At 41.7% G+C, this 57671-nt stretch carries 54 protein-coding genes and 2 pseudogenes (1 of these 56 cut by a window edge); 29 read left to right on the forward strand and 27 right to left on the reverse strand.

Features of this window, described 5'->3' with window-relative positions:
* Nucleotides 1-19 precede the first annotated feature (19 nt).
* Both FD724_RS23955 and thiS read left to right on the forward strand, forming a co-directional pair.
* On the forward strand, nt 20-1135 hold the full coding sequence (locus tag FD724_RS23955) for a thiamine phosphate synthase (RefSeq protein WP_179074345.1): 1116 nt from the start codon (nt 20-22) through the stop codon (nt 1133-1135).
* 89 nt (nt 1136-1224) lie between these two features.
* On the forward strand, nt 1225-1437 hold the full coding sequence (gene thiS / locus FD724_RS23960) for a sulfur carrier protein ThiS (protein ID WP_114081922.1): 213 nt from the start codon (nt 1225-1227) through the stop codon (nt 1435-1437).
* Here thiS and blaOXA read toward each other — a convergent pair.
* Complete coding sequence (gene blaOXA, locus FD724_RS23965; protein WP_256874346.1) at nt 1434-2336, reverse strand: class D beta-lactamase; 903 nt, start codon at nt 2334-2336, stop codon at nt 1434-1436. The genes thiS and blaOXA overlap by 4 nt on opposite strands.
* Nucleotides 2337-2435: 99 nt before the next feature.
* Nucleotides 2436-3668 carry a glycosyltransferase family 4 protein gene (locus FD724_RS23970; protein WP_179074346.1) on the reverse strand — a complete coding sequence of 411 codons (1233 nt, stop codon included), beginning with the start codon at nt 3666-3668 and terminating at the stop codon, nt 2436-2438.
* Between the two features lie 883 nt (nt 3669-4551).
* Between FD724_RS23970 and FD724_RS23975 the strand changes: the two genes are divergently transcribed.
* Both FD724_RS23975 and FD724_RS23980 read left to right on the forward strand, forming a co-directional pair.
* Nucleotides 4552-5535, forward strand: coding sequence for a DUF1517 domain-containing protein (locus tag FD724_RS23975; protein WP_163938780.1), 984 nt, complete (start codon nt 4552-4554; stop codon nt 5533-5535).
* 337 nt (nt 5536-5872) lie between these two features.
* A complete protein-coding gene (locus FD724_RS23980) occupies nt 5873-6253 on the forward strand; it encodes a calcium-binding protein (protein WP_114081926.1) in 381 nt (126 codons plus the stop codon).
* Nucleotides 6254-6256: 3 nt separating this feature from the next.
* Here the strand turns inward: FD724_RS23980 and FD724_RS23985 are convergent, their stop codons facing one another.
* The 3 genes from FD724_RS23985 to folB all read right to left on the reverse strand — a co-directional run bounded on the left by FD724_RS23985 (nt 6257) and on the right by folB (nt 9456).
* Complete coding sequence (locus FD724_RS23985; RefSeq protein WP_114081927.1) at nt 6257-6817, reverse strand: sugar O-acetyltransferase; 561 nt, start codon at nt 6815-6817, stop codon at nt 6257-6259.
* A 71-nt stretch (nt 6818-6888) separates the two neighbouring features.
* Nucleotides 6889-8172: a diguanylate cyclase domain-containing protein gene (locus FD724_RS23990; protein WP_179074347.1), complete on the reverse strand. Its 1284-nt coding sequence runs from the start codon at nt 8170-8172 to the stop codon at nt 6889-6891.
* Nucleotides 8173-9087: 915 nt separating this feature from the next.
* Nucleotides 9088-9456 carry a dihydroneopterin aldolase gene (gene folB, locus FD724_RS23995; protein ID WP_114081929.1) on the reverse strand — a complete coding sequence of 123 codons (369 nt, stop codon included), beginning with the start codon at nt 9454-9456 and terminating at the stop codon, nt 9088-9090.
* A gap of 160 nt (nt 9457-9616) precedes the next feature.
* Here folB and menD point away from each other — a divergent pair, with 160 nt between their 5' ends.
* The 3 genes from menD to FD724_RS24010 all read left to right on the forward strand — a co-directional run bounded on the left by menD (nt 9617) and on the right by FD724_RS24010 (nt 13099).
* Nucleotides 9617-11371 (forward strand): 2-succinyl-5-enolpyruvyl-6-hydroxy-3-cyclohexene-1-carboxylic-acid synthase, encoded by a 1755-nt coding sequence (gene menD / locus FD724_RS24000; RefSeq protein ID WP_179074348.1) that lies wholly within the window; start codon nt 9617-9619, stop codon nt 11369-11371.
* Between the two features lie 173 nt (nt 11372-11544).
* Entirely contained in the window at nt 11545-11805 is a 261-nt protein-coding gene (locus FD724_RS24005) for a helix-turn-helix domain-containing protein (RefSeq protein ID WP_179074349.1), read from the forward strand.
* Nucleotides 11786-13099 (forward strand): site-specific DNA-methyltransferase, encoded by a 1314-nt coding sequence (locus tag FD724_RS24010; protein ID WP_179074350.1) that lies wholly within the window; start codon nt 11786-11788, stop codon nt 13097-13099. The genes FD724_RS24005 and FD724_RS24010 overlap by 20 nt, the downstream gene beginning before the upstream one ends.
* On the opposite strand, the gene FD724_RS24015 is transcribed toward FD724_RS24010, so the two are convergent.
* The 3 genes from FD724_RS24015 to FD724_RS24025 all read right to left on the reverse strand — a co-directional run bounded on the left by FD724_RS24015 (nt 13074) and on the right by FD724_RS24025 (nt 15044).
* Nucleotides 13074-13934, reverse strand: a complete 861-nt coding sequence (locus FD724_RS24015; RefSeq protein ID WP_179074351.1) for a hypothetical protein — start codon at nt 13932-13934, stop codon at nt 13074-13076. The two genes, FD724_RS24010 and FD724_RS24015, sit on opposite strands and share 26 nt — an antisense overlap.
* A 1-nt stretch (nt 13935) precedes the next feature.
* Nucleotides 13936-14106 carry a hypothetical protein gene (locus FD724_RS24020; protein ID WP_179074352.1) on the reverse strand — a complete coding sequence of 57 codons (171 nt, stop codon included), beginning with the start codon at nt 14104-14106 and terminating at the stop codon, nt 13936-13938.
* Between the two features lie 113 nt (nt 14107-14219).
* Nucleotides 14220-15044, reverse strand: coding sequence for a DUF2887 domain-containing protein (locus FD724_RS24025; RefSeq protein WP_179074353.1), 825 nt, complete (start codon nt 15042-15044; stop codon nt 14220-14222).
* Nucleotides 15045-15184: 140 nt separating this feature from the next.
* On the opposite strand from FD724_RS24025, the gene menB reads away from it, so the two are divergent.
* The gene (gene menB / locus FD724_RS24030; protein WP_179074354.1) at nt 15185-16018 is read left to right on the forward strand and encodes a 1,4-dihydroxy-2-naphthoyl-CoA synthase; all 834 of its coding nucleotides are present in this window, start codon (nt 15185-15187) and stop codon (nt 16016-16018) included.
* Between the two features lie 127 nt (nt 16019-16145).
* Here menB and FD724_RS24035 read toward each other — a convergent pair whose 3' ends face one another.
* Together FD724_RS24035 and FD724_RS24040 are read right to left on the reverse strand one after the other, a co-directional pair.
* A complete protein-coding gene (locus FD724_RS24035; RefSeq protein WP_179074355.1) occupies nt 16146-16463 on the reverse strand; it encodes a hypothetical protein in 318 nt (105 codons plus the stop codon).
* 472 nt (nt 16464-16935) lie between these two features.
* On the reverse strand, nt 16936-17475 hold the full coding sequence (locus FD724_RS24040; protein WP_179075610.1) for a DUF721 domain-containing protein: 540 nt from the start codon (nt 17473-17475) through the stop codon (nt 16936-16938).
* A gap of 185 nt (nt 17476-17660) precedes the next feature.
* Here FD724_RS24040 and FD724_RS24045 point away from each other — a divergent pair, with 185 nt between their 5' ends.
* From FD724_RS24045 to FD724_RS24080, 8 genes and pseudogenes are all read left to right on the forward strand, one after another.
* Complete coding sequence (locus FD724_RS24045; RefSeq protein ID WP_179074356.1) at nt 17661-19016, forward strand: hypothetical protein; 1356 nt, start codon at nt 17661-17663, stop codon at nt 19014-19016.
* A 229-nt stretch (nt 19017-19245) separates the two neighbouring features.
* A complete protein-coding gene (locus FD724_RS24050) occupies nt 19246-20001 on the forward strand; it encodes a PspA/IM30 family protein (RefSeq protein WP_179074357.1) in 756 nt (251 codons plus the stop codon).
* 162 nt (nt 20002-20163) lie between these two features.
* Nucleotides 20164-20940, forward strand: a complete 777-nt coding sequence (locus FD724_RS24055; RefSeq protein ID WP_114081937.1) for a PspA/IM30 family protein — start codon at nt 20164-20166, stop codon at nt 20938-20940.
* A 174-nt stretch (nt 20941-21114) separates the two neighbouring features.
* A complete protein-coding gene (locus tag FD724_RS24060) occupies nt 21115-21450 on the forward strand; it encodes a co-chaperone YbbN (RefSeq protein WP_012410311.1) in 336 nt (111 codons plus the stop codon).
* Nucleotides 21451-21502: 52 nt separating this feature from the next.
* On the forward strand, nt 21503-22714 hold the full coding sequence (locus FD724_RS24065; RefSeq protein WP_179074358.1) for an LL-diaminopimelate aminotransferase: 1212 nt from the start codon (nt 21503-21505) through the stop codon (nt 22712-22714).
* Between the two features lie 286 nt (nt 22715-23000).
* Nucleotides 23001-23753 (forward strand): annotated as a pseudogene (locus tag FD724_RS24070) (transposase); the annotation flags it as partial.
* Nucleotides 23754-24165: 412 nt separating this feature from the next.
* Nucleotides 24166-25050 carry an NF038130 family PEP-CTERM protein gene (locus FD724_RS24075; RefSeq protein ID WP_242060614.1) on the forward strand — a complete coding sequence of 295 codons (885 nt, stop codon included), beginning with the start codon at nt 24166-24168 and terminating at the stop codon, nt 25048-25050.
* A 565-nt stretch (nt 25051-25615) separates the two neighbouring features.
* Nucleotides 25616-26038 (forward strand): response regulator, encoded by a 423-nt coding sequence (locus FD724_RS24080; protein ID WP_179074360.1) that lies wholly within the window; start codon nt 25616-25618, stop codon nt 26036-26038.
* Nucleotides 26039-26059: 21 nt separating this feature from the next.
* Here FD724_RS24080 and FD724_RS24085 read toward each other — a convergent pair whose 3' ends face one another.
* Entirely contained in the window at nt 26060-26239 is a 180-nt protein-coding gene (locus FD724_RS24085; protein ID WP_012410307.1) for a hypothetical protein, read from the reverse strand.
* Between the two features lie 625 nt (nt 26240-26864).
* On the opposite strand from FD724_RS24085, the gene uvrC reads away from it, so the two are divergent.
* Both uvrC and FD724_RS24095 read left to right on the forward strand, forming a co-directional pair.
* On the forward strand, nt 26865-28742 hold the full coding sequence (gene uvrC / locus FD724_RS24090; RefSeq protein WP_114081940.1) for an excinuclease ABC subunit UvrC: 1878 nt from the start codon (nt 26865-26867) through the stop codon (nt 28740-28742).
* A 641-nt stretch (nt 28743-29383) separates the two neighbouring features.
* A complete protein-coding gene (locus FD724_RS24095; protein WP_012410305.1) occupies nt 29384-29563 on the forward strand; it encodes a hypothetical protein in 180 nt (59 codons plus the stop codon).
* Between the two features lie 77 nt (nt 29564-29640).
* On the opposite strand, the gene FD724_RS24100 is transcribed toward FD724_RS24095, so the two are convergent.
* From FD724_RS24100 to lgt, 7 genes are all read right to left on the reverse strand, one after another.
* Complete coding sequence (locus FD724_RS24100; RefSeq protein WP_179074361.1) at nt 29641-30114, reverse strand: hypothetical protein; 474 nt, start codon at nt 30112-30114, stop codon at nt 29641-29643.
* 569 nt (nt 30115-30683) lie between these two features.
* Nucleotides 30684-31778, reverse strand: a complete 1095-nt coding sequence (rlmN, locus tag FD724_RS24105) for a 23S rRNA (adenine(2503)-C(2))-methyltransferase RlmN (protein ID WP_179074362.1) — start codon at nt 31776-31778, stop codon at nt 30684-30686.
* A 79-nt stretch (nt 31779-31857) separates the two neighbouring features.
* Nucleotides 31858-32211 (reverse strand): phenylpyruvate tautomerase MIF-related protein, encoded by a 354-nt coding sequence (locus tag FD724_RS24110; RefSeq protein WP_174712461.1) that lies wholly within the window; start codon nt 32209-32211, stop codon nt 31858-31860.
* 96 nt (nt 32212-32307) lie between these two features.
* Nucleotides 32308-32658, reverse strand: coding sequence for a hypothetical protein (locus FD724_RS24115; RefSeq protein WP_179074363.1), 351 nt, complete (start codon nt 32656-32658; stop codon nt 32308-32310).
* A gap of 22 nt (nt 32659-32680) precedes the next feature.
* Nucleotides 32681-33466: a precorrin-4 C(11)-methyltransferase gene (gene cobM, locus FD724_RS24120; RefSeq protein WP_179075611.1), complete on the reverse strand. Its 786-nt coding sequence runs from the start codon at nt 33464-33466 to the stop codon at nt 32681-32683.
* A 164-nt stretch (nt 33467-33630) separates the two neighbouring features.
* Complete coding sequence (locus FD724_RS24125) at nt 33631-33771, reverse strand: hypothetical protein (RefSeq protein WP_179074364.1); 141 nt, start codon at nt 33769-33771, stop codon at nt 33631-33633.
* Nucleotides 33768-34643 (reverse strand): prolipoprotein diacylglyceryl transferase, encoded by an 876-nt coding sequence (gene lgt / locus FD724_RS24130; protein WP_012410300.1) that lies wholly within the window; start codon nt 34641-34643, stop codon nt 33768-33770. The genes FD724_RS24125 and lgt overlap by 4 nt, the downstream gene beginning before the upstream one ends.
* A 263-nt stretch (nt 34644-34906) precedes the next feature.
* On the opposite strand from lgt, the gene coaD reads away from it, so the two are divergent.
* Entirely contained in the window at nt 34907-35458 is a 552-nt protein-coding gene (gene coaD / locus FD724_RS24135) for a pantetheine-phosphate adenylyltransferase (RefSeq protein WP_012410299.1), read from the forward strand.
* Nucleotides 35368-36036: a DivIVA domain-containing protein gene (locus FD724_RS24140; protein WP_179074365.1), complete on the forward strand. Its 669-nt coding sequence runs from the start codon at nt 35368-35370 to the stop codon at nt 36034-36036. The genes coaD and FD724_RS24140 overlap by 91 nt, the downstream gene beginning before the upstream one ends.
* Before the next feature lie 139 nt (nt 36037-36175).
* On the opposite strand, the gene FD724_RS24145 is transcribed toward FD724_RS24140, so the two are convergent.
* The 3 genes from FD724_RS24145 to cysS form a co-directional block, all read right to left on the reverse strand.
* On the reverse strand, nt 36176-37522 hold the full coding sequence (locus tag FD724_RS24145) for a TldD/PmbA family protein (protein WP_179074366.1): 1347 nt from the start codon (nt 37520-37522) through the stop codon (nt 36176-36178).
* Between the two features lie 250 nt (nt 37523-37772).
* Complete coding sequence (locus tag FD724_RS24150) at nt 37773-39212, reverse strand: TldD/PmbA family protein (RefSeq protein WP_179074367.1); 1440 nt, start codon at nt 39210-39212, stop codon at nt 37773-37775.
* A gap of 95 nt (nt 39213-39307) precedes the next feature.
* The gene (gene cysS, locus FD724_RS24155) at nt 39308-40762 is read right to left on the reverse strand and encodes a cysteine--tRNA ligase (RefSeq protein WP_179074368.1); all 1455 of its coding nucleotides are present in this window, start codon (nt 40760-40762) and stop codon (nt 39308-39310) included.
* Between the two features lie 137 nt (nt 40763-40899).
* Here cysS and FD724_RS24160 point away from each other — a divergent pair, with 137 nt between their 5' ends.
* Entirely contained in the window at nt 40900-42006 is a 1107-nt protein-coding gene (locus FD724_RS24160) for a GTP-binding protein (protein WP_179074369.1), read from the forward strand.
* Nucleotides 42007-42132: 126 nt separating this feature from the next.
* Here FD724_RS24160 and FD724_RS41055 read toward each other — a convergent pair.
* Nucleotides 42133-42246, reverse strand: a pseudogene (locus tag FD724_RS41055) (reverse transcriptase); the annotation flags it as partial.
* 139 nt (nt 42247-42385) lie between these two features.
* The gene (locus tag FD724_RS24165) at nt 42386-44038 is read right to left on the reverse strand and encodes a mechanosensitive ion channel (RefSeq protein WP_179074370.1); all 1653 of its coding nucleotides are present in this window, start codon (nt 44036-44038) and stop codon (nt 42386-42388) included.
* Between the two features lie 330 nt (nt 44039-44368).
* Between FD724_RS24165 and FD724_RS24170 the strand changes: the two genes are divergently transcribed.
* The gene (locus tag FD724_RS24170; RefSeq protein ID WP_179074371.1) at nt 44369-44809 is read left to right on the forward strand and encodes an SRPBCC family protein; all 441 of its coding nucleotides are present in this window, start codon (nt 44369-44371) and stop codon (nt 44807-44809) included.
* 176 nt (nt 44810-44985) lie between these two features.
* Here FD724_RS24170 and FD724_RS24175 read toward each other — a convergent pair whose 3' ends face one another.
* Nucleotides 44986-45807: a SirB1 family protein gene (locus tag FD724_RS24175; RefSeq protein WP_114081953.1), complete on the reverse strand. Its 822-nt coding sequence runs from the start codon at nt 45805-45807 to the stop codon at nt 44986-44988.
* Nucleotides 45808-46412: 605 nt separating this feature from the next.
* Between FD724_RS24175 and atpD the strand changes: the two genes are divergently transcribed.
* The 4 genes from atpD (at nt 46413) to FD724_RS24195 (ending at nt 52782) form a co-directional block, all read left to right on the forward strand.
* A complete protein-coding gene (gene atpD, locus FD724_RS24180) occupies nt 46413-47861 on the forward strand; it encodes a F0F1 ATP synthase subunit beta (RefSeq protein ID WP_114081954.1) in 1449 nt (482 codons plus the stop codon).
* Between the two features lie 131 nt (nt 47862-47992).
* The gene (gene atpC, locus FD724_RS24185) at nt 47993-48406 is read left to right on the forward strand and encodes an ATP synthase F1 subunit epsilon (protein ID WP_114081955.1); all 414 of its coding nucleotides are present in this window, start codon (nt 47993-47995) and stop codon (nt 48404-48406) included.
* 276 nt (nt 48407-48682) lie between these two features.
* Nucleotides 48683-50788, forward strand: coding sequence for a flotillin family protein (locus FD724_RS24190; protein ID WP_179074372.1), 2106 nt, complete (start codon nt 48683-48685; stop codon nt 50786-50788).
* 110 nt (nt 50789-50898) lie between these two features.
* A complete protein-coding gene (locus tag FD724_RS24195; RefSeq protein ID WP_179074373.1) occupies nt 50899-52782 on the forward strand; it encodes a serine/threonine-protein kinase in 1884 nt (627 codons plus the stop codon).
* A 10-nt stretch (nt 52783-52792) separates the two neighbouring features.
* Here the strand turns inward: FD724_RS24195 and FD724_RS24200 are convergent, their stop codons facing one another.
* Entirely contained in the window at nt 52793-53092 is a 300-nt protein-coding gene (locus tag FD724_RS24200; protein ID WP_094333099.1) for a 30S ribosomal protein PSRP-3, read from the reverse strand.
* A 137-nt stretch (nt 53093-53229) separates the two neighbouring features.
* On the opposite strand from FD724_RS24200, the gene FD724_RS24205 reads away from it, so the two are divergent.
* From FD724_RS24205 to FD724_RS24215, 3 genes are all read left to right on the forward strand, one after another.
* Nucleotides 53230-53700 (forward strand): DUF29 domain-containing protein, encoded by a 471-nt coding sequence (locus FD724_RS24205; RefSeq protein WP_179074374.1) that lies wholly within the window; start codon nt 53230-53232, stop codon nt 53698-53700.
* Nucleotides 53701-53745: 45 nt separating this feature from the next.
* Entirely contained in the window at nt 53746-54549 is an 804-nt protein-coding gene (locus FD724_RS24210; protein WP_179074375.1) for a TIGR01548 family HAD-type hydrolase, read from the forward strand.
* Between the two features lie 87 nt (nt 54550-54636).
* Entirely contained in the window at nt 54637-56025 is a 1389-nt protein-coding gene (locus FD724_RS24215; protein WP_179074376.1) for a cytochrome P450, read from the forward strand.
* A 59-nt stretch (nt 56026-56084) separates the two neighbouring features.
* Here the strand turns inward: FD724_RS24215 and FD724_RS24220 are convergent, their stop codons facing one another.
* Together FD724_RS24220 and ruvB are read right to left on the reverse strand one after the other, a co-directional pair.
* Nucleotides 56085-56888, reverse strand: a complete 804-nt coding sequence (locus tag FD724_RS24220; RefSeq protein WP_179074377.1) for a tetratricopeptide repeat protein — start codon at nt 56886-56888, stop codon at nt 56085-56087.
* Between the two features lie 116 nt (nt 56889-57004).
* Nucleotides 57005-57671: the 3' portion of a Holliday junction branch migration DNA helicase RuvB gene (ruvB, locus tag FD724_RS24225; RefSeq protein WP_179074378.1), read on the reverse strand. 434 nt of this gene lie beyond the right edge of the window; the window shows 667 of its 1101 coding nt (coding positions 435-1101); its start codon lies beyond the right edge, outside the window; its stop codon occupies nt 57005-57007.

Here is a 57671-nt window from a genome sequence, read left to right on the forward strand (position 1 = left end):
AAAGCAAATTAATTGACTTATGGTTACTAAGAGATATGATAATTCACATTTTGATGAAAGCACTAACGGGGTTGTTGTAATGGTCGAGCCATACAGCCAAAAAGAGCAAGTACAGCAAGTTGTCTATCGCATTTTAGATGCCAATTTAGACCGCGCTCGTGAAGGCTTGCGAATTATTGAAGAATGGTGTCGTTTTGGCTTGAATAATGCCCAGTTAGCTCTTGAATGCAAGCGTCTGCGACAAGAATTAGCCAAGTGGCATACCCCAGAATTACGAGCGGCGCGAGACACACCAGGCGATCCTGGGACTGAGTTAACTCATCCTCAAGAAGAAGAACGAGCTAGTATAAAATCAGTATTGCAAGCTAACTTTTGCCGTGTCGAAGAAGCATTGCGGGTGTTGGAAGAATACAGCAAGCTTTATCAGCCAAATATAGCTAAAGCTTGTAAGCAGATGCGCTATCAGGTTTATACCCTAGAAAGTAATTTAATGGGTCATCAGCGCCATCAATTGTTGTGGCGATCGCATTTGTATCTTGTTACTTCCCCAAATGAAAATTTATTGAATAACGTCGAAGCTGCACTTAAAGGGGGATTAACGCTTCTACAATATCGTGACAAAACCACCGATGATTCTTTGCGTTTGGAACAAGCCAGAAAACTCCGACAGTTATGCCATATCTACGGTGCTTTATTCATTGTTAACGATCGCGTGGATCTAGCTTTAGCTGTGGATGCAGATGGGGTACATCTGGGACAACAAGATATGCCTATTGCTATTGCTCGGCAATTACTCGGTTCACAGCGTTTAATAGGTCTTTCCACCACCAATAAAGAAGAAATGCAAGGAGCAATTGCTGAAGGTGTAGATTACATTGGCGTGGGGCCAGTTTATGAAACTCCCACAAAAGTAGGTAAGGCAGCAACAGGTTTAGAATATGTCAGCTATGCCGCGAAAAATTGCTCAATTCCCTGGTTTGCCATTGGCGGAATCGATGCCAATAATATCAATGATGTGATCGATGCTGGAGCCAAACGTGTAGCAGTAGTGCGATCGCTCATGCAAGCTGAACAGCCTACCCTAGTAACACAATATTTGCTCTCCCAACTCAATCGCATTAAGCCAGAACTTTAAAGAGTCATTTGTCATTTGTCATTTGTCATTAGCCCAAAGTGAGTAACCAATTACCCATTCCCAATTCCCAATTCCCAATTCCCACATTTATGTCTAATGAGATTACGGTTCAGGTAAATGGGGAAACCCATAGCTGTTCGTTTCAAATTTCTTTACCCGACTTGATCCAACAGTTGGGTTTTAACCCGCGCTTGGTAGCTGTGGAGTATAACGGCGAAATTTTACATCGCCAGTTTTGGCCACAAACCAAATTGCAGCCAGGCGATCGTTTAGAAGTAGTAACTATTGTTGGTGGTGGTTAGTTGATGTGAGCCAGCAAGCCCAAATCCTTAAGGCTGCGTCGTGTAATCTCGATGCGGACGGGTGCATCCTCTGGTTTATACATATCAAGGGTTGTTGCGAAAAAGTAGACGTTTTTGTTTTGTTCTAAATAACCCACAAACCAACCAACTTGTGGTTTGGTACTCGTTAACCATCCCGTCTTTCCCCGCAGTGTGTAGTCTGGAGTTTGTTCGCGTACCATAATATCTTTGACAAGATTTATTGTCCTTTGGGAGAAAGGTAAATCGCCTTGATACAACCGTTGCAAAAACTTAATTTGCTCTTGGGGTGTAATTTGCAATAGCTGCTGTTCTAGCCAAAAACGATCAATGTCTGCGGCGGTGCCAATCTGACGATTTCCGTAACCTACTTTGTTAATAAATTGCTGCATCCGTTCATATCCAGCCTTCCGCGCTAGTACTTGATAGAACCAAACAGTTGAATCTTTAAAGGCTTGACGCAAATTCGTATCATGATTCCAAGCATCGATATCTCGATGAATTCCATCCCAAGTGAGAACCGCCACATCATCAGGAACTACACCTGTTTCTAAAGCTACCAGCGCGTTAAAAATTTTGAATGTCGAAGCTGGAGCGATCGCAGTTGCATTACGTTTAGGATTGTGTTCATAGGTGCGGTTATTTTTTGAGTCGTAAATCAAGATTGAGCCTTCACGCCCAAATTCTTGAAAGTGTCGCCCAAAATTTGGTGCTTTAATAGCAGGACGTTCAGATGAGGTTGAAGCTGGTTGAGCCAGAATAGGCATTGTTCGGAAGCTAATTACACTCAATACCGCAACACATCCAAGAATTGTAAATATAACAGCTTGCCTTCGGTAATGCCGAAGAGATAGCCACATACCAAACAAGATATTTTTCATTGCATATTTAATAAAATCACAAAGGAGATTTTACACTGCAATCTTGCTCATTTGCGGGGAGATGAACATCTGTGCATCCCTACTCCATCTGCATTTATCTCACAAAATCGCGTTTTTTCCCTCTGATTTGTAAAGCGATCGATGAAGAGTTCTACGCTTGGCTAATTCTTTACCTTTGCGGCCAAGTTGCTCACGTAGCTGTTGATCTTTGCACAACCGATTGAAAGCTTGAAAAACTTCATAACCAGAATTGGGATTAACCAGTATCCCATTTTCTTCATGCTGAACTGTGTCTAGAACACCACCTAAGCGAGGGGCAATGATCGGCTTACCGAAGTAACTTGCTTCTAAATAAACCATACCAAAACCTTCCATATTATTAGGTTTAGTATCTAATAAAGTCAGCATGGCAAATATGTCACAAGCTGCATAATAACCTGCTAGTTCACGCTCTGGTACATATCCCGCAAAGTGGACGCGCTTATCTACCCGCAAACGATGCACCAGAGATTTCAGTTCCGATTCACTTGGCCCTTCACCGCAGATTATATAGTGGACATCGACCCCAAAAGTTAGCAATAGTGGGATGTTATCAATCACTCGGTCGAAAGCTTTATGTTTTACTAGCCTTCCTATGGAGAGAATAACTATTGCTGAATCGGGAATGTTGTATGCCTGACGCACGCGAACACGCAAATCATCAAGGCTACTAGGACTCCCGACATTATTACCAAATTTTTCTGGTCTAATTACTGGGTTAATAACGTAAGTAGGAGTATCTAATCGTAAAGCAGTTCTAAGGTAATCTTGTGTATAAGAACTGTTACAAACAATACCTTCGGCTCTATGAAGTGTTAATTTAAATAGCGATCGCAGTACGGGATTGTGTAATGTACAAAGAAAATCATTACCGTGCAGATAGATAAAAAAGCGAATAGGTAACAAATAGCTCAATAGCAACAGTGAAGGAAAATCATAGCCGTGGCCCCACTCTATATACCGATAGTGATAGCGAAAATAGAGTTTGATTGCTAGCACAAATGAGCAGACAATATTGACAAAAGGCTTTAGGATATTTCCCACAAAACCACTACGCCAGTATCTAGGATAAAACCAGCGATACACTGGAAATTGTTGCCCTTCATCAAATACTTTATCTCCTGAGCAACTAGCCGCCAGCACAATAACTCGTTCTGGATCTTGGAGACAACGATTGTACATATATTCTCCAATTACAGCTTCTTTCGGCAAGAATATCCGGGATATGACTAGGATATCTGGGTATGCAGCTTTGTCTCTGATTTCGGCTGTTAGTTGAGAAATATGTTCCATAATCAAGTTGATAAATTTACTTCAAATAATTTTGAATTTATTTACAATTAGGATTACTTTCCAAACCATAATTATTATTTTATTTCTTTTAAAACGAATCTGGTAGATAAAATTGAAGGCTATTTTAGAAGATTAGCCAGCAAGATTGTTTTTTTATTGTGTTGATTTTATTTTGGCAGCAAAACTCTCAACATTTGAGAATTTTTGTGCATGATGGACAACAAAATAAAATTTAGCACTTGTAGTCTAATGTAGTCAAATTTCTCAATGAAGAACTGTTGCAAAAATTACGAAATTTACCTACGTTCACCAGACTATCTTGAATAGTCTAGACTGGTGTGCCAAAATGCCAAAAGTTTAGATAAGTATTTCATAACTATCTGTGTCTGCTTAGTGCTGCTGATAAGCATCACGTCCATTTTTAACACTACTATGCATACGTAAGCATCAGGTCTATATCTGTCCTTTATATTACTTAAAATAGAGAGATATCCTTTTGGATTCTGACAGAACAAGTAGGGTGAAGTATTAAAAAATTAGTCAAAATAATCATGAGAAATGAGAAACATCTGTATAATCCAAGACTGTAGCCTGGAAGTGCCCAGTCTAAGACGTAGCCAAAATTGCCCGTAGGCGTAGCCCGTCGTAGACATCGCAAATTTCTGTGATGATGAACATATCTTAAGGTACGGTTCCCCAGTCGAGAAATCCCCCCTGCGATCGCTGCCTATGCCAGATAAGACGCGGTAGATTGAATATGTAGCCTTTAAAAGTGAATGCTACAAAGCTTGCTTGTTACGGACTGGCGTTAGTGACATAACCGCAAAACTCCTACCAGCATGGAGATAAATCATAAAAATTCTGTTTTCCAAGCGATTGTATTATGCGTAAAAAACTACAACAAATCAGCAAACCACTGTTAAAAACCTTCTTAGCGCTAGGACTGGTGTTAACTTTGGTTCTTAGCCACGCCGATGGAGCATTAGCGGCCCGCAGTGGGGGTCGAATCGGTGGTGGCTCTTTTAGAGCGCCTTCCAGCCGCACCTATACACCACGCACTTATGCACCTCCTGGCGGGGGCGGATACTATCCTGGTGGTGGGTTTGGTGGTGGTTTTGGCTTTCCCTTCCTACTTCCTTTCTGGGGTATTGGGGGAGGATTTGGTGGTCTATTTAGCATCTTAATTTTCTTTGCGATCGCTAATTTCTTATTGCAAACTTTCCGCCGTGTCTCTGGCGGTGAAACACCAGAAGCAGATTACAGCAGTAACTCTCCTGTTTCTGTAACTCGTTTGCAAGTAGGTTTGTTAGCTCAAGCCCGTGAATTGCAAAATGAACTCAACCACATTGCTGAAACTGCTGATACTAACACCCCAGAGGGAAGAGCAGAAATTCTGCAAGAAGCCAGCCTAGCTTTACTCCGCCATCCCGAATACTTTGTATATGCAGGTGGTGGCACTCAACAAGCCAGTTTAAATTCAGCTGAAAGTCAGTTTAATCGGCTGTCACTGGCAGAACGCAGCAAGTTTAGCGAAGAAACTCTTTCTAACGTCAACAATCAGCTAAAAGCAGCCCTTGCCAAAGAAGCTTTACCGCAGGCTGGTGAACTAGACAACCCCACCCGCCTATTTACTGAAGGACCTGGAGAATACATTATCGTCACCTTGCTGGCGGCAACACTAGGCAAGTTTGATATCCCCACAGCGATTAACAGTGCTGATGATTTGCGTCAAGCTTTGCGCCAAATTGGTAGTATCCCTAGCGAAAAACTTCTGGCAATTGAAGTACTTTGGACTCCACAAGCTGAAAATGATACGCTGACATCTGATGATGTACTGGCAAATTATCCTGATTTGAGACTTGTTTAACGTCTAAAAATTTCGCGCTTTACTGCCAATAAAGAACTTGGCATCTTGGCGAAACAAATAAGTTACTCTTTGAGTGCAATAACTAGAAAACCGTTTGTCAATAACAAGCGGTTTTTTGTATAACCTAGATATACCAAGAATTACGCACTGAGAACTAAAATATCGATCTACCCTAACTCCTTTGAAAAAAGGCTAAACTCTCAAAGCCTTCTTAAAACGGGGGTTGGGGGTTCTATTATGCGTAAGCCCTATATACTTAACTATCTTTTAGAAAAATTATTCTTAGCCAAGACTTTGCTAATATTATCAAAATGTTATACACGTAAAGCGGTATCTTATGCCTAATGTTGAAGCCGACGAAAACCGAGAGCATCGCATTAAAACAGAGATCATTGTAGATGCTGAAGACAAAGAAGACCGAGCTATGGGTTGGTACTACTACCTCGAAGAGGCTCTAAATTTTCCCTTTATGGCTAAATGGACTAAGAAGGGACGCAAATCAGGCTCTACCGAGGAGAAAGAAGTGGAGGTGCTGGGAATGGCCCCAGATGATGAGTGTTTAAAAGATATGCTTGTCGAAGTGGCTTACATTAATGGTAAGGATGATGATGTATATTCTGCAAAGTTATCTGAAATAGCAGCCATTGATGCTGACAGCGAAACTCAAGAAGCGATCGCAGACTGGCTCTATTGGATTGCCAGAGGATACAAGTTTTAAACTCTAGGATAAATATCGAATGACGCGGCAGGGATTACCAGCAGCGACAACATTCTCAGGTATATCTTTGACAACTACACTGCCAGCACCAATGGTTGTGTTATCGCCAATAGTGACACCTGGACAAATAATTGCACTGCCACCAATCCAGACATTGTTACCAATGTTAATTGGGGCAGCTAATTCTCTACCAGAAAGGCGAATTTCTGGCTCTACAGGATGATAAGCAGTATAAATTTGTACATAAGGAGCGCATAATACATTATCACCAATGTGAACTGTATTACAGTCTAAAATTACACAACCATAGTTCATAAACAATTTGTTGCCAGCAAAAATATTACTACCATAGTCACAGTGAAAGGGCGGCACAATTGATACTTTGTCACCTATCTTTCCAAATAACTCTTGCAAAATTTGCTGCCGTTGATCTTGCTGTTCTTCAGTTGTAGAATTGTACCTTCGCAACAGACGACTAGCTCGTTTATTTTCGGCAGCCAATTCTGGATCTTCCGCCAGATATAACTCGCCTGCGAGCATTTTCTGTTTTTCGGTTTTTTCCATAACAGGCTTATGGGACTTCTCGTTTGTATACGATAACCTTAGCAGCAACTAAATTAGCACATATTCTATCCTTAACTAAATATGGCATAAGTCGCTTTTCCCTGCCGTTTAGCTCGGTACATTGCAATATCAGCATCCCGTAGCAGAGTTGCAGGTTCCTCATAACTACTAAAATTCCAAGCAATACCAATACTAGCTGTAGTAGATAATTCACATCCATTCAGCTTAAGTGGCGATCGCAAGGATTCTTGAATCCGTTTGGCAACATTGGTAGCATCAGTAATGTCTTTAATATCCTCTAAAAGAACTGTAAACTCATCACCACCAAATCGGGCTACAGTATCACCACCACGTAAGCAGGACTCTAAACGTCTAGCGATCGCTACTAAAAACTCATCCCCTATTCCATGCCCAAAGCGATCATTAATATCTTTGAAACCATCTAAATCCAAAAATAAAACTGCAAAATAATAATCGCTTCTGCGTTTGCTGCGCTCAATTGTTTGTCTGAGCCTGTCTAGAAATAAAACACGATTTGGTAATGCTGTCAACCCATCATAAAACGCATTACGGATCAATTGTGCCTCTGTCTGCTTGCGTTTGGTGATATCTTGAAACACTAAAACTGCACCAGTGATACTACCATTGCGATCGCGGATGGGTGCAACTTTATCCCCAATCGCTATCTCTTTGCCATCTTTGGTAATCAGTATACAGTTTTCTGGGAAATCCAAAATTTCACCTGTTTTGATTACATCTGCGGCTAAATTTTCAATTTTTTCCCCTACATCTTTGTCAACTAAGTTAACTACTTCTACTAAATCTTTACCGAACGCTTCACTTTCCTTCCAGCCCGTGATTATTTCTGCTGTGGGATTCATCATTTGAATACAACCATTAGCATAAGTCACAATCACTGCACTGCTCATACTATTAATAATTGCTGCCAGCCTTTGTTTTTCTTCGTATAATATTTTTTTGCTTTGATGTTTGTATAGAGCCATTTCAATCGCAAAATGTAAATCACTTTCAATAAATGGTTTGACTATGTAACTAAAAGGCTCACTTAGCTGGTTTTCATATAATGTTTTATATTCCGAACACTCTGTTAAATATACTACAGGTACATGGAAGTGATTCTGGATGATGTCTGCTACGTTCACACCGTCAATTTCCCCAGCTAGGCAGATATCAATTAATACTAAATGTGGATGAGTTTCTGCTACCTTTTTTATTGCTTCTTCACCAGACTTAGTGATTTCTGATACAGAATAACCTAATTTTTGTAAACTTTTTCTAATATTTGAGGCTATGATTTTTTCATCCTCAACAACTAGGATTTTGCGGGCGAACATGGTGAAACAACCTGTTTGCTAGGGTTCAGATTTTTGTTGTCAGTAACAACTCGATACAAAAGTTCTTATTTCATCATAAACAATCTTTAACTACTCTGTAGTATTGCTTGATATAAATACTTAACTAATGAGCAAATAGCATCATGTTATTAACCTCCAATAATTTCTGTGTTTGTCAAAGCTAATTGTGATTAATGTATGCAGTTAATATCATGTCATTAACATAAAATGTAAATTACCATATAATTACCAGCAATCAAAAATTTATTTTCAACAATATGCAATCAATTATTTTCTTAAATAAAATAAACATCAAGTATAGTATCTATGTCAAAATTAATCAAGAATAAAAGTTAATAAAATCACAGTCTACCACTTTCAAATAATTTGGAAAAATTAATATAGTATCTTGTGTTGTAATATGATAATATCGATTGATTATAATACTACTAAAAATTAATCGTTATCTGGAATTAAAGAGTTTAATAAAACGTTGTCTACAAATAGCGTTTGTCTCAGCCAGGATGCAAATTATCGTCTGAAACTGTCTGATTACCAATTCTCTAAAGTTGTTCCAAAACAAGGAGATTTTGTGCCTAGTTTTACCAAGTAATCTTGCTTTTGTGCAGTTTCACAAAGAGTTGGTATTGGAATTTTGAATTGTGAATGAAAGAGTATAAATTAAAATTATTTATTGGTTTTAGTTAATAATAAATCATAAATTGTTTTAACTGAAAATATGCATGTTAAATGCTCATCAGCAAATAACATGATTTTTTTAGTGTTTTTTGATAACGAGCAAGTGCTGGGGGCAATGGCAGGAAAGATTCTCTTTGTGAGATATTTCCGCGCTCCATAAAAACCCCCTGTTTTTGCTAGTTTATAGATATTGACAAAAAAAACACGTTTTGTGCTTTAGAGATTGGACTTACTTTTAGTAAGTTCAATGCTAATTTTGCCACCAAAATCTGGAATAGGTGCAGCAGGTTTGCTCAGAATTACTTGGACTTGTGTTACACGATCGCACTCTTGGAGAATAGAATCTGCGATCGTTGCTACCAATTTCTCCACCAAAGCAAACTTAGACGTTTTGACGAGATGTTGTATCAAGCTAATGACGCTGCGATAATCTAAAGTGTCTTCGATCGCGTCAGTCTTGGCCGCTGTGGAGATATCCAACCATAACCTCACATCCACCTCAAACCATTGTCCTAGCACTTGTTCTTCTCGTAAATACCCAGTGTAGCCATAGCAGCGAATTCCCGTTAAATGAATGCAGTCCATAAAAGTTTGAGAGCAAATTGGGCATTTTGTAGAAAGTGGAGCAAGAAAGTATCGAGGATCGGCTTCCCTCCCTTGGACTTCTTTTCACCAAACTTTCCCAGATGGATTTTAAATTAAATTTCCCTAAACAAAATCTAAAATTTCAGATTGTTTTATAGCTATGTTTGATTTAATGCCGATCGCCTTTAGGAATGTTAATCAACTTTGGGCTTACATTTTAACAGAGACCCTAAAGCGGTTGGGATTGACTTGTGCCATCATTTGTCCTGGATCACGCTCTACACCCTTAGCGATCGCCTTTGCTCAACAAGCACCTGAGATTGAAGCGATTTCCATTCTCGATGAACGTTCCGCAGCCTTTTTCGCTTTGGGACAAGCTCAAGCAACCGGTCGCCCTGTAGTACTAGTTTGTACCTCTGGTACAGCAGGAGCAAATTTTTATTCAGCAGTCATTGAAGCCTCATATAGTCGCGTCCCACTGTTGATATTAACCACCGATAGGCCCCCAGAATTGCGAGATTGTCACTCTGGGCAAACTGTAGATCAGTTGAGATTATATGGAACCTACCCAAATTGGCAAACGGAGTTAGCCTTACCCTCCGCCGATCTGGGAATGCTAGCTTATCTGCGACAAACAGTAATTCATAGCTGGGAAAGAGCGCAAACTCCTACAAAGGGGCCAGTACATTTGAATATTCCCTTTCGCGATCCTTTAGCGCCTGTTCCTGATGGAACCAACTTGAGTTATTTGCGATCGCAGTTTCACCCAGAAGACTTTTTCGCAGGAATAGCAAACCCATTTCCCATTCCCCATTCCCCATTCCCCATTCCCCAACAATGGAAAGAATGCGATCGCGGCATTATCATTGCAGGTGTTGCCCAACCATCGCAACCAGAAGAGTATTGTAGAGCGATCGCACAACTTTCCCAAACTCTCAAATGGCCTGTGTTAGCTGAGGGACTCTCCCCAGTGAGAAATTATGCCGAACTCAACCCTTATTTAATTTCCACTTATGACTTGATTTTGCGAAATCAGCAACTAGCAAAGCAGCTAGTGCCCGAAATGGTGATTCAGGTGGGTGAAATGCCTACGAGTAAAGAACTGCGTACTTGGATAGATGCAACCCAGCCGCGACGCTGGGTAATTGATCCTAGTGACCAAAACCTCGACCCTTTGCACGGAAGGACAACGCATTTACGGATATCTGTAGAAGAAATCAAGGTAGAAGAGAGAAATTTATCTTTCTCCTCAGACTATTTGCAGCAATGGTGTGATGCGGAAGCTAAAGTCAGGTTAGCTGTTGACCAGACGATGGGGAAAATAGATGAAATAATTGAGAGTAAAGCAGCTTGGTTAATTTCTCAGATTTTACCGCCTGGAACGCCTCTGTTCATTGGCAACAGTATGCCTGTGCGGGATGTAGAATATTTCTGGAAACCGAATAATTTAGGAGTGCGATCGCACTTTAACCGGGGTGCAAATGGCATTGATGGCACATTATCCACAGCTTTAGGAATCGCCCATCGCCAGCAAAGTAGTGTGATGTTAACGGGAGATTTGGCACTGTTGCATGACACCAATGGTTTTTTAATCCGCAATAAGTTTGTGGGACATCTCACAATTGTATTAATTAACAACAATGGCGGTGGTATTTTTGAAATGTTACCCATTGCCAAGTTTGATCCACCATTTGAAGAATTTTTTGGCACTCCCCAGGATATTGATTTTGCTCAGTTGTGCGCTACTTATAATGTGCAGCATGAATTGATTACTTCTTGGCAGCAGTTACAGCAAAAATTAAACCCGCTCCCAACTACAGGAATTCGGGTTTTGGAGTTACAGACAAATCGCAAAGCAGATGCCAAGTGGCGACAGGAAAATTTGAGGAGATTTGCCGCAGATATTGTAATTTAACTCTGCCGTTAGATATTACTAAATACCGAGATGCAAAGAATTTTGCAAAATGTTTATGGTGTCAAAATTAAAAGTTATTTGTGTAAAGCATTTCAAGTACTGGTGGTGCTGCTGAAACTTGCAAAATATTATAATTAGTAGTAAAATAACGACTCTAGCGAATTTAGCGACAAATGCGACAAGATGTAAAACATAACAATAATGAGAGTGAAGGAGATATTTCGTTTTTAACAACTGTTGAAGTAGCTCAACTTCTTCGTGTTCACCAAAGAACTGTACAAAGATGGATATCATCAAATAATCTTAAAGCTACAAAAGTGGGGCCAAGAATTTGGCGTATAAGACAAAAAGACTTAGATGAGTTCTTACAAATAAATAACAGTAGAAAACAAGCAGAAGAAGATATTAACTCAAATGGCAACAGGAATACCTAGTCGAAATAGTCGTAAAAGTCAAAAACAAAATGTAATTCCTTTTCGTCTGGAATATGAAGGAAAAATTCCTATAGAAGATATATTAAAAATTCCTGTCGCCAAGTTACATCGCATAATCAGTATAGATGAACATCCAAGAAACAGACTCATCTATGGAGAGAATTTAAGAGTTCTTAGTTCATTCTTGAACGATGATACTATCGCGGGTAAAGTTAGTTTAATTTATATTGACCCCCCCTATGCAACAGGGAGTAGTTTTGAGTCTCGTCAAAGAGACCATGCTTATCACGACCTAATAGAAGGTGCAGAATATTTAGAGTTTTTACGTCAACGACTGGTTTTACTAAGAGAACTTTTATCAGATGAAGGTTCTATTTATATACATTTAGATGACAAGATGGCTTGTGCTGTCAAAATTCTAATGGATGAAATTTTTGGTTCTAAAAACTTTCGCAATTTGATTACAAGAAAAAAATGTAACCCAAAAAACTATACACGTAAACAGTATGGAAACACAGCTGATTACATTCTATTTTACACAAAAACAGATAATTATATATGGAATCAGCCTTTTAACCCTTGGAATGAAACTACTGCAAAGAAAGAATATCAATATGTTGAAAAGGAGACTGGAAGAGTTTATAAGAAAGTTCCTGTTCATGCACCAGGTGTAAGAAAAGGTGCAACAGGTCAACCCTGGAGAGGAATGCTACCTCCTCCTGGTAAACACTGGCAATATACTCCAGAAACTTTAGACGAAATGGATGCACGTGGAGAAATTTACTGGTCACCAACAGGAAACCCAAGAAGAAAAGTTTATTTAGATAATAGTCAGGGTATTTCAGTCCAAGATATTTGGCTTGATTTTAAGGATGCCCACAATCAAAATATAAAAATTACTGGCTATCCAACAGAAAAAAATCCAGATATGATAAAACGAATAATTCTAGCCTCATCTAATGAAGGAGATATTGTGTTAGATGCATTCGCTGGAAGTGGTACTACTGCTGCTATAGCTGAAGAGTTAGGTAGAAAATGGATAGCTATTGATAATTCCCAACTTGCTATAGCTACAATAGTTCAGCGTTTAGTTAAAGGGACAGAAGCAATGGGTGACTTCATTAACGGAAATAGTTCCGCTAAACATGAACAAAAGTGCTTAATAGGTCTAAATAGAATTTTACGAAGTGGTCTAGATTTATATATTGAAGAAACACCAGAATTAGAGTTTATCTCTGATACTGTAATACATGATTGGGATAGCAAACTCAACTTTCAAGCCAATCTTGTGTAAATCTCTCATCAAGCATTTTCAGAGTGCATACCATTATTTTGCCACTACCATAACTTTCTAGACGAGCGTAATCATTCCACATAGATCCTAGTAGCAATCCTGGGCCATCATTCAAAAAAAATACTTTTAAAGCCACTTTATATGTATCAGCATATCTGAGAATATCAGTTGCTTTATCTCGATTTCCACCAGTCCGATCATCTTCTTGAGAACCTCCTCTATCAGAGTCATAACGAGCAAATCCAACTACTAAGGGGGTTCCATCTAATCTAGATATAAAAATATCTGCTGGAGTTTGAGCTTCCCAATTATCCAAAACCTTATCAAGCATTACATCTTTTCCAGCACGAACTGGCCCCCGAATTATATAGTTTTTACCAAATACTCTGTCAAACCATAAGAAAAACGCTTCTGTCAAGTCATAGCCTTTTTGCCCCCGTTTACTCTGTTCTAAAAGAAGAGCCATCAGAGTTTCATCGGGTACAGGACGACTTTGCAAATTTTTTCTAACTTCTTCTAAGCTACGAAATCTATCACCAAAGTCGTTAATTATATTGGGGATATCACGTTTTTTCTTGGTCATTTCTACTGTCGTATCTGGTGATACATACCTCCGAAATACTCTAAGAAGTTGAATACGTAAAGGATCTGGGTCTTTTGTAATAATTTCGAGTAAATTTGCAGAGTTTGTTGCTTCGTCTACCAATTCTATGAAACGCTCCAAAACTTTCTCGTAGAGCATTTTAGCTTCATCTAAAGAATCAGGGTAGAATGGTGAGTCAAATATGGTAATCCACTTGGATGCAGTTCCTTTGTAGCTACTGAATGAAATCAAATTACAATCTCCATTGCCATAATCGATACAATCTTTTAAGTATAAAACACATAACTCTATAAAAAACGCCAAAGCTAACGCTTCCAACTTCCTCAGCAATTCCACCAAATAGTCGTTTTAACAGTCGCAGCAAGAGCGATCGCACTTCTTCCACCGCTTCTGATATACCCACGTGTCTACAAATGCTTCTTCACTTCGAGAACCTTTATTTGTAAGCATCATTATTTTATGGAGTGCGTAGGCGTAGCCCACCGCAGGTATCGCCCTTCTTAATTTGCGTGAAATTTACCCGCTTTGTTGACTTTGTAACCACCCTTCCAAATCAGCAAGAGAAGAGAAATCCAACAAAGCGTCACCTAAAGCTTCTAACTGTTCTAGCGACAACACCTGAATCTGGCGCTGAAGCGACTCAGGAAACTCACCCACCCGTCGGTTTAATAGTCTTAAGATGAGCGATCGCGCTTCTTCTTCCTTCGCTTCCCGAATCGCCCGTGGTTCTTCCAAATTCAGTCCCAACATTGCTGCAATCTCCTCTCGACTTAGGTTAGCAAACTTGTAGACGATAATCGTCGTCACTAAATCAATTATCGCTTGCTCCGATTGTTGCCGTGCTTGCTCCAGCAAAAACCGCGCCCCTTCCACTGCTTCCGTTTCAGAAGTAACATTTGTCAGCAACATCAAACCCAATCCTAAAGGTTGTTGTCGCAAATCCCCCAACTCATCCAGATAAACCCGTCTGACTTGACCACTTTCCAACAAAGCGCGGTGAATCGTTGAGTTGGAAGGTTCAAGACTGCGAGAAGCAAAAATTATGACTCCAAACCAGTCATCGTAACGAATCGAGTTGCGGTAGAGAAACAAAAACAACTCACTAAAGAAGCGGTGATATAAGTCTTCGTCCTTCTGAAACTGGACTTCTGCAAAAAAAACGGTTTTGGAAACTGCATTTGCGGGAGGTAAAAATACTCCATCAATCCGAAACGCCGTTTCTTTCACCTCAACTGATTCAAACTGGTAGTTCTCCGCTTCTGGGGGTGGTTCATCTACTAATTCAAATAGCAAACCGGGAAATTGCTTAAATAATTTATAGAAGATGGTGTCACGTCGCATTTTTATTCCTCAACACCCAGACAATTACCAGATTGTAAAGGCTTGAGACAACAATTTAGCGTAGGCGTAGCCCACCGCAGGTATCGCATGTCCCTACGTCCGCGATAAAATTCTCAAGCACAACAGCGCACTTCATACCAATGCAAATTAACTGGCAAACTGCCAAAACCTACGAAGATATCCTGTATCAAAAAACTGATGGCATTGCAAAAATCACCATCAACCGTCCCCATAAACGCAATGCTTTCCGTCCTAAAACAGTCTTTGAACTGTATGACGCTTTCTCTAATGCTCGTGAAGATACTACTATTGGTGTCGTCCTATTTACTGGCTATGGCCCACATACTGATGGGAAATATGCCTTCTGTTCTGGTGGCGATCAAAGCGTGCGCGGACATGCGGGTTATGTGGATGACACTGGTATCCCTCGCTTGAATGTGCTGGACTTACAACGCCTGATTCGTTCGATGCCGAAAGTGGTGATTGCTTTAGTCGCTGGATATGCGATCGGTGGTGGACACGTTCTACACTTAATTTGCGACCTTACCATTGCTGCCGATAACGCCATTTTCGGACAGACAGGCCCGAAAGTCGGCAGTTTTGACGGTGGTTTTGGAGCCAGCTATCTTGCCCGCATTGTGGGACAAAAAAAAGCACGAGAAATTTGGTTTCTTTGCCGCCAATATGATGCCCAACAAGCGCTAGAAATGGGTTTAATTAATTGTGTCGTCCCAGTCGAACAGCTAGAAGCGGAAGGTATTCAATGGGCGCAGGAGATTTTAGAAAAAAGTCCGATCGCAATTCGATGTCTCAAAGCCGCCTTCAACGCTGATTGTGACGGGCAAGCTGGTTTACAAGAACTCGCTGGCAATGCCACCTTACTCTATTACATGACAGAAGAAGGGTCTGAAGGCAAACAAGCTTTTCTCGAAAAGCGTCCACCAGATTTTCGCTCTTTTCCTTGGCTACCTTAAAATTGCAAAAATCGCACCCTTTATTGAGGTGCGATTTTTGCAAATGTCAACGTTTATGGCACTAAATATCTTAAAAACAAATCTTATCTTAAGCAAACTACAAAATTGGTTCAGTAATAATGGATAACTAAATAAATACTGCTTCAGTCTTGGCCTCTTCAGAATATATAGAGGCAGTTATTTCTTCTACAGGAGCAGGAGCAGCATGATCTAAATCTGAAGCCGGGGAATGAGAACAAGCTAAAACTGGTTTTGCATCTGGCAAAGTCCAAGCATCTTCCAAGGTTTCCCAAGAAGGTGCAAAAGGTGGGAGCGCCAAGGAGCAAGCCTTCCAAGTTGCTTGGACTGGCGCTCCCAACTGCTGGCACGTTCCACCACGGCGACCTTCTGGCTGGTAATGACGGCAATATTTACAGGCAGATGCTAAAAATTTAATAGGTTTCATTCGGATTCATCTTTAGTGCCGTTTTCGGCTGAATTTCATCTTTATATTTTGCTTCTATATATAAAGACGGAGAAAAGCCAAAAAACCATTATTTTCTATAGCTTTCAGCGATCCCGACGAAAAAATAAACTTTAGGATGTTTTTATAATCTTGTTATATTTTTAAATAATCTGGAGAGTGATTACCTATTGATTTTGGCTAAAACTTATTAGGGATCAAGAGTAAAACCAAAGCTTTTGATTTATTTACCCTTTTAACTTCCTCCTTAAGGATGCCTTAAGACATATTATTTCAGATAAATAGTCTAGTTTTAGTACCACGTTTGGTATATTTTAGCTGTAAAACATCTTTTTTCTCAAGAATTAGAACGAACTTATCTAGATGGCAGCAGAAAATTACTTTGAGATAAATTCTGCCCAAACAATAATCGCTGAAATATTTTGCATTCAATTTAGGTCAAGACTGACTTACTTTAAAACTTTTTAGCAGCACAGACAGAACAGACTGCCCAGCGCTGGAGTTCGCCGGGTGGGGTGGGAGATTCACATTGAGGACAAAGGGGTAAGCCATGCGATCGCGATCGCATAATCTTCGTCCAATGCCCAAAAGCAGCATTTACATCCTTGGTGGGTGTAACATCAGGGCGGCTAATCTCATCACCAAGGTAACTGGGATGCTCGTGGGGCAAAACCGTTTGTTGCTGTTTTCTCTCCACAGATGGATTCTGCCAGCTAGCAGTAGAGAAGCGAATATCAACCAAAGGCGTTGGCAGTGTTTTATTCAACTTTAAAAGCAGAGACGTGCGACCAAAAGTCAGGTTTTGCGCCCAAGCAGCACTAGAAGTTGCTACCGACAAAACATCGCGTTGAATCGACAATGGTCGAGTATTTGCGGCAACCACTGGCCCAACAACACTTGCCCAACACTTGAGCAAGTGTTGAAATGGTTGCTCTTGCCATTTAGACTGCTTTTCCAGAACGCCTAAAATATCATTAATTGATTTCAACGACATCATTCAAAGTGGGGAGTGAAGAAGGGAATAGGATAGGGTAAAGGTTACAGGGTACAGGGTGCAGATTATTCACTATCACCTGTCACCTCTTCCCCAATACCCAATCTATTTAAATAATTTTCGCTAATATTGTCAGAAATATATCTATAGTTATTCCAGAAATCTACGTTTGAGGCACACAGGCAATGACTCAAAACCCCCTAAACGATTCCGGTACTCAATCGTCTAAAACGCCTGGGTTGAAACCAGCACTAACAGCAGCACTAGCAAGTTTAGAAGTACCGCTAGATCAAGAGTTAGCTCGATACCGACGCACGCGAAATGGTTTAGTGTCATCGAACCAACGCCGAGTTGCAAGTTACATGAGCAGTCAAACCCAGTCTTTGACTGCCATTCCTACAACATTGGGAACAACTCAGTCATCAGTAACGGAAATTAAAACTAACGTGCCGCCTGCTGTACCTGTGAATCATCAGGGAACCCCAGCGCCAGTTACAGAAATTGACGTACCACCAGCATCTTCTCTAGTTGTGAATCATGAGGTGAACCGAGCGCCAGTTACGGCAAATACCGAAGAACCAAATAATCTCAATCTGCCCTCTACCCAAGATTCTGCTAAAACACAAACTCAACTTCCACCGCCACCGCCCAATTTTAGTAGCAGCATCGTGCCAGCAATTGTTAAAGATACTAAGAGCGAAAATCTTTTGCAGACAGATAACACCCCTAAACACCCAGATGACTACTTAGAATCTAGTGAAGCACTACTGCGAAGTCTGACAGAAGAACAACCAGAAACCCAAAAACCAAGCAATTCTAGTGACAGTCTGCTATCACCTTTAGGTATCGGCTCAATGTTGCTGCTATTGTTAGCAAGTCTTACCTTGGGTTATGTAGTATTCAATCCCAAAGGCTTGCCTCAATGGAATTTAGGCAAGTTGTTTAACGGAAACTCGTCTCCCGCACCAGGAAATACTGAAGAAGTTGGGAGTAATATCCAACCTCAGATACAGCCACCAAGCACATCATCTATGTATCCCAATCTTGCGGCCCAAGAGTTTCCTGATGTGAGAGATCCTAACGATCTAGTTGGTTTACAACCTAAAGTCCAACCAACCGCCGCAGTAGTACCTAATCCAGGCGTTCCCCAAAACCGCGTAAATCCTCAAGCGCCATTGTCTAACCCCAATACAGCCCTAAAACCGACAAATCCGATCGCTTTAGCGCCAGTACCAACTGTACAATCCTTACCTCCCCTAAATTTACCTCCCATTTCAACGGCAAAAACCTCGCCCCAGCCAATCGCAGCCTCACCAAAGCCTAATGCAGAAATCAAACCAGGAACAGATGGGTTCTACCATGTCGTGATAGATAATAAAGGTGCAGCTTATGCTTCAGCACGGCAAGTAATTCCTGATGCTTATTTATCACCCAACAAAGAATTGATTTATCTTGGTGCTTTTAAGACTAAAGAGCAAGTACAAAAACAGATGCAATTATTACAGACAAAGGGAATTAAGGCACGAGTTCAGCAACCATAAGTTGCAAAAATCTACGATACCATGAGATAACAGTCCTGACTTATGAGTACTGTTAGCGGATAGCTAAGGTTTAGCCCGTGCTGAGTAGTAGATACAAAATCTGACTACGACAAAAATTTTATACTCAATTAAATTACTGAGTATTCAGCACTCCATAACTACCCTCCTACAAAATTTTTATACTCAGCACTCATTACTCAGCATTGAGTTTCGTGAATGGAGAGCCGACATGGAATTAATCAAGCGTATTCTGCGGGTGATTCGCTCTAATCTCAATAGTTTGATCGGTGGTGCAGAAGATCCAGAAAAGATTCTAGAGCAAACTGTCCTAGAGATGCAGGAAAATCTGGTGCAGTTGCGTTCGGGTGTAGCACAAGCGATCGCTACCCAAAAACGCACCCAACGACAGGCGGCGGCTGCCAACTCTCAAACAGAAGAATGGTATCGCCGCGCCCAATTGGCCTTACAACAAGGCAATGAACCTCTAGCACGGGAAGCTTTGACTAAGCGCCAAGCTTATAAAGAAACCAGTACAGCCCTCTTTTCTCAGATAGAGCAGCAAAACGATATAGTCGCTAGGCTAAAAAAGGATATGCGATCGCTAGAGTTAAAAATTTCCGAGGCGAAAACAAAAAAAGATATGTATATTGCTCGCGCCCGTTCTGCTGAAGCCTCTTCTCGCCTCCAGGAAATGCTTGGGGGAGTTTCTGCTACCAGCAGTCTGAGCGCCTTTGAGCGTATGGAAGAAAAAGTTTTGCAAATAGAAGCTAAATCAGAAGCGATCGCCCAACTCGGTAGTGACGACTTGGAAACACAATTTACTTCCTTGGAATCTACTAATAATGTGGATACTGAATTAGCCGCGATGAAGGTGCAGGTTTTAAATCAGGCAGAAAACACACAGCACAACAATCTGCTTACCGAGGAGAAGCAGAACACGGTACAGCCTCCTCAACAGCAGTTACCTAAAACTCAAGACTCTTGAAGTTCGGCTAATTACCCCAGTTTGGAGATATCTTAAGAATTAAGAGTTGTTATAACGTACTGATTCCAACCGGAAAGATTACATTGAAATAGGTAGCTATTAAAAAGTAAAAAAGCTAACTGTCCAGCAAAAAGCGTAAACCAAACAAGGAAAAACAAAGTTATGGGATTATTCGATCGCATTAAGCGAGTAGTTAGTTCTAACCTCAACGACCTGGTTAACAAAGCCGAAGACCCCGAAAAAATGCTAGAACAAGCCATCCTGGAAATGCAGGAAGACTTGGTGCAGCTGCGTCAGGGAGTAGCCCAAGCGATCGCCGCCCAAAAACGCAGTGAGAAACAGTACAATGATGCCCAAAATGAAATCAATAAGTGGCAACGCAATGCTCAACTAGCACTGCAAAAAGGTGATGAGAACCTAGCAAGACAAGCTCTAGAGCGCAAAAAAACTTATACTGACACCAGCGCCGCCCTCAAAGCTAGCTTAGATACCCAAAGTACTCAAGTTGAAACCCTCAAGCGCAACTTAATCCAGCTGGAAAGCAAAATTTCTGAGGCTAAAACCAAGAAAGAAATGCTTAAAGCTCGGATCACAACTGCCAAAGCCCAAGAGCAACTCCAAGGCATGGTGCGTGGGATGAATACCAGCAGTGCAATGTCTGCCTTCGAGCGGATGGAAGAAAAAGTCTTGATGCAAGAAGCCCGGGCCCAGGCACAAGGAGAGTTAGCAGGTGCAGATTTAGAAACCCAATTTGCCCGGTTGGAAGGTAGTAGCGATGTTGATGATGAATTGGCAGCTTTGAAAGCGCAAATGCTACCACCCGCTACTCCAGTAACTCAAGCACAACTTCCACCCCAACAAGAAACCACTCCTGCTAAGTCGAATGAAGTGGTTGATGCCGAGTTGGATTCCCTACGCAAGCAATTGGATCAACTATAAAATTGCCAGAAAACTTATTTGAGCTAGTCCCACGCCTGTTGGTTGTGGGATTTTATATCATTAGTCAATAGTTAACAGTCAAAATAACTATGAATTATTGATTATGGACTATTGACTACTTTGGGATAAAGTATTGTGTGTGCCAACTTTGATCGCCACCGGATGGAGACTGTAATGAGTAAGGCTGTAATCACCATAACTGATGCTGAGTTTGAAACAGAAGTGTTAAAAGCTGAACAGCCTGTATTAGTTTACTTTTGGGCTTCCTGGTGTGGCCCTTGTCAATTGATGTCGCCCATGATTAACTCAGCTGCTAGCAAATATAGCGATCGCCTCAAAGTCGTGAAAATGGAAATTGACCCCAACCCACTCACTGTTAAGCAGTACCAAGTGGAAGGTGTTCCTGCTCTGAGACTATTTCAGGGCCAGGAAGTTTTAATTTCGACTGAGGGAGTCATCGGTAAAGATAAGTTACTCGAACTCTTAGATACGCACTTAAATAGTAATTAGTCAATAGTTAATAGTCCATAACTAATGACTAATGACCAATGACAAATGACTAATGACTAACATGCAATTTGCAAAGCGTTTACAACCCCTGCAATCTAATGTATTTGCTGATATGGACAGAGCCAAAGCAATCGCTTTGGCCGCTGGACAAAAAGTAATTGATTTGTCGTTGGGGTCTTCTGATTTACCAGTCGAGGCACACGTCATTGAGGCGATCACCCAATCTCTTCACGATCGCAGTACCCACGGCTATTTGTTGTTTAACGGTACTCTTGGGTTTCGTGAAGCGGCAGCCAACTGGTACGAACAAAAATTTGGCATCAAAGTAAATCCCCAAACTGAGGTACTACCTCTGATTGGTTCTCAAGAGGGTACAGCCCATTTACCTCTAGCATTGCTCAATCCAGGAGATTTTGCCCTGTTGCTCGACCCAGGTTATCCCTCTCACGTCGGGGGAGTCCACCTAGCCAGTGGTCAAATTTACCCGATGCCATTACGGGCAGAAAACGCTTTTTTACCAGTGTTTGCGGATATTCCCGCCCCAGTTTTGGCCCAGTCGCGGATGATGGTATTAAGTTATCCTCACAATCCCACCTCAGCGATCGCTCCTTTATCTTTCTTCCAAGAAGCTGTCGCCTTCTGTCAACAACACAATCTCGTCCTGGTTCACGATTTCCCCTACGTAGATTTAGTATTTCAGGAAACTGGGGAGTGGGCAGATTCTTCTCCCAATCCAAAATCCTTAGTCCCTTCAATTCTGCAAGCCGATCCAGAGAAAAGCGTTTCGATTGAATTTTTTACCCTTTCCAAATCCTACAATATGGGCGGCTTCCGCATTGGCTACGCCATCGGTAACGCCGAGTTAATTAACGCCTTACGCCAGGTAAAAGCTGCCGTTGATTTTAATCAGTATCGGGGAATTTTAAATGGTGCGATCGCAGCCCTAACTGGCCCTCAAGCTGGGGTAAAATCTGCTGTCGCTATCTTCCAGCAACGCCGTGATGCCTTCATCACTGCTTTACACTCCATTGGCTGGAATGTTACTACTCCCAAAGCCACAATGTACATCTGGGCAAAATTACCCTCAGCTTGGAGTCAAAACTCCATAGAATTTTGTACCCAGCTAGTTAAACAAACTGGTGTAGCTGCTTCGCCTGGTGCTGGCTTTGGCAAATCTGGGGAAGGGTATGTCCGTTTTGCTTTGGTACATGAGCCACCTTTATTAGAAACTGCTGTGGAAAGAATTGCCCAGTTCCTTTATTAAATTTGTTCTCAAGCTGAACGCCAAAGATTTTTTGCGGCAAAGTCTATGGATAGAAGACGCAGCAAAGGCGCACAGCCGTGCGCCTCTATAAATCACGGTTCAGTTAAGAAATTTATCCGTTGAGGCAGGCAGGGGATGTGGGGGGGGGCATCCGTGAGAAGTTAGAACAAAGTGTTTTTTGTCAATCAGTTAAAATACTCAAAAAATCTTAAACAAGAATGATAATCGTGTTGAGGGTAGGGGGAGGAGGTGAGCGTCGCTCACCTCCTCCCCCACCTATATTTGTATTGATTTGGTAACTCGCTTACCTGTCGAAGTTTGGTTTCACACTAATCCCGCAGCATCAGACACTAATTTTGAAGCGGCATTACTAAATTTACTGCCTGCTAAAACTCTGATTTTACTTGACAGAGGTTTTTATCATTTTCAATTTTTGCAACAACTTATTAACCAAGAAGTTCATTTTGTTACACGTTTAAAAGTTAAAGCATCTATTAAATACTTAAAGATTTTTAGCTATGACCATTCGCTTAAAGACCGATTAATTCAACTTGGTACTATTCGTCGTGGCGCACCAGTACTGACTTTACGTCTAATTGAAATAAAAGTCGGTAAAACTAGCTATTCTTACATTACTTCTGTCCTAGACCCGCAAATATTACCTCCCTACGTTGTTGCTGACTTATATCGGAAAAGATGGAGGATTGAAGAAGCTTTCTATGTGGTCAAACGTTTATTGGGACTTTCGTATTTATGGACTGGTTCTATTAATGGTGTGAAGTTACAAGTGTGGGCAACTTGGCTCTTTTATGCAGTATTGGTTGACTTGGGAGATGCGGTTGCAGACGAATTATCTCTGCCATTTGACCGCATTTCTTTAGAGATGATTTTTCGTGGTTTATATCATTTTAGCGTCGCCTATGACAAAGGTAAGGCGGATGACCCAATTCAGTACTTCGCTGCCAAAGAAAATCAAGATTTAGGAGTAGTTAAAGCCCTGCGAAAACCAGTCTCCAAGCTGGATTTATCGCCTTTTCCCGCACCCTCTTGACAAAAGTGCAATCACTCTAACCTCTCACTGATGGGGGGGGGAGAAAAAAGCTTATCTGAACCGTATTGCCCTATGAATAACCGTATTCTACTGAATGTAAAATATTTTATCTGTAATTTTTAATATTAGTAATATTGAGAAATCTAAGTAATTAAACGTATAAAAATCTAGAAATATTCTTCATATTTTTATTGATAATCCAAAGGAACTTTACCTAATTAGGTCTTCCCGTCTCTTAAAGTGGGTTTGTACGTTCAGCTACCAAAGTTGGCTAACAATGCAGGTGGCGTTTTCAAGCTGCTGTATTGCCAAAAGCCTGTAGTCAAGACAGCCCAAGCCTATAAATGGCAATAGTTTAAAACTTAATTTCCAAACTGACAGAGACTTGAAAACAATGAAGATGACTTTTCAGAAACTTGTAATTGGCGCTTCAATGGCTATTGGTGTGAGCGCGATCGCTACTGTACCAGCACAAGCTGGAACCCTCACCGGCGCTACTATTGGTGGAACAGCAGCCAGTGATTATTTAGTCTATGATGTCCAAGGTAACAGTACCATCTCCGTGGATAAGACCTCCGCAAATGTACAAAAAGTACTGGATGGCAATGCTGCAAATCCTACTGGAAACGTAGAGTTACGAGCTAGTAGTGAGGCAGCAGGTTTTGATTTCAACAAAAACACTACCTTAACGGGGCAAATTGGTGGCCAAAGTATTACCTTAAGCAGCCTGACAGCAACAGATTGGTTTAGTACTGGTTCAGGATTGAGTACAAGCTATGGGGCAAATAACTTTGCAAATACTTGGTTTAACCAATTTGCTAAGGCAGCCGGTCTAACAGCAAATTCTATCCCTTTAGCCTATAATATGTTTCTTAGCATCAAAGGTTTCGAACGCTCCAGCGACCCTAATATCTCTTATGTTAATCAAGATGACAGCACTGGCGATATTAAAATTGGGTTAGCTGGTCACTTTGATTTAAAAGCTTACTATGCTAATACACCTCAATTTAGCTCCTTGGCTAGTCTTGTCAAAAATGGATTCCAAGCTAGTGAAGTTGTGAAAGTTACATATAATGACAAGACTGATTTCCTTTACAGCTTTTCTGCTACGGCAACTAACCTAAAAGAAGTTACTGATGGCAGTTCTCACAGTGGCAACTATGAAGTTAGCATCAAAGGTGTTGTGCCTCCCGCAGCAGTCCCAGAACCATCAGTCATGCTTGGTCTGTTGGGTGTAGCTGGTATCTTTGCTACACAACGCAAATTGAAAAAAGCATCTATTTAAGAAGATTGCAAGTTCAAAATTACAAATAAAAAAAGGAGCTATTAGCTCCCTTTTTTATGAATACTTTCTTCCAGCGATAAGATAATTTGATTTTCTAAGTTATATATTTTTAATAAAATTTGCAAAAAATAAATCGTTTGGAAGAGCCTATATATTTATGCCCTTACCAACGTATTTATAACAGCAATTTCGTACAGTTGTATTATTTTACCCTCAAATCCACATAAAAACTTTTCTATGAATGGCAAGTAGCCTATTATTGCTCCTAGTATTACTTAAGTAATTTTACTCATAAGAATTGGTAACTTGACTTTTTAAAATCAGTCTTTTATTTAATACTATAAATTGTAAAAAGCTCGTAAAGAAAAGCTTAATAATTGATTAATATTATATTTAATCGTACTATTATTAAGTATGGGAGTACAGTTAAATTTGATTTATTAATATCTTTGACTACATTACATAAGTCAATTTTCTATTAATTTTACAGTTTAAATGTACTACCGTTTTAGTTTATGGTAATAATTGTTGGTTTTTATTTAAGATAATCAGATAATAGGTAGCAATGACAGTACAATTCTTCAATATAGATCAGCCATTGCGCTCACACAAAGTTAGACGAATTTTGCTAGTTGAAGACCATTATCTCAATAGATTGTTACTGAGTGACTATCTAAGTTACTGTGGATACGATGTCCAAAGCTTATCTGAAGGCTCTACTTTTTTCTCGACAATAGATAAATTTAAACCAGATTTAATGTTATTAGATTTGAAGTTACCAGATATTGACGGTTATTCGCTCTTAAAACAAGTCCAGCAAAAACCTGATGTGTCAAAAATACCTATCATTGTAGTTTCCGCTTTTGCTTTTAAAGCAGATCAAGAATTAGCTATGAGTTTAGGCGCACGCCGATATTTTGTCAAACCTCTAAAACTCAAGGATCTTATACTTACAATTGAAAAAGAGTTGACTTGTTGCCATAGATAGTTTTTTTTACTTGGCATACCTTTATTCGGCTTTTTGCTCTTCAATAAACTCTTCAACTTGCTGACTAATATGTTGTACAGAAGTGCCAATTGTTAAAATTTTATTTTGTACTTGTGCTAACAGCAAAACTGCGGTTTGCAGCTCATTGAGCGTTTCAGCCATAGCTTCACGGTACTGGGCTTCAAAGTCTTGTAGGTTCATAGTTTAACTGTTACCTTAATTATTATCATAACTATATTTATAATCATATTCGTAAATATAACTTCCTAAATCCGTTAAATCGCTTAATGTTTCAATTTGAATTGATAATCAAAGTTAGTGTTTATTGGTAATTAATCTCGCTGCATTTATATAAGCATATATTTCAATTTTCATTAATTTTAACTAAGAACATATAAAGTTAATAACTCAATAAAATAAATTTTTAAATAATTAAATTTTATCTCTATTAAAATATTAATTATAAATTCAAAAAGCCAAGTTTTGATTCTGGCAGTAACAGATGACAAATAAGATAATAGCTACATAAACTCTTATCTGCTCCAAAATTGTGATCTGTGCAGCAAGGCATCTAGTAAACTGTGATGGAAGTTACTTACCTTTCTTTACAAGGGGATTTTGCCCCAAGTCTTGTTGGTGGCAGGATTTACGTCAGCTCATAAACCAAGCAAGCTGTGGGTACTCCATTGGATAACTCGTAGGTAGCCGCAGAAGTATCTATAGACTAAAAATATCTTTACTTTATATTTAATTGATAATTACTCTATGAAATCGGCACGAAAAAAGAATTTTTCTTAAAATAGAGAAAGATTACCTAATTTTGGTTGTGACAATATCTACTCAAATACTACCACTGGTTAAAGAGCCGGAACGACTGGAAAATCGTCTAGCCGAAATTCCACCGGAACCGGGGGTTTATTTCATGCGGGACAACAGCGATCGCATTATATATATAGGTAAGTCACGTAAATTGCGATCGCGTGTTCGTTCCTATTTCCGCGATGGCTACAACAAGACTGAACGCATCGCTACGATGGTTAAGTTAGTGACAGAAATTGAATTCATCGTCACTGATACTGAAGCTGAAGCTTTAGCGCTAGAAGCCAACTTGATTAAGCAGCACCAGCCATATTTCAACGTGCTGCTCAAAGATGATAAAAAATATCCCTATCTCTGCATTACTTGGTCAGAAGATTATCCGCGAATTTTTATTACCCGTAAACGTCAATTCGGCAAAGAAAAAGATAAATTTTACGGGCCTTATACTGATGCTGGTTTATTGCGAGAGATTGTCCGCATCTGCAAGCGCATATTCCCACAGCGACAACGACCTCAACCACTTTTCAAAGACCGTCCGTGCTTAAATTATGATTTGGGGCGTTGTCCGGGTGTGTGTCAAAAGCTGACTTCACCAGAAGAATATCGCAAAATTGTGCAAAAGATCGCGATGGTATTCCAAGGGCGAACTCAGGAATTGATTGATATTTTGACTCAACAGATGAATACAGCAGCTGAAGACTTGAACTTTGAGTCAGCAGCGCGGATTCGCGATCAAATTTCTGGGTTAAAGTCGCTGACTGCTGACCAAAAGGTATCCTTACCAGATGATACAGTTTCACGAGATGCGATCGCACTGGCAGCTAACGAAGAACACGCCTGTATTCAACTATTTCAGATTCGCGCTGGACAATTGGTAGGGCGTTTGGCTTTTGTGGCTGATGCTCATGCAGAACCAGGAGCTATTTTACAACGAGCTTTAGAGGAACATTACCAAACTGCTGACTCGGTGGAAATACCCTTAGAAATTCTGGTACAGCATGATTTACCAGATAGCGACATATTGGCAGATGTCTTAACTCAACGCAAAGGTAAAAAAGTCACGATTTTGACTCCTTTGCGGCAAACGAAGGCAGAATTAATTGAGATGGTAGAGCGAAATGCTCAGTATGAATTGCAAAGAATGCAGAAATTTGGCGATCGCAATCACCAATCAATGCAAGATTTAGCTACCATTCTCGATTTACCAGATGTACCCCATCGCATCGAAGGTTATGACATTTCCCACATTCAAGGGTCAAATGCTGTAGCTTCCCAAGTTGTGTTTATCGACGGTTTACCCGCCAAACAGCATTATCGCCACTACAAAATTAAAAATCCCACTGTGACGGCGGGACATTCAGATGATTTTGCTAGTCTTGCTGAAGTTATTGGGCGACGCTTCCGTAAGTATGCGGAAGATCCACAGTTGTCACGTTTGGGTAATCCAGATTGGCCTGATTTAATCATGATTGATGGTGGTAAAGGTCAGTTATCTTCAGTTATCGCCGTTTTGCAAGAGATGAATTTATTAGAAGACTTGCGAGTTGTGAGTTTAGCAAAGCAGCGAGAAGAGATTTTTTTACCGGGAGAATCTAAACCCTTGTCAACTGATGCAGAACAACCGGGGGTACAGTTGTTGCGGCGATTGCGAGATGAAGCGCATCGGTTTGCAGTCAGTTTCCATCGTCAGCAACGCAGTGATAAATTGAAGCGATCGCGTTTAGATGAAATTCCTGGCTTAGGACATCATCGACAAAAGCAGCTACTAGGGCATTTTCGCTCAGTTGATTATATTCGCCAAGCAACAACCCCACAACTCGCCGAGGTTCCAGGAATTGGGCCGCGTTTAGCTCAAGAAATTTACGATTATTTTCATCCTGCTTGAGGAGACTAATAGCCTGTCAAATTTCAATTTATAGGTAAAAAATTTTGTAGTAAATAATTGAGTGCTTAGACAATAAAATCGCCGTCTCTTCCCTTAACCGAACCGTATTAGTTCCACTCTCACAGAGAATTCAGTTAAGGTTGTCTGCGAAAATTTAAGATGTGTAAATACTGTAAATTTACGGTATCTCATAAGTATGCTAATTTTGATTAAATTATTTCACTAGAATTTAACCTCATAAATCTTGCTAGCAAAGATTAACTAAATCTTAAGATAGAAATTTTGTGACTAAATATACAGTAATTTATTGGTTTTAATTTTTGAATACAAGAACGGCTTTTTTTGTATTAGTCTGAAATGACTATAAACAGGTATCTCTCAAGGCATTCGTCATAGGGATCAGTAAATCACTAAGCGGGATTTAATTAAAAAATAATTTATGTATCTAAAGTAGGAGGGTAAGATCACTTAAATTCTAGGATAATATACAAAGATATCGAAAATTTTTCAAACCTGAAATTTTGTTTAAAATAATCAGCCAATATTAAGGTCGTTTGTTAACTTGGGTCAAACCAAAATTATTGCTACTTTAACTGGCAGTCTTCTCAAATAAAAAATAAATTACAACCAGGGGTTTTAAAATGCAGACAGTACAAAAGATTTACTGCCCAAATTGTGGCTGCCAAGCAGAACGTTATTATATTTCTGATAGTCAATTAACTCGAACACAATGCTCTAGTTGTGACTACTTGATGATTAGTTGTACTCGTACTGGCAAAGTCATTGAGGCTTATGCACCAGGAATTTATGCACAACGCTAGATAATAAAAATTAAAAATTGGAGAATGTTTTCTCTAATTTTTAATAATAAAGTCACTTATGATAAATTCTGAAGGCTTTACAAGTTCTTATTCTGTTGTCTGAGTTGTTGCTGTCGTCTCTGTTCTTGTAATCTAAATTCTTGTTGTTGTCTAATTTGTTGATCTTGTCTGAGTTGTTGATCTTGTATTCTCAGTTGTTGCTGTCGAGAAAATTCTTGCTGTTGTATTCTCAGTTGGTCTTGTTGTAGTCTAAATTGTTGCTGGCGGAGCATTTCTTGCCGTTGTCGTGTAAATTGTTGCTGTTGTATTTTCTGTTGTGGTTGTAGTAGTTGAGGTTGTTGAAGGTTTTGCCGTAGCCATGTTTCCTTCATTCGTTCTTGTGTTTGCTGATTTTGCTCTTCTTGTTGTTGTCTGATTCTTTCTTGCAATGAATCTTGCATCTGGGGATTCGTCTGAATTATTTGGGCATTAGCAGGAAAACTAATCGATAAAGCTTTTCCAAGCACAATCAATAGTAGCCATGCTTTAAATATCGACAAGCGATTTAACATACAGTTATTTCCTCATTGTTATAGGTTGGATTTAGCGATCGCTAAATCCTTAAAATTTCAACACAATTACCCTATACAAGATAAATACAGGGGCTTGGAATAGTTCACTAAAGCTAATATTTTATTTACTGTTATGGGTTTGTGCGATACTTACATCTGACTACGCCAACGTACTTAATATTCTTCAGCCCATAACGTTTTCGAAATATCAGTGCATTGAGAATAGCTTGCTAAATCAAGGTTATATCTAGTGCATTATGTTGATTTTGCATAAAACTCTCGCTTTTGAGATATTCATCACTAATTAAATTATACATTCAAATTTTTTACATGGGTTGTCGGATTTCCGTAATCCATCTACCTGATACGGTTCAGTTACGAAGCTTTTCAAGTACTTGCACTACACCATTTTTTGGTCTATATCGCCCGTCATAGTCTAAATACCTGAAAACTTCTCTATAAAAGGATTTCAGGCGATTGCACACCATAGATAAACAGAGATAATTTCTTAGATATATCTGTGTTTATCTGCGGTTTCATATTCATCCATAAAATTGACTACAACAAGTTTAATTCTTACTTGCTCTCAATTGTCCGCAAGCAGCATCGGCTTCTAAACCACGGGAATAACGCACACTAACAGCAGTATTTTGTTGCTTAAGGACATTGACAAATGCTTCAATGCGATCGCGGTTGGGGCGTTTATAGTCTACTTCTTGGATGGGGTTGTAAGGAATCAAATTCACATGACATTGAAATCCTCGCATACATTTTGAAAGTTCTAATGCGTGTTCTGGTAAATCGTTGACACCAGCCAGGAGAACATATTCAAAGGTAACGCGCCGTCCAGTGATTTCTACATATTCTCGACATTCAGCCAACAACTCTTCTAGAGGATAGGCGCGGGCGCTGGGGATGAGTTTTTCTCGCAGCGCTTGGTTAGGTGCGTGGAGACTAACCGCGAGAGTGATTTGCAAATTATTTTGCGCGAACTCACGAATGCGATCGCGAATACCAACTGTAGAAACTGTCAGCGATCGCTGTCCTATACCAATATCTTGATTCAGAGATTTCAGGGCTGCGAGGACATTTTCAGTATTCAACAACGGTTCACCCAGTCCCATGAACACGACATTGCTAACCCGTTGCTGAAAATCTTCTTGCACAGTCAACACCTGATCGATAATTTCATGTCGTGCTAAGTTGCGCTTGTAGCCTCCCTTACCAGTAGCGCAGAAATCACACGCCATCGGGCAACCTACTTGAGTAGAGACGCAAACTGTCAAACGGGCTTTTGGGCCTTCTCCCCTTTCTGCGAAGGTGGGAATACCAACAGTTTCAATAATTTGGCCGTCTGTTAATTGTAAAAGATATTTGACTGTGCCATCGGGTGCTTCAGAGCGGTAGTGTAAAGTTGAGCGCCCAATGGGGACTGCTGCTACTTCTTTGCGCCATTGCTTAGAGAAGACAGAAATATCAGCTAGCGATCGCACTCCCTTATCATAGATCCATTCATGCAGTTGCTTTCCTCTGTAAGCAGGTTGTCCTTGTTGCTGCACCCAAGCGCTTAACTCCGCCAGAGAAGCACCGAGAAGGGGAGGGATTAATTCTGATTTTTCTGGGTTGTGTGAGTCAACCTGAGATACAAGAGGCGTAGCAGACATAAAAAAATCACGAGTTGATGTAGGATCTCTATCCTACACCTGCCAGATCAAGTTAGTCTTGACCAAAGAAGACGGGGAATTATCCAAAGGTTGTACCGTTCCAGCCCCACATCGCTCCCTTAGCGTCTGCAAACTCAATGTAAATGCGATTTTTCGGCACACCTAGAGTTTGGTTAATCTGCTGGCAAAAGTCTTGACTCATCGCTGCGGTTTGGTCTGGCTTCATTGCGCCGATGCTCTTAATTTCAATGTAGCAAACTGGGTCTGTATTTCCCGCAAAAGTCATAGGAATTTCTGGCTCAAAAGCAGTCATTACATAAGATTCTGGTTTTCCCAAATGTTTTGCTAACTTGGCAGATAGGTTTAAAAGCATTGACTCAATTTCAGCTTTTTGAGGAGCAGACACAGAAGTTTGCACTTTAATTAATGGCATATTACCGAATTAGAAATTAGGATTTTATTCACACTGTTAAGTTTATCGAAATGCAGAGTACAGTTTAATATTCTAAAATCTTTTGCTAATAAGAATTTAAGGGTCTTTTTCCCTAGTTGCAGTTTTTTTGATACTACTGCCAATAACGCTAACCTTAAAGGTTATACCTGACTTTTTAGGCAACCATCCTATTTGTATAGCTTGTTTTATCCATAATGCTACGTCTTTTGGTGTTACTTCGCTATTAATGAGGCTGTAACCTTGTGGATGAAACCTATCAGTAATAATCACTAATACTGAGCCAGCCTCAGTAGCGTGTTCTACTGCAACATGAAGATGTCCATCAGTATAGTCTGCTTGTAGGTTGGTAGCTTGTCTTCGGATTAGCCAGATGAATGGTTCTCTATCAACTATTATTTTTCTTGTACCTTTTTTCGGTATTGACATCTCTATTGCTATATTTCTTGGACTACTCTGAGCGAAATAGATGACTATGTTCGGGATGATATAAACGCGATCGCCCTTTTGCTGTTGAGAGGGCTGGACTGATTATATAAAGTGTGGTGCGAATTAGTTTTTCTTTATGAGTACATTCCGCCATTTCATTCAGGGGGACAACCTTAATTTTCTCATCGGGCCATCCAATACGAAAGCAGATTGCAATGGGGGTTTCGGCTGGATAGTGTTCGAGTAGTTTAGCTTGGGCATTTTCGACGTGACGCGCACTGAGATATAAGCAGAGGCTAGCCTGATGTGCCGCAAGAGTAGCTAATTCCTCATTGGCGGGAACTTCTGTACGTCCACTAATACGGGTCAAAATGATGGTTTGGACTAAACCGGGCACAGTTAGTTCTACTTTGAGTTTGGCAGCAGCAGCTTGAAAAGCGCTGATACCTGGGATGACTTCAAAAGGAATATTTGCCTCTGCGAGGAGGTGCATTTGCTCGTGGATGGCGCTGTAGAGACTAGGATCGCCAGAATGGAGACGGACTAGAGATTTTTGCTGCGATCGCACCCTATCGATCATAATCGGCAAAATCTCTTCTAAAGTCTGATTCGCAGTTCTAATTATCTCCGCATCTTTTCGGCAAAGTTCTAAAATCTGTTCGGGTATTAGAGAATCAGCAAATAAAATCACATCAGCAACAGCGAGTAGTTTCTGCGCCTTCACCGTCAATAAATCCGGATCTCCAGGGCCTGCTCCGACAATATACACAGATGGTTCTATGGCATATAGCGTTTTTTTATAACTCAGGTTTTCTGTATATTCACTTTTAAAAGAACCCACGGCAATCCCTCAAAAAACTTTTTTGATATTTTCTCAGTATCTTTCCGGATTCACCCTCTTTCCCTAGTAGAGAGTAATGGTAGATGCACCCTGGTTAAGCCCTAGAAAATATTCTGGGGCATTTTTTATTTTTAGATATCGGGAATTGGGAATTGGGCATTAGTTATTCTTTCTTCCTCTGCTTCCCCTGCCCCCTCTGCCCCCTCTGCCCCCTCTGCCCCCTCTGCCCCCTCTGCCCCCTCTGCCCCCCTCTGCCTCCCCTGCTCCCTCATCCCCTCATCTCTCCATTCCCCTTGGGAGTAGGCACTACATCAGGTAAAGGGCGTTTGAGTAAGTAAAGCCAAGCTAATCCAACTAATCCAAATAAAATTCCTAGACTGCTGACTACTTGTGCCATTCGTAATGGCCCCAGCATCAAGCTATCAGTACGGAAACCTTCAATCCACAAGCGTCCTAAGCTGTAGGCTGGCCAGTAAACTAAAAACAGAGTGCCTACCTTTAAACGTGGCTTACCGGATAAAGACCGGAAAAACAACGTTATGAGTAGCGTAAAGACCATTAAATCCCACAGAGATTCATACAAAAAGGTGGGATGGAAGTAATCGAAACTAGCATATTCTAAAGGACGATGGTCTGGTGGAATATACAGCTTCCAGGGTAAATCAGTAGGATCGCCAAAAGCTTCAGAATTAAAGAAATTGCCCCAACGTCCGATCGCCTGCCCTAAAATCAGCGAAGGTGCTACTAAATCTGCCAGTTGCCAGAAAGAAACCTGCTTGATTTTGGCAAAGATTAACGCAGCCAAAACGCCACCAATAATTGCTCCATGAATGGCAATACCACCTTCCCAGATAGCAAAGATTTTTCCTGGAGTTGGGGCATATTTTGACCATTCAAAGAAAACATAATATAGCCGTGCGCCGGGAATTGCCCCAATCAACAACCAAAAAAACAAATCGCCTAGTAACTCAGGATTAACATTACGGCGCTTTGCCAATTCTTGAGAAAGGATTACGCCAATTAAAACTGCTGTGGCAATCAATAAGCCATACCATCGGATACTTAGTGGCCCTAATTTCACCAGAATAGGTCCTGGAGAAGTAAATTGAAACGCCAAGGGCAAGGTGGAAAAATCCAGTGCCATGAGAAATTACCTAGAAAAGTTTGTTAACGACCCGCGCACTTTGCTAAGTACGGGTTTTTTTACATCTCGAATACTGAAACTACACTTAAAATCCAGCATCCATATTTAGGAGTCTAATTCCTAACGCCTAGTTGAGCATAACTTGTGTCACAAAAACAATTGAGTTTAGCATTCTTGCTCAGAGCGCAAGATGGTAGATTTGAGTAAGTTACACAAAAGAGTTTCGATATAATCACCTAAACAACTTTGATATATCTAAAATTGTGATTGCTATTTATCCTGGTAGCTTCGACCCCATCACCTTGGGACACCTTGACCTCATTCAGCGCGGTAGTCGCCTGTTTGAGCGGGTAATTGTCGCTGTACTGCGGAACCCAAACAAAACGCCACTTTTTAGCGTGCAGCAACGGTTAGAGCAGATCCGTCTTTCTACACAACATCTACCTAATGTAGAAGTAGACAGTTTTGATGGTCTTACCGTAAACTATGCCCAAATGCGACACGCACAAGTTTTGCTTCGGGGTTTACGGGCTGTGTCAGATTTTGAAGTGGAACTGCAAATGGCTCACACCAATAAAACTCTTTCTACCCAAATAGAAACAGTTTTTCTAGCAACCTCAAATGAGTATAGTTTTTTAAGTAGTAGTGTGGTAAGAGAGATTGCAAGGTTTGGCGGCTCTATCGATCATCTCGTTCCCCCACACATTGCCCTAGATATATACCAATGCTACAATCACAACTCTCCAATGTTGAACCCAATCTCAACGGAAGCAATCCCCCCCCTGAAGAATATCTCGGTGGAGAGGGAAGCATAGATATTCAGCAGGAACTCAACCGCCTAGAGGAAATAGTTCTCTCTAGTCTCAGGATTCCTCTGACGGGACGCACTCTCATAGATGAAGAAAAGCTGCTGGAACAGCTTGATTACATCCGGCTTGCTTTACCATCGCTTTTTCAAGAAGCAGCAGCCATCCTTAACCAAAAGGATGAAATTCTGCTAGAAGCGGAAGAGTATGGACAGCAGGTTGTTGATGCCGCGCAAGCGAAAAGAGCGCAAATCTTAGCTGAAAGCGATATTATTCAACAGGCTGAACAAGAAGCTGAACAACTGCGGCGACAAGTGCAACAAGAGTGTGAGGGAATAATGCAAGAAACCCTCGCCGAGATTGAGCGTAAGCGGTATGCTTGTCAGCAAGAGTTAGAGCAAATGAGGCAAACTGCGATCGCTCAGGCTCAAGATATTGAAGATGGTGCCGATCAATATGCTGATGGCATTTTGGGCAATATCGAACAGGATCTCAAAGATATGTTGCGAATTGTCACCAACGGACGACAACAATTGCAAATTGATAACCTCACCCAGCGCAATTCACCTCCCGGTAAAAAAAGATAGAGGTTCTAACAAGAGATGAGGAAAAATTCTAAGTTGGGTTTCGCTATTGCTTAACCCAACAATTTTTGCAATTCTCACAAATCAAATATGATTGCTATATTTATGTTTAAAATTCATCAAAAATGCAATTAATACCTGATTACAGGGTGTAAGTAAAATCTTCTACCAGCATACCGGGAACTAAACTACCTCCTAGTTGGCGACTATCATAAGTGCCTACTTCGGGAATAAATTCTTGAAAATTGGTTAAATCTACTAATTTTTCTCCCCAGAAGCGATAGAGACTTTCATCAAAACGTAAGTTTTCAATGGGAGCAATAATTTCTCCATTTTCCACCCAAAAACAAGCATAACGGGTCATACCTGTGATTCTACCAGTTTGGCGATCGCTCCAATTCAAGTAATGCAAATTTGATAGATACAATCCTGTATCCAATCTCGGAAGAATCTGCTCAAATACTAAATTTCCGGGACTTATTTCTGGCGCACGGAGAGTCTCGGAACCATTAGCACCATTGGCAGTTTTTTGATATTCCTTAGCAGTGCGAGAATTAACCAGAGTGTTTACCAAAAGTCCTTTTTCTATTACAGGTAACTCCGGTGCTGCCATTTCTCCCAATTCATTAAATCGGGGTACTAATCCGCGCTGAAAGTTTTCTTTCAAACTAAATGCTGGCGAAAGCTGTTTTTCTTGACGCGATAAAGCAGCTAAAGCACTATTTCCTTGTTGGATATCAGCTTCGCTGATAGCTCCCCAAGAAAGCATGACTAATAAATCTGCAACCGCAGCAGGTGCAAAATAAGTTTTGTATTGTCCTCGTGGCAGTTCTTTACATGGACGAGCAAGCAATTCGAGTTGTTTTTTAGCTTCGCTAATTTTGGCTATATAAGCAGATTTATTCCAATCACTTCCGGCAAATGTGCCCTTAACGGCTTGCCCAGAGGCGGAAAATAGAGAATAATCTAAGGTAAAAGAATCAGTAGCAAACCAGTGCTTTTGCCCACTGGAATCACCATAACCTTTAATTACTATTCCTCCAGCATATATACCAGTAAAATCTAATTCATTAACTTGTTCTAATACACTTGATACTACTGCTTCTTCTGCCAACAAATTCCCAGAATGTACTTCACGACTGGTATTAGTTCCTGATGGTAAAACTAGATATGGATCGATGGGTAATAGAATCAGTTCGTCGCGTAATTCCTGCAAAGCAGAATATGCTAATTGCCAGTCTAGCTCCCAATTTCCAGTAAAGGGAAACAGCCTAACACTACTGCGTTGATCTGCCATCAGAGTCAGTTCGATCCACCCATCAGCAACACAACCAGTTTGTCGCACTTTCGCATGGTTAAAACGAGTAAATTGACTTCTTTCACTACTGAGTTTGACAGTGAATTTTTCATTTTCTGCTTTTTTTATCAGCAGAGTTTCAATCAGTCGATTAAAGCTGACTTCTAACGCAGATAATTCCTCAATTTTCATGGATATTAAATATTAATAGGGAATAAGCCAGGGGAAAATTAGGAATTAAGAGTTAGGAGTTGAAGAGTTTTTGAACTCAAAACTCATAAGTAGCTAGGCGTAAATAAATTAAAGCTTGTAGTAAGGACTTTAGTCCTCATCATAATTGTTCTGAGCGATAAATCGCTCACTACGAACTAGAATTTTATTTTATATTTAATTATGCCTAACTACTTAAGTACCAACTATTGACTCCTAACTCTTAACTTTTTCAACTTCCTCCACCAAAAACTTCGACATTAGCAAATACACAAACAGGGGAACCATGTCCTACCCAAATGGCCTGATTTGGTTCTCCTTTACCACAATAAGGAGTACCATACATTTGCCAGTTTTCAGCATTTCCTACTTGGATTAAGCTATGCCAAAATTCTGGTGTTGTGGCGCGATAGTTGGGATTGCGGAGGGTTTTAGTGAGTTTACCATTTTCAATTAATTTAGCGTACTCACAACCAAATTGGAATTTGTAACGGCGATCATCAATTGACCAAGATCGGTTAGATTCCATGTAAACGCCGTGTTCTATGCCGCTAATAATGTCTTCAAAGCTAGCGTTTAGAGGCTCTAAATTCAAGTTACCCATGCGATCGATCGCTGGTCGATTCCATGAAGAAGCACGCGCACAGGCTACTCCTGATACACCTGCTCTAGCTTGACTCTCTAGACTGCCCAAACCCCGTTGAAGTACTCCTTCTTTGACCAAATATTCCCGCGTTGCTACAGCACCAGTATCATCAAAGCCATAGCTAGCAAATTCACCAGCCACGGTGGGATCAAAAGTAATGTTCATCAGTGGCGAACCATATACTAGGTTGCCAAAATCACTTTTATTAACGAAGCTGCCCCCAGCATAGTTACGCTCATCCCCCAAAATTCGGTCAATTTCTAGGGGATGCCCGACACTTTCATGGATTTGCAGCATCATTTGATCTGGGGCTAAAACTAAATTGGTACGGGTAGTTGGGCACTCTTCTGCTGTCAAGAGTTCTACTGCTTGTTCGCCAATTTGCCGTACCCGATGCCATAAGTTTTCTTGTTTTAAAAGTTCTAGTCCGCCTTGGTAACAGTTTGCTTGGGAGCCGTTGTTGCTGCGCTGCTGTACAATTGACCCATCTTGGGCGGTGGCTCCGTAATGAGTAGCTATAGATAGAATTTTTTGATAGACTTCTGAACCATTGCTGCTAACAAACCAAGACTCTCTCTCAATGGTGCTAGCACCGGCTATGGTTTGCACAATCTTGTCGTCAACTTTTAGCGTTTGGCAAATACGAACCAGTAAATCGTTGATTTCTCCCGGACTCAAAGCATCAAAAGGTTCAAGGAATGGAGATTTATATTCACCAACGACTTTAGGGCGCTCACTTTCACGAAAGGGATGTATCCACCATTCACTGGCTGCTACTGCCTGTTTATAGGCTGTTTGGGCAGCAGCTTGTAGTGAAGACAGTTCCAGAGAGTTAGTGGCTGCATAACCCAGACAACCGTTGACTAAAACTTCCAGCATGGCTCCAATAGTGAAGGATTTGCCATTTGCCTGGGGTAAGCCGTCACGGACTGAACGGCTTGTAGAAGTCTCCTTTACGGCTCTGATACCGATCCAATCAGCAGGAATGTCGAAACTAGCGATCGCTTTTTTAAGTTCAGACCACATAATTTAAGGAATTGGGAATTGGGAATTGGGAATTGGAAATGGGGAATTGGGAATAGGGAATTGGGAAGAATTAAATTCCTACTTCCCAGTTTCCTTTAATTCCGATGCCAGCGTGTACCATCACGGCTATCAATTAGCGTAATACCTTCTGCTTGAAGTTCGTCACGAATGCGATCGCTTTCGGCAAAATTTTTGCCTTGACGCGCTTCTTGCCTTTGCTGAATTTTCGCTTCAATTTCCGCATCGCTTAAACCATTAATCTTGTCAGGTTCTGCTTCTATCTCGGCTTCTAAACCCAAAACTCCAGCCAATGTGACAAGAGTTTGCCATTGATGCTTTAACTTATCTGGAGATGTTTCGGTTTTGCCTTCATGCACAAGAATATGCCCCTCACGGCGCAGTTCTTTGGCTAATTCAAAGAGTACTGTTAATCCACCAGGAAAATTAAAGTCGTTATTCACAATTTCTTGAAAACGCTCAACATCTGAATTTTCAATTGGGGAATGTTCTCCCTTTTCTAGTTCCCAGCCTAGTTTTTTGCCGTATTGGTAGCCGAAAAGTAAACCTTCCTTAATGGTGTGCCAACCGTTGGTTGCTGCGGCGATCGCTTCGTCGGTAAAATCTATGGGTGTACGATATTGAGCAGTTAGCACGAATAAGCGCACTGCCATCGGGTCAACTCCTCGATCCAGTAAGTCTCTAATAGTGGTAAAGTTGCCCAAAGATTTGGACATTTTTTCCCCATCTACCTTCACCATGCCGTTATGCAACCAGTAACGCGCTAAGGGTTTTCCTGTTACAGCCTCAGATTGGGCAATTTCGTTTTCGTGGTGAGGAAAAATTAAGTCAGCACCACCAGCATGAATATCGATGGTATCACCCAAGCGATCGCGCACCATTGCCGAGCATTCTATATGCCATCCCGGACGGCCTGCGCCCCAAGGCGATTCCCAAGCGGGTTCTCCGGGTTTTGCTGCTTTCCACAAGGCAAAATCAAAGGGATCTTTCTTTTTCTGATATTCTGGATCTTCTATGTTGACGCGATCGCTTTTCCCGGCTTGCATATCTTCTAACCTGCGTCCCGAAAGCTTGCCATACTCAGCAAACTGCCGGACTGCATAATACACATCACCATCAGAGGGGTAAGCAAAACCTTTATTTTCCAACTCATGAATTAATCGTTGGATGCCATTCATCGTGTGGGTAGCACGGGGATATTCATCGGCTTCCTTGATTCCTAACCGCGCCATATCCTCAAAATATGCTTTGATAAAGCGATCGGCCACAGCTTCCATTGATGAATTTTCAACACGGGCTCGATTGAGAATCTTGTCATCAATATCAGTAAAATTTTGGATATATCGGACTTCATAACCGATAAACTGGAGGTATCGGCGGATTACATCCCAAACAATGCAAGCTCTAGCATGACCCAAATGGCAGTAGTCGTAAACCGTCACGCCGCAGTAATACATCTTAACCTTGCCTGGTTCGACTGTTTCAAACGGTTCTTGACGACGGGTGAGGGTATTGTAGAGTGTTAGGGTCATAACAGAGTAATGCTGAAATAAGGAGATACGTAATAATAGGGTAAAGCAGCTGGGATGACAGTCCAGCATCCCTATGCTAGTGTTTTCTGGACTATCTGCGCTACATTACTATTTTTTGACTATTTGATAACAGCGCTATGCAATCAGCAGTTACACCCGAATCTTCGGCAATGGATACGCCCAAACAAGGAATGCCAGTAACAATTATTACGGGATTCCTCGGTAGTGGGAAGACGACTTTACTCAATCATATCCTCAACAACCAACAGGGTTTAAAAACCGCTGTTCTCGTGAATGAATTTGGTGAAATTGGCATCGACAACGAGCTAATTGTTTCCACTGGTGAGAACATGGTGGAACTAAATAATGGTTGTATTTGCTGCACTATTAATAATGATTTAGTAGATGCAGTTTACAAAGTTTTAGAACGCCAAGAAAATCTAGATTATCTAGTAGTGGAAACAACTGGATTAGCAGATCCGCTACCAGTAGCTTTAACATTTCTGGGCACAGAATTACGAGATTTAACCCGCTTAGATTCGATTATTACCGTGGTAGACGCGGCGAATTACAGCCTAGATTTATTTAACTCTGAAGCCGCATACAGTCAGATTGCATACGGCGATGTCATTGTGCTGAACAAGGCTGATTTAGTTGATGAAGCCACTTTGAATGAGTTAGAAACAAAAATTAACGAAGTTAAGGAAGGAGCAAGAATTATTCGCGCTACGCGATCGCAAGTGCCACTTCCTTTAATTTTGAGTGTTGGTCTATTTGAGTCTGATAAATATTTTGACACAGTGGTTGATGAACACGATCATCACGATCATGAACATCACGATCATCATGACGATCATGATCACTCAACATGCGGTCACGATCATCACGACCATGACCACGATCATCATCATTCTGACCATTTAGAAAATGATGGTTTTACTTCCATCTCTTTCCAAAGTGACAAGCCTTTTTCTATTAGGAAGTTTCAGTATTTCTTAGATAACCAGCTACCCTCAAATATCTTCCGAGCCAAGGGGATTATGTGGTTTGATGAAAGTCCGAAGCGTCATATTTTCCACCTTTGTGGCAAACGCTTCACTTTGGATGATGATGAATGGCAAGGTAAATTGAAAAATCAGCTAGTGCTGATTGGTCAAAATTTGGATCGTGAGGCTTTAATTAGTCAACTCGAAAACTGTATTTGTCTACCTTCAACCTCTCGCGGTAAAGGGTTTGGGAAATAAAAATTAGGAGTTAAAAGTTTACTACTCGTTCCCAGGTTCCACCTGGGAATGAATTCCCAATAACTTCGCCATCTATTAACTTACTATTGCGTTCGCTCCAGTAAGTTAAATCTCCGTCGTAATATTAAACAGAATTTTCTGGGCATCATGTGCCGAACGTCCTGATCTAAAACCGTAGTTTCTAGCATGAAATGTTGCTTCATGTGCTGGTTCTAAAGCAGATTTTGCGATTGCTTGCCAAAGTTGTAAAAAATTTTTCCCCCAGCTAATGCCGTCCCCCCAAGACATCGGGGGGACTAAGAAGGGTAGCAACAATTTCAAATTCTCACGAATGATTTAGGATTGCTATATACAGATGAAATTGCGCCTTCATCAACTTTTAGTTTCTACCTTTGAAAGAGTTTAGCCATTCTTGAACTTGTTCGCGGGCAATATCGCGCCCTCCAAGACCAAAGGCTAGGGCAATAGCAACTGCGATCGCACCGAGTAAAAGTCCAAAGGCTAAATTCACAATATCACTGGCAACTCCAATCTGTTGCAGTGCCATTGCAGAGACTAAAGCAATAATGGCAATTCGCGCTACTTGTCCCAAAATCTCTGCCTGACGTTCGCCGGAACTGGTAATGATATTAAAAGCTAGATTTGCTAGGAATAAGCCAATGGCAAATATCACCAATCCCGCCAAAATTCGCCCAAATATAATCACAATACCAGACACTAATGCTGTCAGAGCTGGAATATTCAAGATATTCACCGCCGCCACCGTTGCAAACAGCATGATACCCACTAAGGCAACAATACCTGCAATTTCCGATGGAGTGCGGTTTGGGATATGGGCAGTTGTTGGTTCAGTTGAAATTTCGATGCGTCTAGTGGGTGTAGTCAGACCCAAAATAGTGAAAATGTTGTTAAAGCCTAAATTGGTGAGGATACTTGTAACTAAATCCGCCACAAACCGCCCCACAAAATAGGCAACAATTAAAATTGCCACGGCTGTAAAGATGGCAGGGAGAGCGTTGAGAACCTGTTGTAGCATGGCGATCGCCGGGACAGATATCGCATCAATTCGCAAGGCATTAAGCGCTGCGATCGCTACAGGAATCAAAATCAAAACATAGACAATTGTGCCGATAATATTCGATAGAGGTTGCACCCCCGCACTTGCAGATAATCCCAACCGACTACCTAAATGGTCAATACCAGTTGTCGCCAGTAAGTTCGTCACAATCCGCCGGACTACATTAGCGATGAACCAGCCAACTACAGCTATTAAGATCGCCGCTAAAATGTTCGGCAGAATTAGCAGAACTTCTGTAATGAGAGCTTGTACTGGTTGTAAAGCCTGCCTTAGTCCAAGACTATCTAAAACTGGGGCAAGAAACAGTAAAAATATAAACCAATACAGAGCATTAGCAATCGTCTCACTCAGAGACAACTGATTTAGGCTGGGTGCGCTGTCTTCTGGTTCTGGATTCAAACGCTCATCCAGATTAAATGCCTGTAATGAGCGCACAGTGATAATCTTGACAATGGTCGCCAAAAACCAGGCAGTTACCAAAAGGATTCCCGCACCAACCAAATTTGGCAAAAAGCCAATAAGTTGATTGAGAAAATTATTGAGGGGTCGAGAGGCTACTTCCAGATCCAAGGTCTGTAAAACAGCTACCGCCGTCAATAGAATAATGCTCCAAAAGACTAAGCTGGAGATTAATTTCTCCACCTGGGGAACATCTTGACGACCTGTTATCCCTGCGGCAATGCGGTTATCGATGTTTGTGCGCTTGAGGATTCCTTGCGTTATGGCTGCTGCGATCGCTGCAATTAGCCAACCTACTAACAAAATTGCTACTGCCCCCAGGAGACGGGGCGTAAACAGAATTATCTGTTGAACAATACCTTTTACATCAGCGATTCCTTGATTCACTGCTGGTTGTATCGGTTGCAGACTGGGCGATTGTGCCAAAAATTGCTGCACCCTCATCGGCAAACCAACTTCTATCACCTGGGTTATTCCTTGCCAAGTTGTATTCATGGTTTTCGGGAATTAAGCTTAAGTATTCGCCGCAAACACTGAGTAAGTGTTTTGCCTATCAATTTACCAGTAAACACATACATATACATACATGTATTCAACGGCTTATGTGAGTTGGAGTCTGGAAAGGCGTAAATACGTCAACATAGCTAAACATCTTGGCTCAACTACAGCCTGAAACCCTTGCTATCGGTAGGGCATTTTAATTCACATAAGGCGTATTCATATCAAGAGTAATTTTTGACTGTGTTACCAAATATTTGATTTAATCTACTGGAAATGGCGAATTTTGCGTTACTCTAATTGCAGCAACAGCATCGAAGATGTGGAATGCCTCAAGTTTTAGAACAATCGATTCAAATTAATGCTACAGCTACGGTGGTAGAGCGCTGTATTAGCGATTTAGCTCTCATGCAACGCTGGCTCAACCCTGTCCTCCGTTGCGAACCTGTGGGTGAATCTTGGAGTACTGATGTCGGCAGTGAAAGTCTTTTTATCATTCAAATTCCTCTACTGAAACCTACGTTGAATAGCGTAGTTGTGGAACGACAACCGGGTTTGGTAGTCTGGGAATTTCAGGGATTTTTTCAAGGGCGCGATCGCTGGGAATGTCAACCCACAGAAAAGGGAACGCTCCTACTAAACCGTTTTGAGTTCGATATTCCTAACCCCTTAGTGAGTTGGGGTTTCAATACCTTTGCCGCATCTTGGACAAAAGAAGATATGCAAGCCCAACTCCGCCGCCTGAAACGAGTCGCAGAAAATTTGTAATTGGGCATTGAGCAGAAAAGGCAGAGGAGCAGGGGAGGCAGGGGAGACAAGGGGACAAGGGGACAAGGGGACAAGGGGACAAGAGGTGAGAACTTGAAACAAGTCTTTCCCCTTGTCCCCAATTCTCCTTGTCCCCAATTCCTCTTGCCCATTCCCCATTCCCTATTCCCCATTCCCTAATCCCTGCCCAATTCCGTAAGTAGCCGCCGAATTACGGATGCATCCTGGGCATCAGGAACTTTTGCTAAATAATGTCGTAAATCGTCTACGGCTTGGGGGTAGTTACCAAGTTGATAGGAGATTAAGCCGCGATCGCGCAATTCTAAAGTTACATTAGGAAACAGCAACAAAATTCGTTCAATTGCTGCCAGCGTTTTTTCTAACTCTTGTTGTTTGAGGTAAATAAATTTTATATTTGTCAGCATCCGTGCCAAAAATTGCCGATTACTGACCACGGCTAAAAATTCTGGTTGTAGCGTCACAGGTTGCTGATAAATTTGAGACAGCCGTTCCTCGCAATCTTGAGCAAATATTATTTCACCGCCATTAAAGGCATCCACAAAAATTTCTATATCTGGAATATCTGGGCGGATCAAGAAATGCCCTGGCATTCCCACACCCACCATCGGGAAATCAATCCGTCTGGCAACCTCTAGGTAAACTAACGCTAAGGTAATAGGAATTCCTAGTCGGCGGTCAATTACATCATTGAAAAAACTGTTACGCGGGTCGTAATAGTCAATCTTATTACCAGAAAACTTTAAATCATCGTATAGGTACTGATTAATACTTTGAACTATCCGCAAAGGATATCGTGAGTCTGGTAGGCGTTCTTGAAGCTCCCATGCCATTGTATCAAGGGCGTTGAGATATTCCTCTGGATCTAGCTTGGGATATTCTTCTTGGGCAATATACAAAGCTGCCTTTGCTAGGTCAATATGCTCGTCAGCCTGCTGAATCTCTTGGTAAAAATATTGTCGCGCTGACGAGAAATTCATAACCTGTTGCCCAGTGGAAGTATGAGGATGAAACCGCACCTACGCTTAACCCAAGCATTGTGCCTTGGCTAAACTGAAAACATTTTTCTGTACCTATTTTTTATATTAAGGATATTCAGAAGATTTGGAAATGTAAGTTCTACCCTAGGCTTCTACCCGGATTTTTCACGCATAGTTTAGGCAGAGGAGTGTGGGGAGTGTGCGGGGTCAGATTTCTTCCCCATCCTCCCACACCTCCCACACCCCCCACACTCCTTGATTTCTCACTTGTGAGAAATCCAGTTTCTAGCTGTCGGTGTTCTCAGTATAGATTCTGTCTGAAAGTGCAAACAACAACCCAAAGCCCCAGCTAAAGCATAAATTTATAACTAACTCACTTTGAACACTGCCGCGTCTGCACAATCTCGACACTCTAGTTTTAATTTTGAGTCTTCTCCAGTCCCGATGCAAAAACTTACCTTAATTTTGATCCCCAAGCCCCAGTCTTAAGGATCAATTTATGGCGTAGAGTAGGGTCGTTCAGTGCTAATCTGAAAGGTGACATTGCTTAATTTTATGTCTTCTCCGACCTTATCTGAAATATAGCTTCACTCATTAGGCGCAGCATGGTCACAACCGCAGAAAAAACAAACATTGGCTACATTACCCAAATCATTGGTCCAGTTGTAGACGTTAAATTTCCCGGCGGGAAATTGCCACAAATCTACAACGCTTTGAAAATCAAAGGCACCAACGAAGCTGGGCAGGAAATCAACATCACCGTTGAAGTACAGCAACTGCTGGGCGACAACCAGGTGCGGACTGTTGCGATGAGTTCCACCGAAGGCTTAGTGCGCGGTTTTGAAGTCAGCGATACAGGCGCTCCCATTACCGTGCCAGTTGGTAAAGCCACTTTGGGCCGGATTTTCAACGTCCTTGGCGAACCTGTGGATAACAGGGGCCCAGTAAATGCTGAGGCAAGTTTACCCATTCACCGCTCTGCTCCTAAATTCACCGACCTGGAAACCAAACCTTCGGTGTTTGAGACTGGGATTAAAGTTGTTGACCTTCTGACTCCCTATCGACGCGGCGGTAAAATTGGTCTATTCGGCGGTGCTGGTGTTGGTAAGACCGTAATCATGATGGAGTTGATTAACAACATCGCTACCCAGCATGGTGGAGTATCCGTTTTTGCTGGCGTGGGTGAGCGCACCCGTGAAGGTAATGACCTCTACAACGAAATGATTGAGTCTGGGGTAATCAATAACGAGAACCTCAACGAATCAAAAATTGCTCTAGTCTACGGTCAAATGAACGAACCACCCGGAGCTAGAATGCGGGTTGGTCTTTCAGGATTGACAGTAGCAGAGTACTTCCGGGATGTGAACAAGCAGGACGTGCTGCTGTTTATTGATAATATCTTCCGGTTTGTACAAGCAGGTTCGGAAGTATCCGCGCTATTGGGTCGGATGCCTTCTGCGGTAGGATATCAGCCCACATTGGGAACCGACGTAGGTGAACTGCAAGAGCGGATTACCTCGACTACAGAGGGTTCCATTACCTCCATTCAAGCAGTATACGTACCTGCGGATGACCTGACAGACCCCGCACCTGCTACTACCTTCGCCCACTTGGACGGAACCACAGTACTGTCTCGCGGTTTGGCTGCTAAGGGAATTTACCCCGCAGTTGACCCCCTTGGTTCAACTTCCACCATGCTCCAACCAAACATTGTCGGTGAAGAACACTACAATACTGCGCGGGCGGTGCAATCAACTCTGCAACGTTACAAAGAACTCCAAGACATTATCGCCATTCTCGGTTTAGATGAATTGTCTGAAGAAGACCGTCTAATCGTGGCACGGGCGCGGAAAGTTGAGCGCTTCTTGTCTCAGCCATTCTTTGTAGCAGAAGTATTTACCGGTTCTCCTGGTAAGTATGTGAAGTTGGAAGATACCATCAAAGGCTTCCAAAAAATTCTGTCTGGTGAGTTGGATGCTCTGCCAGAACAGGCTTTCTACTTGGTTGGCGATATCAACGAAGCGATCGCTAAAGCTGAAAAAATCAAAGGTTAGTCATTTGTCATTGGTCATTGGTCATTAGTTCAACTGCTAATGACTAATGGCAATTACAAAAGACATAGATGCCCTTTGGGCGGCTTCCCGTAGGGTAGGACAAAGGACGAAGGACGAAGGACAAAAGACAAATGACATTAACCGTTCGGGTAATTTCCCCAGATAAAACAGTCTGGGATGCTCCAGCAGAAGAAGTAGTTTTGCCTAGCACAACTGGTCAACTAGGTATCCTCACTGGACACGCACCACTTTTAACCGCCCTGGATACTGGTGTAATGCGAGTCCGTGCCGCGAAAAATCAGGGTTGGGAAGCGATCGCTCTTTTGGGTGGCTTTGCCGAAGTCGAAGAAAATGAAGTGACAATTCTGGTTAACGGCGCTGAACGTGGCGACAAAATTAACCTTGAAGAAGCTCGTGCTGCTTACAACCAAGCAGAAGCAGGACTCACTCAAGTTTCAGCTGACGATCGCCAAGCCCAAATCAAGGCAAATCAAGCTTTCAAACGCGCCCGCGCTCGGTTTCAAGCTGCTGGCGGTTTGGTCTAATTTAATTTTCTATTTCAACTTTGTAGGTTGGGCAATGTCCAACCTGCAAATTATTTATTAAAAAGAATTCAGGAGTCAGGAGTCAGAATTCAGTATTAATCCTGTATCAATACTAAACTTTTTCCGTATATGAATCGAGTATTCTGAATCCTGAATTCTGAATTCTGACTCCTTAATTATTAAATTTTCAAAAAAATTACGTCAAGTTTAAGAAATCGAGGCAAGCTCTGTTGAAGTGTTAACTTAGCTAATTAGTTGCCCAAATGGGCACAAATTATGAAAAGCTTTTCATCTTTGCTTGGTACTCGTAAACAAAATAAGGTAGCTCGTTTTGCGGCCTCTATCGTAGCAACGTTAGCGCTCGCTGGTGGTATCCATTCTGCCAATCCTAATTCTGTTAAAACAACTACTGCAAAAGAAATAACTTCGGCATTAGTCCAGCGAAATCAGACTACACCAAATATTGCTCAGTTACCAATCAGCAGGACTCAATATCAAACTGCTGGAATTGATCCTGTTGTACTAGTTCCCATCCTACTTGTCGGCGGTTTCGTCATATTCGTCCCCCTATTCTTTGGCGGACTTGTAGTCATTGGCGAACGTGAAGTCGGTATTGTAGTGAGGAAATTTACCCTTTCCGGGCGTGGACTTCCCGCCGGCAGTTTGATTGCCCTCAACGGTGAAGCTGGCTTGCAGGCAGATACTTTAGCTCCTGGTTGGCACTGGGGCTATTGGCCTTGGCAATATTCTGTAAAGAAAGAATCAGTAATTGTCGTTCCCCAAGGGGAAATCGCTTTGATTGTGGCAGCAGATGGCGCATCCAACCCACCAGAGCGGATTTTGGGGAAAATTGTGGGTTGTGACAACTTCCAAGATGCTCGAAAATTCCTTACCGAAGGTGGGGAAAAAGGGCGGCAAATGGGTTTTCTCACCGCAGGTACATACCGGATTAACACTGCCCTATTTAAAGTCATCATGGCATCAAATGCCAGCGCTCATGGTATGGCTCCAGAACAGTTGCGGGTGTACAGTCTGGCATCAGACAAAGTTGGCATTGTCACTACCTTAGATGGTGTACCAATTTCTGCCGGTGAACTCGCAGGCCCCATAATTGACGGACACGACAACTTCCAAAATGGTCAGAAATTTATTAATGGGGGTGGACGGCGAGGTTTACAAGAACAGACTTTGCTTTCTGGTTCTTGGAACTTGAATCCTTGGTTTGTCCAGGTTGAACAAGTGCCGATGACCGAAATTCCCATTGGTTATGTGGGTGTGGTAATTTCCTTCGTGGGTAAAGCACATCAAGATGTCAGTGGTGCAGCTTTCACCCACGGTAACTTAGTGAATCAGGGACATAAGGGTGTGTGGGTCGAACCGCTATATCCTGGTAAGCACCCGATTAATTCCCGGATTATGAAGATTGAACTAGTACCAACGACCAACATTGTTTTAAACTGGTCAGGTCGGACTGAACGCCACAGCTATGATGCTAAACTGGCTTCTTTAACAGTGCGATCGCGTGATGGGTTTGCTTTTGATTTGGAAGTAGCACAAATTATCCATGTGGGTGCTTTAGATGCTCCGAAGGTAATTTCCCGCGTTGGTGCAATGCAAAATTTGGTAGACCATGTATTAGAACCAACTATCGGCAATTATTTCCGCAACTCAGCCCAAGACTATACTGTACTAGACTTTCTCACCGCTCGGAGTGAACGACAAGCTGAGGCTGCTGAGTATATTAAAACAGCATTGCGGGCTTATGACGTACAAGCGATCGACACCCTGATTGGTGATATTCTGCCACCAGCATCACTAATGCAGACACAGACAGACCGGAAAATTGCTGAAGAAGAACGCAAGACTTATGAAGTCCAGCAGATGGCGCAAACGCAACGGCAGCAGCTTGTTCGGGAAACGGCATTGGCTGATATCCAGCAAGAAATGGTGAAATCAGAGCAGAGTGTACATATTGCTGACTTAAAAGCCCAAGCGCAAATTAAACAGGCGAACGGTGAAGCCGAAGGTACAAAACTCCGGGCAATTGCTGAGGCTGAAGGTATACGGGCTACAGGTAATGCCAAAGCTGAAACCTACCGGGCTGGTGTGGAAGCTTTGGGTTCCCAAGGTTATACAGCAATGCAATTAATGCAGATTATAGGCGATCGCCATGTCCGCTTAATTCCAGATGTCTTAGTTGGTAGTAATGGCAGCAATAACGGCTTAGTGGATGGGCTACTATCCATGATTTTATGGAATCAAACTGGTAAGGGTGAATTGAAACCAACACCTTTGCATCCGCAACCAGTAGTTACCCAAACACAACCAACCACAGATAACGGTCTTCCACCGATAGTTGTGAATTTTCCAGTGGATAAGTAATATCCGGTAGGGTAGCACAGCTTTGCTACCCTACGAGAAACGCAATTTAAAATGGTTATATTTTACTTTGGGTAGGCAAGATGCCTACCCTGTAATTTTGGTAGAAAATTTTGTTTTTACAAAAACGTTATCGTTTACTAAAATCAATTGCTAAAGGGGAATTCTGTAAAACCTTTCTCGCTGTAGATGAGGGACAGTTTCCGCCAATTCCTTGCGTTGTTCAAAAAATCTCGCAGGAATACGAGACATTTAAAACTTTTCAGCCAAAGGCGCAACAGCTAGAGGAATTAGGGAAGCATCCACAAATTCCCGCCTTATTAAATTATTTTCAGCACAAGGGGCATTTTTATTTAGTGCAGGAATTTATTACAGGCACTAATTTAGCTCAGGTGGTTGAAGAGGAAGCTGCTTTTAATGAAACTCAGATTTGGCAACTGTTAGAAGACTTGTTGCCAGTTTTGCAGTTTATTAGCGATCACAACATCATCCACCGCGATATTAAACCCAAAAATATCATCCGTAGATCCCTAATTACCAAGAAGGGAGATTTCGTTATAGTCGATTTTACCACTGCGAAAATCGTCACAGAAATTTATCCGCTAACATCTGAAAGCAGTATTGGCAGTCCAGAATACGCTGCACCAGAACAAGCCAAGGGAAAAGCCGTTTTTGCTAGTGACTTATATAGCTTGGGTGTAACTTGTATTTACTTACTTACCCAGATTCCTCCCTTTGATTTATTTGATATTGCTAACGATTGTTGGGTTTGGCAACAATATCTTACTAACAAGGTAAGCGATCGCCTGGCGCAAATTATCGACAAGCTGCTGCAAAATTCTGTTAACCGCCGCTTTCAATTAGCTAATGAAGTTATGCAAGCAATGGGTATGGAATGTAAAACTCAAAATTTGAAATTACCAAACCCTCCTTGGCGATGCTTGCATACCTTAACTGGGCATTCTGGGACATTGAGTAGTGTAAATGCCCTTGCCATAAGTCCTGACGACTATACCTTAGCCAGTGCTAGTGATGATAAAATCGTCAAATTGTGGGATTTAAATACTCAAAAAATCCTAGCTAGCTTATTAGGACATTCCCAAGCAGTAAAATCAGTCGCCTTCAGTCCTGATGGTCAAATTTTGGCAACTGCTAGCGATGATAAAACTATCAAATTGTGGCAGGTTGATACATTAAAAGAAATCTGCACTTTATTGGGACATTCACACGCCGTAAAATCAGTTGCTTTCAGTCCAGATGGGCAGATTCTCGCTAGTGGTAGCTGGGACAAGACAATCAAACTCTGGGATGTCAATACTGGCACAGAGATTTGCACCATAACCGGACATCAATTACAAGTAAATTCAGTGGCATTTAGTCCCCAAGGACAGCTTTTAGCTAGCGCAAGTTATGACCGAACAATTCGCTTGTGGCACATACCAACAAGAGGCAGGGGAGCAGGGAGCAGGGAGCAGAGGGATATGAATAGTGCTGAGTTAAAAGACCACTCACAAGCAGCAGAGGACATTCCCCCTTTCCCCCTGCCCCCTACCCCCTTACCTCCTGTTGAAAACCGCCCATGCTATAGCTTGTTAAGCACCCTTTCGGGTCATGCATGGGCGGTTTTGACAGTCGCTTTTAGTCCCGATGGGAACATTTTGGCGACGGGTAGTGATGATAACACTATTAAATTGTGGGAGGTAAACACAGGTCAGCTAATTTGCACACTTGTAGGCCATTCTTGGTCTGTGGTGGCTGTGGCTTTTACTGCCGATGGCGAAACGCTCCTAAGTGCAAGTTGCGACAAAACAGTTAAACTTTGGAAGGTAAGCACAGCAGAAGAGATTGTTACTCTCTCTGGTCATATAGACTCAGTATCTGCTGTTGCTGTGAGCAAAGTTAGACAATTAATTGCAAGTGGCAGCAGAGACAAGACTATCAAACTGTGGCAGCTTGTAGAACAGCGCGTAGGCGTAGCCCGTCGTAGACATCGCTAATATTGTAATATCAGGCGCTACCTGTGAAGGCAACTTCTGGAAATTTCAACTGAGCTTCTGCCATTGGACGGTTTCTACCTTCCTCTTGCCAGTAGTTAATCACTTCTGTTGCTTTATTAAGCAACTCAACACGATCCAGGTCAGTAATCCAATGTTTGGATTCTAATTCCTTTTTTAATTCTTCCCAGGCATCATTTCTGGGCCAAAAAAAGTACTTAGTCAAAGGACTGGTGCCTTTGCCTACAACTTGATCCACTGCGAGAGCAACGTTTTCGTCTAACCACAGAATTTTCAAAATAAACTTGGTCAATCACACCTCCGGGAATTTCCGGGCATTACTTAACTAGGATAGCGATCGCTTATTTTAACGCAATACCCTATCAAATGACCAAACAGTCATTGGATTGGGCTAGCATAAGGTGTAAGTCGGCGCTAACAAAGATGCTTATGACTACCCAACTGCCCCAATCTCAAACAAAATCTGATTCAGATTTGTATGAGCAAGACTTTTACCTGTGGATTCAAACCACAGCAGAACTGCTCAAGCAAGGTCGGCTCACAGAACTGGATTTAGAGAATTTGATTGAAGAAATTGAAACAATGGGTAGGAGTGAAAAGCGGGCATTGGAGAGCAATCTGGAAGTGTTGCTGATGCATCTGCTCAAATATCAAATTCAAACTGAAAGGCGCTCAAAAAGTTGGCAGTACACAATTTTGGAACACCGCAGGCGAATCCAAAAGGCACTCAAGGAAAGTCCGAGTTTGAAGCCTCACTTTGATCAGGTTTTCGACGAAAGCTATCAAACCGCTAGACGACTGGCTGTCATTGAAACTGGATTAGCCATCGCTATTTTCCCCGAACAATCTCCCTTCACGCCAGAGCAAGCCCTCGACCCCGATTTTTTACCTGAGTCATGATCTGACGTTTTATGATGATGTAAAACTCTTTTGCTTCCTTACCCCATGACTCAACAAACTTCTGCAAAAGCGATCGCTATTTTCGATATTGATGGCGTTGTGCGCGATGTTAGCGGCTCCTATCGCCGGGCGATCGCAGATACCGTAGAATATTTTACCACCCAAGCATATCGTCCAACCCCACTGGATATTGACCAACTAAAGTCTGAAGGCGTGTGGAATAACGATTGGGAAGCATCGCAGGAATTAATTTACCGCTACTTTGAAACCCAAGGACAGACCCGCGAACAACTACAACTAGATTACAGTGCGATCGTTGCTTTTTTTCAATCGCGTTATCGTGGCTCAGACCCAAATAATTTTACAGGGTATATCTGTAATGAACCCTTATTATTACAACCTAGCTATTTAGAACAACTTACCCAAGCCGGGATTGCTTGGGGATTTTTCAGTGGTGCAACTCGTGCTTCCGCTAACTATGTATTAGAAAAACGCCTGGGTTTGGAATCTCCGGTGTTGATTGCGATGGAAGATGCGCCAGGAAAACCTGACCCCACTGGGCTTTTTGCTACAGTTCGTGAGTTAGATAATGGAATTGAGCATAAATTAGCGATCGTGTATGTGGGGGATACGGTAGCAGATATGTATACCGTCGAGAAAGCGCGGCGTTTAGATTCTTCTCGCCCTTGGATTGGTGTAGGGGTTTTACCGCCCCATGTACAGGAAACAGCATCGCGTAGTGATGCTTATGGTGAGACATTACTAGCAGCCGGAGCAGCTGTAGTTTTGCGTAATGTGCAAGAATTAACCCCAAGACAGATTCAAGAATTGGTGAGTTCATCTATTTAATCTGTGTTCTAAGATTAATCCAGCTATGCGTGGATGAATGGCTAGCTGATAACGATCTTGCTCCAATTTATTGGGAGATAAATAAAAATGTCTGCACTTAAACTGCCTAACGGCCCTCAAACTCACCCTTGGGTACAGACGTATCAATGGCTGACTAACCCAGTGGAATATATGGAAGACTGTGCTAAAAGCTATGGTGATATGTTCACTCTCCGAATTGGCCCAGTTTTTACTCCTCAAGTCTTCATTAGTAATCCTCAAGCAATTCAGCAGATTTTTACCACAGATCCAAAACAGTTAGATTCTGGTACACCAGCAGGTTCAGGTTCGCCTTTATTGGGGCCAAATTCTCTACTATCCTTAGAAGGAAAACCTCACCAGCGCCAGCGTAAACTGCTGACACCTCCTCTACATGGGGAAAGAATGCAGGCTTATGGTGATTTAATCTGTGAAATTACCAAGCAAGTAACTAGTGAGTGGCCAGTCGGGGAAACCTTTACAGTCTTGCCATCCATGCAAGAAATCTCCTTTCAGGTGATTTTGAAGGCTGTATTTGGTCTAAAGGACGGGCTTCGTTATGAAAAACTCAAAGAAATCCTGATTGCGATCCTGAATCCAAAAAGACCTATTGTGCGGGCAATACTGCTCATGTTCCCATTATTACGACAGGATTTAGGGCCTCGCAGTCCTTGGGGAAGCTATCTACGTTTGCGGCAAGAAATGGATGATCTCATCTATGCTGAAATTCAAGAGAGGCGATCGCTTGCTGATGAGTCTCGAAGTGATATTCTGTCTTTAATGATGGCGGCTCGTGATGAAGCAGGTGAGCCGATGACAGATTTGGAATTACGTGATGAGTTGATGACTTTGTTGGTTGCAGGCCATGAAACTACAGCCAGTTCTTTGGCATGGGCGCTGTACTGGATTCATCATCAGCCTGAAGTCTGGGAAAAACTGATGCAAGAACTGGATACTCTGGGTGAGAACAAAGACCCAAACGCCATTTTCCGATTACCTTATTTGAATGCAGTTTGTTCGGAAACAATGCGCCTGTATCCAGTGGCGATGTTGGGATTAAATCGATTGGTTAAATCACCTCTAGAAATTGCAGGCTACAAATTTGACCCTGGTACTATATTGGTTCCTTGTATTTATTTGAACCATCATCGAGAGGATTTATACCCCAATTCCAAGCAGTTTCAGCCAGATCGTTTTCTAGAACGCCAATTTACTCCATCTGAATATTTGCCCTTTGGTGGTGGTAATCGTCGCTGTATTGGGATGGCATTTGCCCTATTTGAGATGAAACTGGTATTGGCAACTGTACTATCTAGCTGGCAAATAAAACTAGCTGATACAAAGCCAGTACTGCCGGTTCGGAAAAGCTTCTTGTTAGCACCAGGCGGTGGTGTACCAATGGTGGTAACTGGAAAGCGTCAGCAAAATCAGCGAGTTCTTGAGACTAACTTAGTGTAAAAAGTCTCAGAATCAGGTGGGAGCGATTGCTCCGCTTCCCCTTTTATTTACCTGTTAAATTACTGGATTTTCAAGAACTTATCCAAAGCTGTCACGAGGCTGGGAGGCCAACGGCGGATATTTTTTACCCAGTCGATATCTTTGTAGCGGCTATCAAGTCCATAAGCTGCTACCCAGTTACTTTCGGCTTCACCTTGTTCTCCATTTACCCAATATGCAGCTGTGAGGGCGGCACGCACATCAGCAAACTTGGAGTATTTACGGGCGATATTTCGCATCTCGCGGATTGCTTGCTCTTTTTGACCAGTTTCATAAAGAGCGAGAGCGTAGTTCGCACGGGCGAAAGCAAAATTTGGGGCTATCTCATTAGATTTTTTGTAGTCTGCGATCGCATCTTCCCATTTTCCTAAACCTGTTTTGGCATTTCCCCGATTGTTATACGCCATCGCATCGTTAGGATCGAGTTCTAAGACATGATTATAATCTGCGATCGCATCTTCCCATTTTCCCATCCCTTCCAATGCTGCACCCCGATTCAAATATGGATCGGTAACATTCGGCGCTAGTTCTATGGCTTTGTTATAATCTGCGATCGCCTCTTGTAACTTATTCTGACTCACCCGCGAATTTCCCCGGTTACTCCACGCCCCGGCATTCGTGGGAAATTGCTCAATAATCTTTGTCCAGTAAGTTTCAGCCGTCGCAAAGTCACCTTGATTCGTCGCTGTAAAGGCTTGATTTGCCCACTCATCGCCTTGTTTTAACTGTTCTTGAGTAATGGGCGGTTGAGATTGTGCCATAACTGGTGTACCCCAGCCAAACACGAGTAACAGACTGAGAAAAATACCAATCAACTTAATCATCTAGGTTTACCTAATTTGTTCTTTTTCATTTGTCATTGAGCAGAGGAATGGAGTTCAAAGGCTCATTAAAGGAGTTCAAAGACTCATTTACGAGTATCAATGCCCAATCCCCGTAATTACAATAATGACAACTGTTCATTAGGCGGCGTGAATCCCAAATGCTTATATGCTGCCTTAGTCGCCATCCTTCCACGATGAGTCCGAGTTAAATACCCAATTTGCATAAGGTAAGGTTCGTATACCTCTTCAATTGTTTGGGTATCTTCACCTGTGGCTGCTGCCATTGTTTCTAAGCCCACTGGCCCGCCGTTAAATTGTTCAATTATTACACTTAGCATCTGGCGATCTGTCCAATCTAAACCGCAAGGATCTACTTGGAATAGTTGCAATGCTTCAGATGCGATGATTTCATTAATCTCCCCAGATATTTTTACTTCCGCATAATCACGTACCCGTTTTAGTAGCCTATTTGCAATCCGTGGCGTTCCGCGTGAACGACGGGCAATTTCTGTAGCACCATCTTGTGTAATAGGGGTTTTGAGTAATTGAGCGGTTCGCAGTACAATTTGAGTCAGTTCGTCAACTTCGTAAAATCGGAGTTTTTGAATTAAGCCGAAGCGATCGCGCAGTGGTGAAGTTAAAGCACCCACACGGGTTGTAGCACCCACTAAGGTAAACTTTGATAGCGGCAAACTTCTAATCCGAGCGCTGGAACCCTTACCAATGGTAATATCTAAGCGATAATCTTCCATTGCTGGATACAGAATTTCTTCCGTCATCCGC

Source organism: Nostoc sp. C057, assembly GCF_013393925.1.
Taxonomy (GTDB): domain Bacteria; phylum Cyanobacteriota; class Cyanobacteriia; order Cyanobacteriales; family Nostocaceae; genus Nostoc; species Nostoc muscorum_A.

Excerpts from the sequence above, each read along its gene's own strand:
- rlmN (WP_179074362.1), bottom strand. The coding sequence starts at position 31,778 with ATGTCTGCTACGCCTCTTGTATCTCAGGTTGACTCACACAACCCAGAA.
- FD724_RS24040 (WP_179075610.1), bottom strand. The coding sequence starts at position 17,475 with ATGTCGTTGAAATCAATTAATGATATTTTAGGCGTTCTGGAAAAGCAG.
- FD724_RS24080 (WP_179074360.1), top strand. The coding sequence starts at position 25,616 with ATGACAGTACAATTCTTCAATATAGATCAGCCATTGCGCTCACACAAA.
- FD724_RS24045 (WP_179074356.1), top strand. The coding sequence starts at position 17,661 with ATGACTCAAAACCCCCTAAACGATTCCGGTACTCAATCGTCTAAAACG.
- FD724_RS24160 (WP_179074369.1), top strand. The coding sequence starts at position 40,900 with ATGCAATCAGCAGTTACACCCGAATCTTCGGCAATGGATACGCCCAAA.
- FD724_RS23980 (WP_114081926.1), top strand. The coding sequence starts at position 5,873 with ATGCCTAATGTTGAAGCCGACGAAAACCGAGAGCATCGCATTAAAACA.
- FD724_RS24220 (WP_179074377.1), bottom strand. The coding sequence starts at position 56,888 with ATGATTAAGTTGATTGGTATTTTTCTCAGTCTGTTACTCGTGTTTGGC.
- FD724_RS23985 (WP_114081927.1), bottom strand. The coding sequence starts at position 6,817 with ATGGAAAAAACCGAAAAACAGAAAATGCTCGCAGGCGAGTTATATCTG.
- FD724_RS23970 (WP_179074346.1), bottom strand. The coding sequence starts at position 3,668 with ATGGAACATATTTCTCAACTAACAGCCGAAATCAGAGACAAAGCTGCA.
- FD724_RS24215 (WP_179074376.1), top strand. The coding sequence starts at position 54,637 with ATGTCTGCACTTAAACTGCCTAACGGCCCTCAAACTCACCCTTGGGTA.
- atpC (WP_114081955.1), top strand. The coding sequence starts at position 47,993 with ATGACATTAACCGTTCGGGTAATTTCCCCAGATAAAACAGTCTGGGAT.
- cysS (WP_179074368.1), bottom strand. The coding sequence starts at position 40,762 with ATGACCCTAACACTCTACAATACCCTCACCCGTCGTCAAGAACCGTTT.
- lgt (WP_012410300.1), bottom strand. The coding sequence starts at position 34,643 with ATGGCACTGGATTTTTCCACCTTGCCCTTGGCGTTTCAATTTACTTCT.
- FD724_RS24100 (WP_179074361.1), bottom strand. The coding sequence starts at position 30,114 with ATGTTAAATCGCTTGTCGATATTTAAAGCATGGCTACTATTGATTGTG.
- FD724_RS24005 (WP_179074349.1), top strand. The coding sequence starts at position 11,545 with ATGCGACAAGATGTAAAACATAACAATAATGAGAGTGAAGGAGATATT.
- blaOXA (WP_256874346.1), bottom strand. The coding sequence starts at position 2,336 with ATGAAAAATATCTTGTTTGGTATGTGGCTATCTCTTCGGCATTACCGA.
- FD724_RS24115 (WP_179074363.1), bottom strand. The coding sequence starts at position 32,658 with ATGTCAATACCGAAAAAAGGTACAAGAAAAATAATAGTTGATAGAGAA.
- FD724_RS24205 (WP_179074374.1), top strand. The coding sequence starts at position 53,230 with ATGACTACCCAACTGCCCCAATCTCAAACAAAATCTGATTCAGATTTG.
- FD724_RS23955 (WP_179074345.1), top strand. The coding sequence starts at position 20 with ATGGTTACTAAGAGATATGATAATTCACATTTTGATGAAAGCACTAAC.
- thiS (WP_114081922.1), top strand. The coding sequence starts at position 1,225 with ATGTCTAATGAGATTACGGTTCAGGTAAATGGGGAAACCCATAGCTGT.
- FD724_RS24065 (WP_179074358.1), top strand. The coding sequence starts at position 21,503 with ATGACTAACATGCAATTTGCAAAGCGTTTACAACCCCTGCAATCTAAT.
- FD724_RS24125 (WP_179074364.1), bottom strand. The coding sequence starts at position 33,771 with ATGAGGGAGCAGGGGAGGCAGAGGGGGGCAGAGGGGGCAGAGGGGGCA.
- FD724_RS24010 (WP_179074350.1), top strand. The coding sequence starts at position 11,786 with ATGGCAACAGGAATACCTAGTCGAAATAGTCGTAAAAGTCAAAAACAA.
- FD724_RS24165 (WP_179074370.1), bottom strand. The coding sequence starts at position 44,038 with ATGAATACAACTTGGCAAGGAATAACCCAGGTGATAGAAGTTGGTTTG.
- FD724_RS24170 (WP_179074371.1), top strand. The coding sequence starts at position 44,369 with ATGCCTCAAGTTTTAGAACAATCGATTCAAATTAATGCTACAGCTACG.
- FD724_RS24210 (WP_179074375.1), top strand. The coding sequence starts at position 53,746 with ATGACTCAACAAACTTCTGCAAAAGCGATCGCTATTTTCGATATTGAT.
- FD724_RS24145 (WP_179074366.1), bottom strand. The coding sequence starts at position 37,522 with ATGAAAATTGAGGAATTATCTGCGTTAGAAGTCAGCTTTAATCGACTG.
- FD724_RS24050 (WP_179074357.1), top strand. The coding sequence starts at position 19,246 with ATGGAATTAATCAAGCGTATTCTGCGGGTGATTCGCTCTAATCTCAAT.
- FD724_RS24085 (WP_012410307.1), bottom strand. The coding sequence starts at position 26,239 with ATGAACCTACAAGACTTTGAAGCCCAGTACCGTGAAGCTATGGCTGAA.
- FD724_RS24095 (WP_012410305.1), top strand. The coding sequence starts at position 29,384 with ATGCAGACAGTACAAAAGATTTACTGCCCAAATTGTGGCTGCCAAGCA.
- FD724_RS24035 (WP_179074355.1), bottom strand. The coding sequence starts at position 16,463 with ATGAAACCTATTAAATTTTTAGCATCTGCCTGTAAATATTGCCGTCAT.
- folB (WP_114081929.1), bottom strand. The coding sequence starts at position 9,456 with ATGGACTGCATTCATTTAACGGGAATTCGCTGCTATGGCTACACTGGG.
- FD724_RS24025 (WP_179074353.1), bottom strand. The coding sequence starts at position 15,044 with ATGCGACGTGACACCATCTTCTATAAATTATTTAAGCAATTTCCCGGT.
- FD724_RS23975 (WP_163938780.1), top strand. The coding sequence starts at position 4,552 with ATGCGTAAAAAACTACAACAAATCAGCAAACCACTGTTAAAAACCTTC.
- FD724_RS24190 (WP_179074372.1), top strand. The coding sequence starts at position 48,683 with ATGAAAAGCTTTTCATCTTTGCTTGGTACTCGTAAACAAAATAAGGTA.
- FD724_RS23990 (WP_179074347.1), bottom strand. The coding sequence starts at position 8,172 with ATGTTCGCCCGCAAAATCCTAGTTGTTGAGGATGAAAAAATCATAGCC.
- FD724_RS24055 (WP_114081937.1), top strand. The coding sequence starts at position 20,164 with ATGGGATTATTCGATCGCATTAAGCGAGTAGTTAGTTCTAACCTCAAC.
- menB (WP_179074354.1), top strand. The coding sequence starts at position 15,185 with ATGCAAATTAACTGGCAAACTGCCAAAACCTACGAAGATATCCTGTAT.
- FD724_RS24175 (WP_114081953.1), bottom strand. The coding sequence starts at position 45,807 with ATGAATTTCTCGTCAGCGCGACAATATTTTTACCAAGAGATTCAGCAG.
- FD724_RS24140 (WP_179074365.1), top strand. The coding sequence starts at position 35,368 with ATGCTACAATCACAACTCTCCAATGTTGAACCCAATCTCAACGGAAGC.
- FD724_RS24075 (WP_242060614.1), top strand. The coding sequence starts at position 24,166 with ATGACTTTTCAGAAACTTGTAATTGGCGCTTCAATGGCTATTGGTGTG.
- atpD (WP_114081954.1), top strand. The coding sequence starts at position 46,413 with ATGGTCACAACCGCAGAAAAAACAAACATTGGCTACATTACCCAAATC.
- FD724_RS24060 (WP_012410311.1), top strand. The coding sequence starts at position 21,115 with ATGAGTAAGGCTGTAATCACCATAACTGATGCTGAGTTTGAAACAGAA.
- FD724_RS24110 (WP_174712461.1), bottom strand. The coding sequence starts at position 32,211 with ATGCCATTAATTAAAGTGCAAACTTCTGTGTCTGCTCCTCAAAAAGCT.
- FD724_RS24150 (WP_179074367.1), bottom strand. The coding sequence starts at position 39,212 with ATGTGGTCTGAACTTAAAAAAGCGATCGCTAGTTTCGACATTCCTGCT.
- menD (WP_179074348.1), top strand. The coding sequence starts at position 9,617 with ATGTTTGATTTAATGCCGATCGCCTTTAGGAATGTTAATCAACTTTGG.